At 57.6% G+C, this 57,671-nt stretch carries 48 protein-coding genes and 2 pseudogenes (2 of these 50 cut by a window edge); 32 read left to right on the forward strand and 18 right to left on the reverse strand.

The window, feature by feature from the left end; translation table 11 throughout:
* A protein-coding gene (locus tag N8E88_RS19105; RefSeq protein WP_262295052.1) for an NAD-glutamate dehydrogenase crosses the window boundary here: on the forward strand, positions 1 to 4,359 show its 3' portion. The gene continues 429 nt to the left of window position 1, outside the view; only the last 4,359 of its 4,788 coding nucleotides appear in the window; the start codon falls outside the window, past its left edge; the stop codon is at positions 4,357 to 4,359.
* A 32-nt stretch (positions 4,360 to 4,391) separates the two neighbouring features.
* Positions 4,392 to 5,750 (forward strand): MFS transporter, encoded by a 1,359-nt coding sequence (locus N8E88_RS19110; RefSeq protein WP_262295053.1) that lies wholly within the window; start codon positions 4,392 to 4,394, stop codon positions 5,748 to 5,750.
* On the opposite strand, the gene purH is transcribed toward N8E88_RS19110, so the two are convergent.
* From purH to htpX, 6 genes are all read right to left on the reverse strand, one after another.
* The gene (purH, locus tag N8E88_RS19115; protein ID WP_262295054.1) at positions 5,740 to 7,356 is read right to left on the reverse strand and encodes a bifunctional phosphoribosylaminoimidazolecarboxamide formyltransferase/IMP cyclohydrolase; all 1,617 of its coding nucleotides are present in this window, start codon (positions 7,354 to 7,356) and stop codon (positions 5,740 to 5,742) included. The genes N8E88_RS19110 and purH overlap by 11 nt on opposite strands.
* A gap of 78 nt (positions 7,357 to 7,434) precedes the next feature.
* Entirely contained in the window at positions 7,435 to 8,661 is a 1,227-nt protein-coding gene (locus tag N8E88_RS19120; protein ID WP_262295055.1) for an MFS transporter, read from the reverse strand.
* 43 nt (positions 8,662 to 8,704) lie between these two features.
* Positions 8,705 to 9,757: an aldo/keto reductase gene (locus N8E88_RS19125; RefSeq protein WP_262295056.1), complete on the reverse strand. Its 1,053-nt coding sequence runs from the start codon at positions 9,755 to 9,757 to the stop codon at positions 8,705 to 8,707.
* Between the two features lie 167 nt (positions 9,758 to 9,924).
* Positions 9,925 to 11,634: a heparinase II/III family protein gene (locus N8E88_RS19130; protein WP_262295057.1), complete on the reverse strand. Its 1,710-nt coding sequence runs from the start codon at positions 11,632 to 11,634 to the stop codon at positions 9,925 to 9,927.
* Between the two features lie 61 nt (positions 11,635 to 11,695).
* Positions 11,696 to 13,093: an RsmB/NOP family class I SAM-dependent RNA methyltransferase gene (locus tag N8E88_RS19135; protein ID WP_262295058.1), complete on the reverse strand. Its 1,398-nt coding sequence runs from the start codon at positions 13,091 to 13,093 to the stop codon at positions 11,696 to 11,698.
* Complete coding sequence (gene htpX, locus N8E88_RS19140; protein WP_262295059.1) at positions 13,090 to 14,061, reverse strand: zinc metalloprotease HtpX; 972 nt, start codon at positions 14,059 to 14,061, stop codon at positions 13,090 to 13,092. Before htpX ends, N8E88_RS19135 begins: the two co-directional genes overlap by 4 nt.
* 95 nt (positions 14,062 to 14,156) lie before the next feature.
* Here htpX and N8E88_RS19145 point away from each other — a divergent pair, with 95 nt between their 5' ends.
* Entirely contained in the window at positions 14,157 to 14,408 is a 252-nt protein-coding gene (locus N8E88_RS19145) for a DUF1674 domain-containing protein (protein WP_262295060.1), read from the forward strand.
* Between the two features lie 9 nt (positions 14,409 to 14,417).
* Here N8E88_RS19145 and N8E88_RS19150 read toward each other — a convergent pair whose 3' ends face one another.
* Positions 14,418 to 15,812 carry an MATE family efflux transporter gene (locus N8E88_RS19150; RefSeq protein ID WP_262295061.1) on the reverse strand — a complete coding sequence of 465 codons (1,395 nt, stop codon included), beginning with the start codon at positions 15,810 to 15,812 and terminating at the stop codon, positions 14,418 to 14,420.
* A gap of 190 nt (positions 15,813 to 16,002) precedes the next feature.
* Between N8E88_RS19150 and N8E88_RS19155 the strand changes: the two are divergent.
* The 3 genes and pseudogenes from N8E88_RS19155 to N8E88_RS19165 all read left to right on the forward strand — a co-directional run bounded on the left by N8E88_RS19155 (position 16,003) and on the right by N8E88_RS19165 (position 18,201).
* Positions 16,003 to 16,308: pseudogene (locus tag N8E88_RS19155) on the forward strand (type II toxin-antitoxin system RelE/ParE family toxin).
* On the forward strand, positions 16,301 to 16,588 hold the full coding sequence (locus N8E88_RS19160) for an addiction module antidote protein (RefSeq protein WP_262295063.1): 288 nt from the start codon (positions 16,301 to 16,303) through the stop codon (positions 16,586 to 16,588). The pseudogene N8E88_RS19155 and the gene N8E88_RS19160 overlap by 8 nt, the downstream one beginning before the upstream one ends.
* A 347-nt stretch (positions 16,589 to 16,935) precedes the next feature.
* On the forward strand, positions 16,936 to 18,201 hold the full coding sequence (locus N8E88_RS19165) for an SAM-dependent methyltransferase (RefSeq protein ID WP_262295064.1): 1,266 nt from the start codon (positions 16,936 to 16,938) through the stop codon (positions 18,199 to 18,201).
* A gap of 169 nt (positions 18,202 to 18,370) precedes the next feature.
* Here the strand turns inward: N8E88_RS19165 and acs are convergent, their stop codons facing one another.
* Positions 18,371 to 20,323, reverse strand: a complete 1,953-nt coding sequence (acs, locus tag N8E88_RS19170; protein WP_262295065.1) for an acetate--CoA ligase — start codon at positions 20,321 to 20,323, stop codon at positions 18,371 to 18,373.
* A gap of 295 nt (positions 20,324 to 20,618) precedes the next feature.
* On the opposite strand from acs, the gene N8E88_RS19175 reads away from it, so the two are divergent.
* Positions 20,619 to 21,155: a YcbK family protein gene (locus tag N8E88_RS19175; RefSeq protein ID WP_262295066.1), complete on the forward strand. Its 537-nt coding sequence runs from the start codon at positions 20,619 to 20,621 to the stop codon at positions 21,153 to 21,155.
* Between the two features lie 6 nt (positions 21,156 to 21,161).
* Here the strand turns inward: N8E88_RS19175 and N8E88_RS19180 are convergent, their stop codons facing one another.
* Positions 21,162 to 21,824 (reverse strand): YggS family pyridoxal phosphate-dependent enzyme, encoded by a 663-nt coding sequence (locus N8E88_RS19180; RefSeq protein WP_262295067.1) that lies wholly within the window; start codon positions 21,822 to 21,824, stop codon positions 21,162 to 21,164.
* 132 nt (positions 21,825 to 21,956) lie between these two features.
* Between N8E88_RS19180 and leuS the strand changes: the two genes are divergently transcribed.
* From leuS to N8E88_RS19215, 7 genes are all read left to right on the forward strand, one after another.
* Positions 21,957 to 24,575 carry a leucine--tRNA ligase gene (leuS, locus tag N8E88_RS19185; RefSeq protein WP_262295068.1) on the forward strand — a complete coding sequence of 873 codons (2,619 nt, stop codon included), beginning with the start codon at positions 21,957 to 21,959 and terminating at the stop codon, positions 24,573 to 24,575.
* A gap of 118 nt (positions 24,576 to 24,693) precedes the next feature.
* On the forward strand, positions 24,694 to 25,140 hold the full coding sequence (gene lptE / locus N8E88_RS19190; RefSeq protein ID WP_262295069.1) for an LPS assembly lipoprotein LptE: 447 nt from the start codon (positions 24,694 to 24,696) through the stop codon (positions 25,138 to 25,140).
* A 24-nt stretch (positions 25,141 to 25,164) separates the two neighbouring features.
* Positions 25,165 to 26,322, forward strand: coding sequence for an AAA family ATPase (locus N8E88_RS19195; protein ID WP_262295070.1), 1,158 nt, complete (start codon positions 25,165 to 25,167; stop codon positions 26,320 to 26,322).
* Positions 26,323 to 26,512: 190 nt separating this feature from the next.
* Positions 26,513 to 27,469 carry an aliphatic sulfonate ABC transporter substrate-binding protein gene (locus N8E88_RS19200; protein ID WP_262295071.1) on the forward strand — a complete coding sequence of 319 codons (957 nt, stop codon included), beginning with the start codon at positions 26,513 to 26,515 and terminating at the stop codon, positions 27,467 to 27,469.
* Between the two features lie 77 nt (positions 27,470 to 27,546).
* On the forward strand, positions 27,547 to 28,701 hold the full coding sequence (gene ssuD, locus N8E88_RS19205) for an FMNH2-dependent alkanesulfonate monooxygenase (RefSeq protein ID WP_262295072.1): 1,155 nt from the start codon (positions 27,547 to 27,549) through the stop codon (positions 28,699 to 28,701).
* Positions 28,698 to 29,477 carry an ABC transporter permease subunit gene (locus N8E88_RS19210; protein WP_112532172.1) on the forward strand — a complete coding sequence of 260 codons (780 nt, stop codon included), beginning with the start codon at positions 28,698 to 28,700 and terminating at the stop codon, positions 29,475 to 29,477. The genes ssuD and N8E88_RS19210 overlap by 4 nt, the downstream gene beginning before the upstream one ends.
* A gap of 9 nt (positions 29,478 to 29,486) precedes the next feature.
* Positions 29,487 to 30,281 (forward strand): ATP-binding cassette domain-containing protein, encoded by a 795-nt coding sequence (locus tag N8E88_RS19215; RefSeq protein ID WP_262295073.1) that lies wholly within the window; start codon positions 29,487 to 29,489, stop codon positions 30,279 to 30,281.
* 48 nt (positions 30,282 to 30,329) lie between these two features.
* Here N8E88_RS19215 and fsa read toward each other — a convergent pair whose 3' ends face one another.
* A complete protein-coding gene (gene fsa, locus N8E88_RS19220) occupies positions 30,330 to 30,983 on the reverse strand; it encodes a fructose-6-phosphate aldolase (RefSeq protein WP_262295074.1) in 654 nt (217 codons plus the stop codon).
* A gap of 123 nt (positions 30,984 to 31,106) precedes the next feature.
* Between fsa and N8E88_RS19225 the strand changes: the two genes are divergently transcribed.
* From N8E88_RS19225 to N8E88_RS19275, 11 genes and pseudogenes are all read left to right on the forward strand, one after another.
* Positions 31,107 to 33,290, forward strand: coding sequence for a primosomal protein N' (locus tag N8E88_RS19225; protein ID WP_262295075.1), 2,184 nt, complete (start codon positions 31,107 to 31,109; stop codon positions 33,288 to 33,290).
* 149 nt (positions 33,291 to 33,439) lie between these two features.
* The gene (locus N8E88_RS19230) at positions 33,440 to 33,829 is read left to right on the forward strand and encodes an AGROH133_08824 family phage infection protein (protein WP_262295076.1); all 390 of its coding nucleotides are present in this window, start codon (positions 33,440 to 33,442) and stop codon (positions 33,827 to 33,829) included.
* Between the two features lie 267 nt (positions 33,830 to 34,096).
* Positions 34,097 to 34,657, forward strand: coding sequence for a F0F1 ATP synthase subunit delta (locus N8E88_RS19235; protein ID WP_262295077.1), 561 nt, complete (start codon positions 34,097 to 34,099; stop codon positions 34,655 to 34,657).
* Positions 34,657 to 36,186, forward strand: coding sequence for a F0F1 ATP synthase subunit alpha (atpA, locus tag N8E88_RS19240; RefSeq protein WP_262295078.1), 1,530 nt, complete (start codon positions 34,657 to 34,659; stop codon positions 36,184 to 36,186). The genes N8E88_RS19235 and atpA overlap by 1 nt, the downstream gene beginning before the upstream one ends.
* Positions 36,187 to 36,207: 21 nt before the next feature.
* Positions 36,208 to 37,086 carry a F0F1 ATP synthase subunit gamma gene (locus tag N8E88_RS19245; protein ID WP_112532178.1) on the forward strand — a complete coding sequence of 293 codons (879 nt, stop codon included), beginning with the start codon at positions 36,208 to 36,210 and terminating at the stop codon, positions 37,084 to 37,086.
* Positions 37,087 to 37,104: 18 nt separating this feature from the next.
* The gene (gene atpD / locus N8E88_RS19250) at positions 37,105 to 38,730 is read left to right on the forward strand and encodes a F0F1 ATP synthase subunit beta (protein ID WP_262295079.1); all 1,626 of its coding nucleotides are present in this window, start codon (positions 37,105 to 37,107) and stop codon (positions 38,728 to 38,730) included.
* A 58-nt stretch (positions 38,731 to 38,788) separates the two neighbouring features.
* Positions 38,789 to 39,196, forward strand: coding sequence for a F0F1 ATP synthase subunit epsilon (locus tag N8E88_RS19255; RefSeq protein ID WP_262295080.1), 408 nt, complete (start codon positions 38,789 to 38,791; stop codon positions 39,194 to 39,196).
* Between the two features lie 169 nt (positions 39,197 to 39,365).
* Positions 39,366 to 39,608, forward strand: a complete 243-nt coding sequence (locus N8E88_RS19260; protein ID WP_262295081.1) for a hypothetical protein — start codon at positions 39,366 to 39,368, stop codon at positions 39,606 to 39,608.
* 102 nt (positions 39,609 to 39,710) lie between these two features.
* A complete protein-coding gene (locus N8E88_RS19265) occupies positions 39,711 to 40,496 on the forward strand; it encodes an LssY C-terminal domain-containing protein (RefSeq protein ID WP_262295082.1) in 786 nt (261 codons plus the stop codon).
* Positions 40,497 to 40,610: 114 nt separating this feature from the next.
* A complete protein-coding gene (locus N8E88_RS19270) occupies positions 40,611 to 41,453 on the forward strand; it encodes a phytanoyl-CoA dioxygenase family protein (protein WP_262295083.1) in 843 nt (280 codons plus the stop codon).
* A gap of 429 nt (positions 41,454 to 41,882) precedes the next feature.
* Positions 41,883 to 42,312 (forward strand): annotated as a pseudogene (locus tag N8E88_RS19275) (GGDEF domain-containing protein).
* Between the two features lie 10 nt (positions 42,313 to 42,322).
* Here the strand turns inward: N8E88_RS19275 and N8E88_RS19280 are convergent.
* Genes N8E88_RS19280 through N8E88_RS19290 form a run of 3 tightly spaced genes read right to left on the reverse strand, consistent with a single transcriptional unit; the run spans position 42,323 to position 44,826 of the window.
* Positions 42,323 to 43,162 (reverse strand): SIS domain-containing protein, encoded by an 840-nt coding sequence (locus N8E88_RS19280; RefSeq protein ID WP_262295084.1) that lies wholly within the window; start codon positions 43,160 to 43,162, stop codon positions 42,323 to 42,325.
* A gap of 53 nt (positions 43,163 to 43,215) precedes the next feature.
* Positions 43,216 to 44,169, reverse strand: coding sequence for a shikimate dehydrogenase family protein (locus tag N8E88_RS19285; protein ID WP_262295085.1), 954 nt, complete (start codon positions 44,167 to 44,169; stop codon positions 43,216 to 43,218).
* A 30-nt stretch (positions 44,170 to 44,199) separates the two neighbouring features.
* Positions 44,200 to 44,826 carry a glucose-6-phosphate isomerase gene (locus N8E88_RS19290; protein WP_410010663.1) on the reverse strand — a complete coding sequence of 209 codons (627 nt, stop codon included), beginning with the start codon at positions 44,824 to 44,826 and terminating at the stop codon, positions 44,200 to 44,202.
* Between the two features lie 248 nt (positions 44,827 to 45,074).
* Here N8E88_RS19290 and N8E88_RS19295 point away from each other — a divergent pair, with 248 nt between their 5' ends.
* From N8E88_RS19295 to N8E88_RS19320, 6 genes are all read left to right on the forward strand, one after another.
* Positions 45,075 to 45,950 carry a carbohydrate ABC transporter permease gene (locus N8E88_RS19295; protein ID WP_262295087.1) on the forward strand — a complete coding sequence of 292 codons (876 nt, stop codon included), beginning with the start codon at positions 45,075 to 45,077 and terminating at the stop codon, positions 45,948 to 45,950.
* A complete protein-coding gene (locus N8E88_RS19300) occupies positions 45,947 to 46,975 on the forward strand; it encodes a carbohydrate ABC transporter permease (RefSeq protein WP_262295088.1) in 1,029 nt (342 codons plus the stop codon). The genes N8E88_RS19295 and N8E88_RS19300 overlap by 4 nt, the downstream gene beginning before the upstream one ends.
* A 42-nt stretch (positions 46,976 to 47,017) precedes the next feature.
* A complete protein-coding gene (locus N8E88_RS19305) occupies positions 47,018 to 48,472 on the forward strand; it encodes an ABC transporter substrate-binding protein (RefSeq protein WP_262295089.1) in 1,455 nt (484 codons plus the stop codon).
* Between the two features lie 114 nt (positions 48,473 to 48,586).
* Positions 48,587 to 49,678 carry an ABC transporter ATP-binding protein gene (locus N8E88_RS19310; RefSeq protein WP_262295090.1) on the forward strand — a complete coding sequence of 364 codons (1,092 nt, stop codon included), beginning with the start codon at positions 48,587 to 48,589 and terminating at the stop codon, positions 49,676 to 49,678.
* Positions 49,668 to 51,170, forward strand: a complete 1,503-nt coding sequence (locus N8E88_RS19315) for a xylulokinase (protein ID WP_262295091.1) — start codon at positions 49,668 to 49,670, stop codon at positions 51,168 to 51,170. The genes N8E88_RS19310 and N8E88_RS19315 overlap by 11 nt, the downstream gene beginning before the upstream one ends.
* Positions 51,171 to 51,214: 44 nt before the next feature.
* Positions 51,215 to 52,075 (forward strand): alpha/beta fold hydrolase, encoded by an 861-nt coding sequence (locus tag N8E88_RS19320; RefSeq protein ID WP_262295092.1) that lies wholly within the window; start codon positions 51,215 to 51,217, stop codon positions 52,073 to 52,075.
* Positions 52,076 to 52,109: 34 nt separating this feature from the next.
* Here N8E88_RS19320 and N8E88_RS19325 read toward each other — a convergent pair whose 3' ends face one another.
* The 4 genes from N8E88_RS19325 to N8E88_RS19340 all read right to left on the reverse strand — a co-directional run bounded on the left by N8E88_RS19325 (position 52,110) and on the right by N8E88_RS19340 (position 56,584).
* A complete protein-coding gene (locus N8E88_RS19325) occupies positions 52,110 to 52,634 on the reverse strand; it encodes an RNA pyrophosphohydrolase (RefSeq protein WP_262295093.1) in 525 nt (174 codons plus the stop codon).
* 25 nt (positions 52,635 to 52,659) lie between these two features.
* Positions 52,660 to 53,799, reverse strand: coding sequence for a divergent polysaccharide deacetylase family protein (locus N8E88_RS19330; RefSeq protein WP_262295094.1), 1,140 nt, complete (start codon positions 53,797 to 53,799; stop codon positions 52,660 to 52,662).
* A 99-nt stretch (positions 53,800 to 53,898) separates the two neighbouring features.
* Complete coding sequence (locus tag N8E88_RS19335) at positions 53,899 to 55,224, reverse strand: S41 family peptidase (protein ID WP_112532191.1); 1,326 nt, start codon at positions 55,222 to 55,224, stop codon at positions 53,899 to 53,901.
* Positions 55,214 to 56,584, reverse strand: a complete 1,371-nt coding sequence (locus tag N8E88_RS19340; protein ID WP_262295095.1) for a murein hydrolase activator EnvC family protein — start codon at positions 56,582 to 56,584, stop codon at positions 55,214 to 55,216. Before N8E88_RS19340 ends, N8E88_RS19335 begins: the two co-directional genes overlap by 11 nt.
* 300 nt (positions 56,585 to 56,884) lie before the next feature.
* Between N8E88_RS19340 and N8E88_RS19345 the strand changes: the two genes are divergently transcribed.
* Positions 56,885 to 57,604: a glycosyltransferase family 2 protein gene (locus N8E88_RS19345; RefSeq protein ID WP_262295096.1), complete on the forward strand. Its 720-nt coding sequence runs from the start codon at positions 56,885 to 56,887 to the stop codon at positions 57,602 to 57,604.
* On the opposite strand, the gene N8E88_RS19350 is transcribed toward N8E88_RS19345, so the two are convergent.
* A protein-coding gene (locus tag N8E88_RS19350; RefSeq protein WP_262295097.1) for an ArnT family glycosyltransferase crosses the window boundary here: on the reverse strand, positions 57,546 to 57,671 show its final stretch. The gene runs 1,341 nt beyond the window's last position; the window shows 126 of its 1,467 coding nt (coding positions 1,342-1,467); the start codon falls outside the window, past its right edge; it ends in the stop codon at positions 57,546 to 57,548. The two genes, N8E88_RS19345 and N8E88_RS19350, sit on opposite strands and share 59 nt — an antisense overlap.

A 57,671-nucleotide genomic window follows, 5' to 3' on the forward strand; every position in this document is an offset into this window, starting at 1 on the left:
GATGTGGCGCGGGTCAGCGTCATGCAAATTCATGTACCCGCGCTCGATGAGCCATCGCGTGAGATCATGACCGCCGCACTTACCATTGTGCTCAAGCAGGTGCGCGAAGCCGTTAGTGATCGCGGAGCCATGGTTGCGCGTTTGAGCGACGCGATCGAAGCCTACAAGACCGGCAAAACGCCGATGAAAAAAGCTGCAGCAGAAGAAGCTGCAGAGTTTCTCGAATGGTTGCGTGACAATAATTTCACCTTTCTCGGCGTGCGTGAATACGACTATCAGGGTGACGATAGTCAAGGTGAGCTGGAGCGCTCCGGCAAGCGCGGTCTTGGCATCTTGAGCGACCCCGATGTGCGTGTCTTGAAGCGCGGCAACCAGGGTGTGACGACGACCCCGCAGATCATCGCTTTTCTAACCGGCCCCGAGCCTCTGATCGTCACCAAGGCCAATACAAAATCGCTGGTGCACCGTCGCGGCTATATGGATTACATCGGCGTGAAGACGTTCGATACGGAGGGCAGGATTTCGGGCGAATTGCGGTTCGTCGGCTTGTTCACGTCCGGCGCCTATACGCGTTCTGTGCTTAAAATCCCCTATCTGCGCTCGAAAACCGAGGCTGTGATTCGCCGGCTTGGATTCAACCTTGAAGATCATTCCGGAAAGCAGCTTATCAAGGTGCTCGAGGGTTATCCGCGTGATGACCTTTTCCAGATCGACGTCAAGACGCTGACCCGCTACGCCGAGATCATATTGGCGCTCGGCGAGCGGCCGCGCGTACGCGTGCTGCCGCGGATCGATCCCTTCGGCCGTTTCGCTTCGATCATCGTCTTCGTGCCGCGCGAGCGCTATGATTCTATCGTGCGCGAGAAAATAGGCTCGCACCTTGCGAAGGTATATGAGGGGCATGTGTCGGCTTACTATCCGGCATTTCCCGAGGGCGGTCTTGCCCGCGTGCATTTTATCATCGGCCATGCCGAGGACCAATTTCCCAAGGTCAAACGCGAGGCGCTGGAAGAAACCGTCCGCTCCATCGTCCGCACCTGGGAAGATGCTGTTGCCGAGGTCGGAGATCGTCGTGGAACTGCGGAATTCACCGCTCTTGCTGCGGCCTTTCCGGATTCCTATCGCGAAAACTTTTCACCCGACGAGGCACTGGTCGATGCCAGTCGCATTGCCGGTCTCGCACGCAACAATCCCCTCTATGTCGATTTCTATCGGCATCGCACCGACGGGCCCAAAGCCGCTTCGTTGAAGATCTATCATTACGGCTCGGCCGTCGCCCTCTCACAGCGTGTTCCCTTGCTGGAGAATATGGGCTTTCGCGTCATCAGCGAGCAGACATTCCAGCTGCCCGCCGCCGACGGCAGCCCGCTTTTTGTACATGACATGGAGCTTACCAGCGCCTCCGACTCGGGGATCGATCTCGCCGATGATGGCGCTCTTTTCGAAGACGTGTTCCGCTATATCTGGAACGGTGCGTCGGACAATGACGGCTATAACGCACTTGCCCTTACCGGGCAGTTGACCGCACGGCAAATCATCATCCTGCGCGCTTACGGCCGTTATCTTCAGCAGGCGGGCATTCCCTATTCCCAGGATTTCATCGCGGCGACACTCAACCGCTATCCGGCGATCGCCAGACAGATATTCGATCTGTTCGATCAGCGGCTCAACCCCGCGAAAACCGGTGCGCAATCGGAACGCAAGCAGTCGAGGCTACGCTCTAATATCGAAGAAGCACTGCAAGACGTTCCGAGCCTCGATGATGATCGCATTCTGCGCCGTTTCCTCAATCTCATCGAGTCGACCCTGCGCACCAATGCCTTCGCGCCGGAAGAAGGCGGCAGCGAACGCGTGACGCTGGCCTTCAAGCTCGATCCACGATCACTAGATGAGCTGCCGGAGCCGCGTCCTTACCGCGAAATCTTCGTCTATGGGCCGGAGGTCGAGGGCGTGCATCTGCGCTTTGGTCCAGTCGCACGTGGCGGCTTGCGCTGGTCGGACCGTGCGCAGGACTACCGCACGGAGGTGCTGGGTCTGGTAAAAGCGCAGCAGGTAAAAAACGCGGTCATCGTTCCGGTTGGCGCCAAGGGCGGTTTCTTCCCGAAACGCCTTCCGACGGGCACCGATCGCACCGCCATCTTCGAGGCCGGCCGTGCGGCCTATATGACCTTCATCGCGACTCTGCTTTCAGTGACCGACAATCTGCAAGGCGAAACGGTTGTCCCGCCGCAAAACGTGATCCGCCTCGATGGCGACGATCCTTACTTCGTTGTCGCTGCCGACAAGGGCACGGCGACGTTTTCCGACACAGCCAATGCGATCAGCCAGGCACATGATTTCTGGCTCGACGATGCCTTCGCGTCTGGCGGTTCGGCGGGCTACGATCACAAGAAAATGGGCATTACCGCGCGCGGGGCATGGGAAGCCGTGAAGCGCCATTTCCGCGAGATCGGCACCGACATCCAGAAAATGCCGTTCACTGTGGTTGGCGTCGGCGATATGTCGGGCGACGTCTTCGGCAATGGCATGCTGCTTTCGCCGCAAACAAAGCTGATCGCAGCCTTCGACCACCGCGATATTTTCATCGATCCGGAGCCGGATGTGAAAGCGACGTTGAAGGAACGTCAGCGGCTGTTCAACCTGCCGCGCTCCAGCTGGCAGGATTTCGACAAGAGCAAGATTTCGGCAGGCGGCGGTGTGTTCTCGCGCTCGCAAAAGTCGATCACCCTGTCGAAGGAAGCCGCAAAGGCCATCGGCCTTGCCAAGACCACGGCAACGCCGTACGAGATCATGACAGCGATCCTGAAAGCGCCGGTCGACCTCCTGTGGTTCGGCGGCATCGGCACCTATGTCCGCTCGTCGCTGGAGAGCGACGCGGAAGCGGGCGACCGCGCCAATGATGCCATCCGCATCACCGGCAGCGATGTTCGGGCGAAAGTCATCGGCGAAGGCGCCAATCTTGGCGTCACACAGAAGGCGCGCATAGAGTTCGGCCTGCTTGGCGGGCGCTGCAATTCCGATGCGATCGACAATTCGGCTGGCGTCAACACTTCCGACGTGGAGGTCAATATCAAGATCGCCCTGGCGCAGGCCATGCGCGCTGGCAAATTGCAACGTGACAAGCGCAATACGCTGCTGGAATCGATGACCGAGGAAGTCGGTGATCTGGTGCTGCGCAACAATTATCTGCAGACACTGGCGCTATCGCTGGCACAGCGGCGCGGCCTCGCTGACCTTGCCTATCAGGCGCGCTTCATCAACGACCTCGAGACCAAGAAACTCCTCAACCGCAAGGTGGAGACGCTGCCCGATGACAAGGCGATGGCAGAGCGGCAGGTAGAAGGCATTCCACTGACGCGGGCAGAGCTCGGCGTGCTTCTTGCCTATTCCAAGATCGTCTTGTTGGACCAGCTCCTGGCAAGCGATTTGCCGGACGACCCCTATCTCGAACGCGAATTGATGGAATATTTCCCGCGTCAGATGAAGGAGGGCTTCAGCGACGAAATCCGCTCGCATCGCCTGCGCCGGGAAATCATCGCGACGCAGCTTGCCAATGATGTAATCAATCGCGGCGGGCCGACTTTCGTAAGCCGGCTCGCGGACCTTACCGGCCAATCAGGCCCCGAGATCGTTCGCGCCTATGTGATCGTACGAGACGGCTTTGAGCTGGATGAGGTGTTCGCGGGGATCGATGCGCTGGACAATGCGATACCAGGCGAAACCCAAAACGGTTTCTATGCAAACGTCGCCCAGATGCTGAACTGGACGACAGCCTGGGTGCTGCGTAACCACACCGGCGCCGTTGGCCTCGGCGCCGCGATCGCGGAGATCAAAACGGCGCGTGATGCGCTGCAGCCGCGCCTCGACAAGCTGCTGCCCGCATCGATGATCGGACTGATCCGTGAAGACACCGCCAGCAACGCTGCTCTCGGTGCGCCTCCGGCCCTTGCCGCGCAGTTGGCACGGCTGGAGATAGCGCCGATCATTCCGGATATCGCCGCGGTGGCCCAGCAGGCCAATATCGACATTGCCAGCGCAGCACGAGCCTATTTCGACATATCCGAAGCATTCCGTATCGGGCGTATCGAGGATGCGGCGCGCGGCGTTTCCATCGCCGATTATTATGACGGACTGGCGCTTGCCCGCGCCACCGACCTGATCAGTCAGGCGCGGCGCGGTATCGCCGTGGCGGCACTGAGCAAATATGGCAAGCAGGCCGATCCGGCAAAAGACTGGCTGATGAGCCGGGGTGCACGTGTCGACGAGGTGCGGCAGCGCATGGCGAATATTGTGGAAACGGGCGATTTGACCGTCTCCCGGCTTGCGGTGGCTGCCGGATTGCTTTCCGATCTGTCATAGGCAGTTGGGCTTGATGGGCAAGGGATAGCGTAATGGCTGCATCGAGAAGGGGCATCTGGGGGTGGATGCTCTTCGACTGGGCGGCGCAGCCATTCTTCACGGTCGTCACGACGTTTATCTTCGGACCCTATTTCGTTTCGCGCATGGCGAGCGATCCGGCCGTGGGGCAAGCGGCGTGGGGTTATGGCATTGCCATTTCGGGGCTCGTTATCGCCGTGCTCTCGCCAGTCCTCGGATCGATCGCTGACCAGACGGGACGGCGCAAACCGTGGATCGGTTTCTTCGCCATCATCAAGATATTCTCGCTGATCATGCTGTGGTTTGCGGCGCCAGGCTCAGGCCTGATTGTCCCGTTGATGTTCTTTTCGCTGGCGTCGATTGCGGCGGAGTTTTCCATCGTCTTCAACGATTCGATGATGCCGCGGCTGGTGGCACCAAAGGATATCGGACGGATATCCAACATGGCCTGGGGCCTCGGTTATCTCGGCGGCATGATCGTCTTGATCTTCGTCGTGGCATTTATGGCCGCGTCGCCGCAAACCGGCAAGACCATGCTGGGCCTTGCGCCGATCTTCGGGCTCGATCCGGCGACGGGCGAGGGTGATCGCGCAACCGCGCCATTGTCGGCGCTATGGTATCTCGTCTTCATCCTGCCGATGTTCCTTTTCACGTCGGATGGTGCGAGAGGCCTGGCAGCTGGTCCGGCAGTGCGGGTCGGACTTGCCGAACTCAAGTCTACCTTAAGCGAGGTACGGCAGCGGCCGGGGCTTTTCCGCTTTCTCGTCGGCCGCATGATCTATCAGGACGGCGTGAATGCGTTGATCGCATTGGGCGGCGCATTCGCGGCGACAATGTTCGGCTGGGCCACGGCGGAAATCGGGATTTTCGGCATTATCCTCAATGTCGTTGCCATTTTTGGCTGTCTTGCTGCCAGCAAGCTTGACACGATGCTTGGGTCGAAGGTCGTGGTGGTGATTTCGCTGGTGTTGCTGACCATCGCGACGATCGGCATCGTCTCGACCGGTCCGGGCTATACGCTGTTTGGTCTTGCGCAATTGCCGGGTCCGGATAGCGGAGGTCTGTTCGGTACACCTGCAGAAAAAGCCTATATCGGCTTCGGACTGCTCATCGGCATTGCGTTCGGACCGGTGCAAGCTTCGTCGCGTTCCTACATGGCGCGCAGCGTTTCAGCGGATGAGGCGGGGCGGTATTTCGGCATCTACGCGCTGTCCGGACGGGCGACGAGCTTCCTTGCGCCTTTCCTGGTGGCAACGGTGACAGCGCTGAGCGGATCGCCGCGCCTCGGCATGGCGATGATCATATTGTTCTTGCTGGCCGGACTGGCGATCCTGTTGCGGACGCCTTATCCAGCTGCAAAAATCAATGCCTGAAATGGCGCATGCCGGTGAAGACCATGGCGATGCCATGCTCGTCGGCGGCGGCAATCACTTCGTCATCGCGCATCGACCCGCCGGGCTGGATCACTGCGGTGGCTCCGGCGGCAACAGCGGACAGCAAGCCGTCGGCGAAGGGGAAGAATGCGTCGGAGGCGACGACGGAGCCTTTGGTCAAGGGCGTAGCGTTTCCTGCAGCTTCGGCCGCGTCTTCCGCTTTGCGCGCCGCAATGCGAGCGCTATCGACCCGGCTCATCTGCCCGGCGCCGATGCCAACAGCCGCGCCGTCCTTGACGTAGACGATCGCATTTGACTTCACATGCTTGGCGATGCGGAAGGCAAGCTTGAGATCGGACATTTCCGCTTCGGTTGGAGCGCGCTTGGTGACGACCTCCAATTCGAGATCATCGACGACGCCGCTGTCGCGCGACTGGACGAGGATTCCCCCGGCAACCGTCTTGGCGCTGATGCCGCCGGCGCGGGGGTCAGGCAGGCCGCCGGTGACCAGCAGCCGCAGGCTCTTCTTGGCGGCAACAATCGCCTGCGCTTCCGGTGTCGCGTCGGGCGCGATGATGACTTCGGTGAAGGTCTTGACGATTTCCGTCGCGGCTTCGGCGTCGAGCGTCTTGTTGAGCGCGACGATGCCGCCGAAAGCCGAAACCGGGTCGCAGGCGAGCGCTTTCAGATAGGCTTCCTTCAGGGTCGCTCCTTCGGCAACGCCGCAAGGATTGGCGTGTTTGATGATGGCGACGGCGGAGGTGCGTGCCGGGTCGAACTCGGCAACGAGCTCGAAGGCGGCGTCCGTGTCGTTGATGTTGTTGTAGGAGAGCTGCTTGCCCTGCAGCTGGGTAGCCGTGGCGACGCCTGGACGCTTCTCGCCGGTGAGGTAGAACCCGGCCGACTGGTGCGGATTTTCCCCATAGCGCATGACCGAATGCAGATGACCACCGATAGCGCGGCGTGATGGAGTTTCCGTCATCAGGGCTTCGGCGAACCAGCCGGAAATCGCTGCATCATAGGTGGCCGTGCGGGCATAGGCCTTGGCGGCGAGGCTCTGGCGGAACGAATAGGGCAGCGAGCCCTCATGCTTGTCGAGCATGGCGATGACCATGTCGTAGTCGCCGGTCTCGGTAACGACACCGACATAGGCGTGGTTTTTGGCTGCTGCGCGGATCATGGCTGGACCGCCAATGTCGATATTCTCGACAATATTCGCGTAATCGGCGCCGGAATGACGGACCTCTTCAAATGGATAGAGGTTGATGACGACGAGATCGATGGCGCCGATATCATGCGCCTGCATCGCCGCTATATGCTCCGGATCGTCTCGCACGGCCAACAGCCCGCCATGCACTTTTGGATGCAAGGTCTTGACGCGGCCATCCATGATTTCCGGAAAGCCGGTAATGTCGGCAACGTCGCGGACCGGAATGCCCTCGGCGGCTATCGTCTTGGAGGTGCCGCCGGTGGAAAGGATTTCAACACCGTGGCGGTGCAGCGCATGAGCCAGCGCGGTAAGGCCGGCCTTGTCCGAAACGGAAAGAAGGGCTCGCTTGACGGGATGAAGGTTCGGAGCAGGAAAGGATTTGGCGGCGACGGCCATGGGTGTACGTCCTCAGATGAATGGATTTTGCTTGGCCGTTAGCACAGCCAAAGGCGGAATCCTATCTTTTATGTTTTCCTATGTTTTCGGGCGGGGCTCTGTTGTGAACGCCAGCAGGACGGCAACACCCATCATGGCGCCCGCCAGCGAAGTAACCCACCAGCCACCATAATAATAGGTGGCCGCGGCAAGCGCCGACCCTGCCGAACCAAGCAGGAAAACGATGGTCATATAGATCGCATTGAGGCGGCCGCGCGCCTGATCATCGAGCGAGAAGATGATGCGCTGGCTAAGTATCTGGTTGGTCTGAACGGCGCTGTCGATGAAGATCGCCGCAAGGACGAGCGCGGCGATCGAGATGGCAGTTCCGGCCCAACCGGCAATCAGAAACCAGATCGTGAGCGTGATCATGGCGGTGGCAGTACCCTGTCTCGTATAGCCACGGTCTGCGAGCCGGCCAGCGACGGGAGCCGCGAGGGCGCCGGCTGCACCCGCCAGGGCGAACAGAGCGATCTGGCGTTGGCTGTAGCCAAAAATGTCGGTCAAAAGCAGTGGTATGCCGGTCCAGAACAGATTGAAACTGGCGAAGATGATGCCCTGATAGAAAGCGCGGCGCTGCAGAGCCGGTGTAGTGACAAGCAGATGCCACATCGATTTGAGGATAGCGCCATAGCGCATGCTGCCATGCGGCTGGCGTTGTGGCAGCGCGACACGCAGCAGCACAAGTACAGCGAGCATTGCCGCTGCGGAAATCCAGAAGATCGCCCGCCATCCGAATTCGGAAGCGACCAGGTTGGCCAGCGGTCGCGCCAGCATGATGCCGGTCAAGAGCCCCGCCATGACATTGCCGATCGTGCGGCCGCGTGAGGCGGCGGGAACCAGGTGGGAAGCGAAAGGCACGAGAACCTGTGCACCACAGGCGAAGAAACCCATGGCGAAGGAGGACAGGAGAAAGGTCATTGCCGAGCCGGACAGAGCTGCTCCGGCGAGACCAAGTGCGGTTCCAGCGAGCGTCAAAAGAACCAGGCGACGATTTTCGACGAGATCGGCCAACGAAACCAGGAACAGCAGTCCGGCGCCATAGCCGAGTTGCGTTACGGTAACGATAAAACCGGCCATGCCGCCATGCATATCGAGATCGGTGCTGATGAGGCCGATAAGCGCTTGCGCATAGTAAATATTACCGACCATCGCCCCGCAGGCGAACGCGAACAAAAAGGTCAATGCCGGGGAAAGCCCCGGCATTTCGGCTGCGATCTCGGTCGCTTCCGGTTGTGATAGTGCGGTATCTCGGGAATAGGCCATCAGGTTCTCGCTGCCGGCGGTCCTCCCACCCCCGGGCTTTTCGCTATTTCAGATGAGGTTGGATAAGGGAAAGATCAGCGGCAGAAAGCCGGTCGGATGCGGTCCGGGCCTGGTGCCAGTAGGGATAAATGAGCGGCAACTGGCTGACCTTATCCAGGCTTGCGCGTTCTTCAGCGCTCAGGATCACATCGGCAGCCTTGAGATTATCCGCAAGCTGGGCGTCCGTGCGAGCGCCGACGATAATGGACGTCACGCCCTTGCGCCCAAGCAGCCAGGAAAGCGCAATCTGCGCCGCAGAAATATTTCGGGCTTCGGCAATGCCAGCCAAAACTTCAATGATGTCGTAAAGCCGCTCCTCATCCCTGATTGGCGGCTCGCCCCAATTGGCAAGCTGACGCGTACCTTCCGGCGTTGCCTTGTTGCGGCGATATTTACCGGACAGCAGCCCGCCAGCCAGGGGGCTCCATACCAAGACGCCAAGGCCTTGGTCGAGGGTCGCAGGGATCAGCTCATATTCGGCTTCGCGCGCCTCGAGGCTGTAATGGATCTGCTGGCTGACAGGGGCGATGAACTTTTCAAGTGCCGCAATGCCCATGGCCTTCATCAGGTGCCATCCCGAGAAATTCGAAACGCCGACGTAACGCACCTTGCCCGAGCGCACGAGCGTATCGAGCGCTTCCAGCGTTTCGTCGAGCGGTGTCAGTCCGTCCCACTGATGCAACTGGTAGAGGTCGATGTGATCAGTGCCGAGGCGTTTCAGGCTGGCTTCCGCAGCGCGAATCAAGTGGTAGCGCGACAGGCCGGCATCGTTGATTTCCTCGCCCATGCGGAACCTCGCCTTGGTGGCGACGAGGATGCTGTCGCGCTTGCCCTTGAGAGCCTGTCCGACAATCTCCTCGGAAGCGCCAGTCGAATAAATGTCCGCTGTGTCGATAAGATTGATCCCGGCATCGAGCGCCATGCCAATCTGGCGCTTGGCGCCCTCCAGGTCGGTGTCACCGGTCTTGGCGAAATTGCCTTTGCCGCCAAAGGTCATCGTGCCGAGGCTGAGCGCGGATACGTTGAGGCCGGAGCGGCCAAGTTGACGATACTCCATGGTGAAGACTCCTGGCGAATGAAAGGATGATTGAGGTGCCAGCCCGGTGAGCGAGCGCAAGGTTGCAACTCTATATAAGCCATACCGCCAGATGTCGCCCCCGAAGCTTGGACACAGATTGGTGATCGGGCAGGTTTTTTCAACCAAGAAGAGACAATGGCGGAATGTTATCCATAAACCCCGAGGGTTGTGCGGGTGAACTGCCATTCGACTTCCGGGCGCTGGGCGGCATTGACCGAAAGCGTGATCTGGCGGGTTTTGACCGGCCCCCGAAACCCGGCGAAGAATAGCGAATCCTCGATGAAGGGCTGGATAGTCGCCGAAAACATCCAGATGTCATCATTCTCCGCTTGCAGTATGATCAGGCCATGCTCATCGACTGTGACGTTGACTGATGGGTGCAGGTGAAAACGGATGACAACATCCTCAGCACCCGTGTCGCGGAGTGGATTACGTCCGGAAGCAAAGAAGCTGTCGATGCCCTCGATGACGCTGCCGTTGTGCGAAAGGACGATCTGGCGTTCGTGATAGATGCCGAAGGGTCGGACATAACCATTGTGATTGGCGACGAATCCGACTGCGCCTTCGCGTTCGATCCGCTCAATATTGACCTTCGTCGGACCAGCGATAATCGGCGTACCAATCATCGTCGATAGCCCCGACGTTGAGCTGAACCGGCATGAGGACGTGTCGTTGATCGTAGCGGTCGAATGGGCGGCGGTAGAACGTGCCAAGGGGCGAAATTCCGGCGGGCCATAGCGATCGACGCCGGCATTGACGATATAGCGATTGCGCCCGGAGGACATCTCAAAGGAAAGGCAGCCGGCATGGGCATCGCGGGAGGCCGTCACAGGCGGTGCGAGACCCGTATCGGCGATGATTGTTGTGGAATCCATGGATAGCCGTTCATAGCCCGAATGCGGCGCATGGGTGAGCGGCAGGCCGCCGATATCGTCGTGGCGCAGCACCGCGATTACCCGTTCCGGCATGGTCGCGCCGACGCCGTTGAACAAGGCAAGGCTGCCATCGTGATGACGAAAGAATCGCAGCGCGGGCAGCATGCGTTCGATGGCTTCGATCAATGCCTTGGGGGGCGCTTCCTGGCCGCTGGCATAGGTCTGGCGCAAGGGCAGAAGGTCGGCGAGCAATTCAAGGATCGTCAGCGGGTTGCGCGAGATGTGGCCGCCATCCGGCAGGATTTGCCTTACAAGCTCGAATTCGAGGTTGCGCCGGGCCGACCGACTCGTACTGGACGTTACGGGCAGGGCCAATACAGCGAGCGCGAGAGCAATGCGCGCGCGCAGCTTCTCCTCACCATCGTCCATGACGGCGGCCATGGTTCGCAAATAACGCACCTGCATGGCGAGCGAGCGCATGAACTGGCGGTATGAGCGAAGATCCGTGCCGGCGAGGATGAGGCTCGAATGCTGCAGCCAGGCGATGATGCGCTGGGCGGTGACTTCGGGCAGCCAGGCGGGTCCTGAAATCGACCGGCCGTGGGTGGTAATCCAGTCGCCGAGCAGCGCCCGTGCGTTGGCGGTGGCAAGATCTGTGCCTGCGGCGCGCAGATGGCGTAACCAGCCAAAATTATGCAGGGCCGCCTGCCAGGCGGCATTGGGCGGTTCAATCAGAAATGGCGAGCGCCCGCCCGTCTCGACAACCCTGCCGGCAAGGGCGAAGCGGCCATGGTAAAACTCTTCCGCCAGTTGCGGATCTGCGGGACGAAGATCTTGCGGGGCAATGAGAACGCGTTCGGGTGTAAAACCCGTGAACCGCCAGCGATAGAGGGGCCCCATTCGCACACGCCTGCGGAAACGGCGCCAAAGTTGCGCTGTTGCCAGTCCCCACAATTGCGGTGTTTCGCTCAGCGCGACCATATTATTATTGCTTCGAATCGCCTCGACAAACGCCGACTATGGAGCAGAAACCGTTAAAACTTTAGTATTTCCGTTTGAAACGCGCTGCGAAGAAGCCGTCCATGCCGGAAAGAGCGGGATTGTCATGGGCAAGATCGGCCGGTGTGGAGCGAACGAAGCCTTCCGAGGTGATGAGTTCAGCGAGGCCACCAACTTCCTTCCTGGTTACGGCTACGAGCTCAATTCCCGGGTTCTTGGCAAGCAAATCATTGGCAACTTTCTCGCCCTCGAGTGGATCGAGCGAGCAATTAGAAAAGACCACGATGCCACCGGGGCGGACAATGGCAACGGCATGATCAAGGAGTTTTGCCTGAAGCTGCGCCAGCTTCACTATGTCTTCAGGCGTCTTGGTCCACGGGACGTCCGGGTGGCGCCGCACCGTGCCCGTTGAAGAACATGGCGCGTCGAGCAGGATCGCATCGAATAGCTCTGCTGGCTGGTAGGCGGAAAGATTGGCCTCGACCGTATCGGCGGAAAGCTTGAGACGTTCGAGATTGGAGCGCAGGCGCTTCAGCCGGTTGGCCGAAAGGTCGAGTGCCGTGACATTGGCGCCCGCCAGTGCAAGCTGTGCAGTCTTGCCGCCCGGCGCGGCGCAAAGATCGGCGACACGTTTGCCTTCGATGTCTCCGAAGAGCTTCGCCGGCAGGCTTGCCGCAGTGTCCTGCACCCACCATTCGCCTTCTGCAAACCCCGGAAGCGACGTCAGCGAACCTTCAACGGTGGCAAGACGTACGGAACCCGTTGGCAATGCAATGCCGCCAAGCTTTTCCGCCCACATCTGCGGATCGCCTTTCACGGTCAGGTCGATCGGCGGTTCCTTGCTCTGGATGTCGAGAATGACTTTGGTCTTGTCCCTGCCATAAGCGGCAATGAGGCTGTTCTCGAACCAGGCCGGAACATTGCTGTCGTGCGAATGGACCTCGCTCTTGAAAGTTTCCTTTTCGCGCGACAGCCGGCGAAGGACAGCATTGACCATCGAGGCGAACCGGCGGTTGCGCGGATCATTATTCGCGGCGGTGACCGCAAGGTCGACGGCGGCACGGTCGGGCAGGTCGAGATAAAGGATCTGCGCGGCGGCAACGTGCAGCAGATGGCGCAGGGCAACGGCATTTTCCGGCAATGGCCGGTCGATCAACTGGCCGATGGCGGCTTCGATGCTGCCGCGATTGCGCAGTGCGGCGCCGAGGATGGCGCGGACCAGCGAGCGATCGCGGTCGTCGAGCGCCATATATTGCGGGTGGCCGTTGCTGTTGTCAGTCAGGCCATCAAGGGAGGTGTGCTTCTCGATGACGGCGCCAAGCAGGCGCGTCGCCACTTGACGCGCTGCGAGACCGGGACGGTCTTCCGCATCGATGTAATCCGCCGGTTTTTTGCCTAGAGGCCGTTTGGCTGGTCGTCTGGTACCGGGCTCCGCGCTCATGCCCAAGGGCCTTTACGGCCGCCGCCATCGCGGCCCCACGGGGACGGCCGGTCATCCAGCGGTTCGTCATCGATCGGGGCCTGCGGTGCGCGAGTGGGCCGGGAGGCGGCGGGCGCCTGGCTGAACTCGTTCGCCATCGCTTCAAGTGCGGCGATGCGGTTTTCCGTGTTCGGGTGGGTGGAGAACAGATTGTCGGCGCCTTGGCCGCTCAACGGATTGATGATGAAAAGCGGAGCGGAGGCGGGGTTGCGCTCGGCATCCTCGTTGACGATCTGCTTTGCGCCGCGGGCAATCTTGTCGAGCGCAGACGCAAGCCACAGCGGATTGCCGCAGATCTGCGCACCGCGCCGGTCGGCGGCATACTCTCGGGTGCGGCTGATGGCCATCTGCACGATAATGGCGGCAAATGGCGCAACGATCATGGCGATGAGCACGCCGATAAAGCCGAGGGGATTATGGTTTTCACGGCTGCCACCGCCGAAAAACATCGCGAAGTTGCCGAGCATGGAAATAGCTCCGGCAAGGGTGGCGGTCACGGTCATGATCAGCGTATCGCGATGTTCCACATGGGCGAGTTCGTGCGCCATGACGGCTGCGACTTCCTGAGGTGAAAGGCGCTGCAACAGGCCCGTACTCGCGGCAACGGCGGCGTTTTGCGGATTGCGTCCCGTCGCGAAGGCGTTGGGCTGATCGTTCTGGATGAGATAGACCTTCGGCATGGGTAGATTTGCATTTGCGGCCAAATCGCGAACAATGGCGTAATATTCCGGTGCATTCGCCTCATCGACCTCGACCGCGTGGTGCATGTTCAACACCATCTTGTCGGAATTCCAGTAGCTGAAAAGATTCATGCCCGCCGCGATAACAAGGGCGATCATCATGCCGCCGGTTCCGCCAATGAGAAAACCGACGCCCATGAACAGGGCGGTCATAAAGGCAAGCAGCATTCCAGTGCGCATCACGTTCATGGCATCAGTCCTCCCGTATTGGACAAATCTGTCAAGTTCATTCCTTTTATTGGTCGTCTTCCGCTATATGATGGTGTTTTATACAGCAAGCTTCAATGACGAGTATCAGCGTTATGAACGACGACCATACGACAACGACGCCGCATGCGGATAATGACGACAGCCGGCCGCGTCCGACATTCGAGCAATTGCCGCCAGCCGCACAGCGGGCGTTGAAAGAGGCGGAAGCACGCCGCAAGGCCGAGAAGGTAAAGGCCGATCGGCCGCGCGAAATCGGCGGGCGGGGCGGCAAGGATCCTGCGCGCTTCGGTGATTGGGAAATCAAAGGCCGCACGATCGACTTCTAGCTTCTTGCCCTAGCGAATGACCTCGATGCCGAGTTTTTCGCGCCGTAGCCAGCGGCTGATGAGTAGAAGAGCGGCTGTTGCGAGGCCGCACAACAGACCGAGCCATACGCCTGCGCCTTCCATGCCGAGCCAGAAGCCGAGGCCGACGGATAGCGGCAGACCGACACCCCAATAGGCGATAGCTGCATAGATCATCGGTATGGTGGTATCGTGCAGGCCGCGCAACATGCCGCTAGCAACGGCCTGACCCCCATCGAATATCTGGAACAATGCGGCGAAAGCCAGAAATGTAACGGCGAGCGAAATCACCTTGGCGTTGGCTGGATCGTTGACGTCGATAAAAGCACTTATCAAGGCGTGAGGTGCCAACAGCATCAGCAGTGCGGTGAGAACCATGAAGCCGGTGCCTGCCGTGAACGCAACCCAACCGGCGCGCTTGATGCCGTCAGGATCCTGCGCGCCGTAGGCACGTCCAACGCGTACCGTTGCCGCCTGACCAAAACCCATCGGCACCATGAAGGCGATCGAGGCGATCTGGATGGCGATCGCATGGGCGGCGAGCGAATCAGCCCCTATCAGTCCCATCAGGAAGGCAGCAGCATTGAAGATCGTTACCTCGAAGCTCAGGATCGCAGCAATTGGCAGGCCGAGGCGCAATAGTTCGCGATAGCGTGGCCAGTCCGCACGCCAAAAACGTCCGAACAGGCGGTAGCGCCGGAATTGCTTGTCGAAAGAAATGACAATGACGAAGCCGGCAAACATCAAGGCCGAAGATAGCGACGTCGCGATGCCGGACCCGACAATGCCAAGCCTCGGAAAGCCAAGATGACCGAAGATCAGCAGCCAGTTGGCCAGTGCATTGAAGGCGACGGCACAAAGAGCGATGACCAGCGCCCAGCCGGGGCGTTCCAGCGCAGCTATGAAAGAACGCACCACGATATAGCAGTAAAAGGGCAGTACCGCCCACTGCAGCGCGCGAACATAGTCACCAGCCTCGGCAGCGAGCGCATGATCCTGCCCCATGGCGATGAGGATCGTTTTGGTGTTCCACAATATGAGCCAGATCGGGATCGAAATGGTGACTGCGATCCACAGGCCCTGACGCACCGTGCGGCGTATTTCACGGACGGTGAATTTGTTGCGTCCGAGTTCACGCGCCATCATCGGCGAGGTTGCCGTCATCAGGCCGAGACCGAAAATCATCGGAACATAGTAGAGATTGGTACCCAGCGCACCGGCCGCCAGCGTACTTGCTCCGACCCAGCCCATCATCATAACGTCAGTCGCTGTCATCGCCGTCTGCGCAAGATTGGTGAGAATCATCGGCCAGCTCAGCGAGAGCATCGCAACGATTTCATCACGCCATGCACGCTTTGACGCGTTTTGGACTATAGCAACCGACATTGTTTAAACTTTCAGAGGGATTTTGCCTTGGGATTAGGCAGAATGCACCGTTTTCAGGCAAATCTTGGTATCATCAATTTGGCGAAGAGCAAAGAGCTACCCTTTGCAATCTGGCGTTGGTGTCACATCTTTTGACCGTCATATACCATTCGGAATTCAATTGACGAAATGTGATTTATAAAATACATTTATGATCGAGCTTGAGCAAACGGAGACATTCCGGATATGGCGCACGGAACTCAAAGATTAGCGAGCGCGAGCTTTGATCGCATCGCGGTTAGAGCGCCTTGCTTTCGGGCACGCAGGCGATGTGCAACCTGTAGGGCACGGTATTAGTGAACTGCGAATTCATTACGGTCCCGGATATCGTATCTATTTTCAGAGGCGAGGAGATGTGATCGTAGTTCTCCTCTGTGGTGGTGATAAGAGCACGCAGGCAAGGGACATCCGCACAGCGAAACTTTTGGCTGCCGAATGGAGGGAATGGAATGGTTGAAAAGTTGATCCCCTATGATCCTGCCGAGGATTTGACGACCGATGACGCTATAGAAGTATTTCTTACCGATGCCTTCGAGACGGGGGATGCAGCCTATATCGCCAGGGCATTGGGTGTGGTGGCAAGAGCGAAGGGTATGACCAAGATCGCTCGAAAAACGGGTTTGGCCCGAGAGCAGCTCTATCGTTCCTTAAGTGAAAACGGGAATCCCACTCTCGAAACGACGATGGCTGTCATGAAGGCGATCGGGTTTCAAATTACCGGCAAGCGCGCGGCATAAACGGAAAGGGCCACCCCGAAGGGTGGCCCCGCAATTCCGTCTGGCACAAAGCTGTCGTTTGGCCTTCTTCCCTGGACTCAGCCAAGGTGCTTATTCAACGGAGAGACGATCCCCGATGGAAAGCATCAGACGCCTTGTGGCAGTTTTCGAAATCACGAGACATCGGATCACCTCCTTTACATTCGTTGAACACAAAACAAGAATGGGGTGTCTTTGCCCGCGTTTCAAGAGAAAAATTCGAAGCGTCTTTCAGACAGCTTGCCAAACCGCAATTGCCGCCATAAGCCAAGCCGAGTTTTTCACGAAGCGCCGATGGCCGATATTCGGGCAGGTGTTGGGGGCACGAGATGGCAGCTGAAGATAGAGCGGCGCGGATTATCCGCACGGTAATCGATGTACTCGAGCCGCAATTTGCCGTCGAATTGTGGGACGGTGCGCGCATTGGCCAAACCGATGGCCCAATTCTTGCGATCAACGATCCCGTGGTTGTGCGCCAGCTTGCCCTGAAACCCAATATCGGCTCGATCGTCGAGTTATGGGTTTCCGGACAAATCGATGTGAAGAATGGCACCCTGTTCGATCTCGTGGAGCGTGGTCCCAAGGGAAAATTCAAGCAGAAGCTGAAGAGCCTGCCGAAATGGCAATTGCTAAAAGATGTGCCTTCACTGCTACTCGGCGGTGGCAAGGCCAGCAATTCCGGTCTGGGCGGCAAGAACCCCTTTGTCAGCGGCTCCAACAAGGAAGCCATCACCCATCATTACGATGTGTCGAACGCTTTCTATCAGCTCTTTCTCGATGAGCGCATGGTCTACACCTGCGCCTATTTCACCGATTGGGCCAATACGATCGACCAGGCGCAGGCGGATAAACTGGAGTTGATCTGCCGCAAGCTGCGGTTGCAACCCGGCGACCGCCTCTTGGACATCGGTTGCGGCTGGGGCGCGATGTTGATCTATGCGGCAAAGTATTATGGAGTGACCGGGACTGGCGTTTCACTGTCGGAGGCACAGACGGCGCTGGCACGGGAACGGATCAAGGCGGAAGGCCTCGAAGACAAGATCACTATCCACGTCAAATCCTACGAACACCTCGAGGGTCAGTTCGACAAGATCTCATCAATCGGCATGTTCGAAGCTGTCGGCATAGCGCGCTACGATACCTATTATTCCAGCGTGCGCCGCCTGCTGCGGCCGGGCGGGCTTTATCTGCATCATGCGATCACACGGCGCATGAAGCGCAACAAGAAGACCTTCGGGCGCAAAAGCGCCGAGCACCTGGCGCTGGTGAAGTATATTTTCCCGGGCGGCGAGCTGGATCACCTCGGCATGACAGTGGAGAATCTCGAGGGCCACGGCTTCGAAGTGCATGATGTCGAGAATCTGCGCGAACATTACGGCAAGACATGCCGGATGTGGGCGGACCGGCTGCACGCCCGGTTTGACGAGGCGATTGCAGAGGTCGGCGCGCCCAAGGCACGGCTGTGGCTGCTTTATCTGACCGGTTGCGCGCTGGCGTTCGAACGCGGCACTGTGCAGATCAACCAGACGCTGGCATCCAAGCGCAAGCGGGGTTTATCAGCCGTGCCGCAGACGCGAGCTGATTTGTACAGGTAAAGTTCTATCCAGCTGGCATTATCTTAGGTGCGTGGTTCGACGGGGCTCACCATGAGGGAGATGGGTGGGTTGCAGAATCAAGTTCTGCAACGTTGGTGATTATCCTTGCAATCAACCAATCTCCCTCATGGTGAGCTCCGTCGAACCACGCACAGTGGACGTGCCGCACTCAGCCCTTCTTGTTTTGCCTGTTGGCGATGAGATCATCGACGACAGCCGGATCGGCAAGCGTCGATGTATCGCCGAGTGCGCCGAAGTCGTCCTCGGCTATCTTGCGCAGGATGCGGCGCATGATCTTGCCCGAGCGGGTCTTGGGCAGGCCGGGCGAGAACTGTATTTTGTCGGGCGAGGCAATCGGGCCGATTTCCTTGCGCACATGCGCAACGAGATCCTTGCGCAGTGCGTCAGTACCCTCTAGGCCGGCCATCAGCGTGACGTAGCAATAGATGCCTTGGCCCTTCAGGTCGTGCGGGTAACCGACGACGGCGGCTTCCGAGACCGTATCGTGCGAGACAAGCGCGGATTCGACTTCTGCCGTGCCCATGCGATGGCCCGAGACATTGAGCACGTCATCGACGCGGCCGGTGATCCAGTAATAGCCGTCCTTGTCGCGGCGGCAGCCATCGCCGGTAAAGTACTTGCCTTTGTAGGTGGAAAAATAGGTTTCGATGAAACGCTTGTGATCACCATAGACCGTACGCATCTGTCCGGGCCATGAATCGGTGATGCACAGATTGCCGTCGGCGGCGCCGTCAAGCACATTGCCTTCATTGTCGACGAGCTGCGGCTGGACGCCAAAGAAAGGCCGCGTTGCCGAGCCCGGCTTGAGCGCCGTTGCGCCGGGTAGCGGTGTGATCAGTATGCCGCCCGTTTCAGTCTGCCACCATGTATCGACAATGGGCGAGCGCTTGTCGCCCACCACCTGATAATACCATTCCCAGGCTTCCGGATTGATCGGCTCGCCAACGGATCCAAGGATGCGCAGCGACTTGCGCGATGTCTTCGTGACAGGGTCGTTGCCAGCACTCATCAGCGCGCGAATGGCGGTCGGGGCGGTGTAGAAGATGTTGACCTTGTGCTTGTCGATGACTTCCCAAAAGCGCGACACTGACGGGTAGTTGGGAACGCCCTCGAACATCAGCGTGGTCGCGCCATTGGCGAGCGGCCCATAAACGATATAGGAGTGGCCAGTGACCCAGCCGACATCGGCGGTGCACCAGTAGATATCGCCGTCATGGTAATCGAAGACGTATTGATGCGTCATCGCCGCATAGACCAGATAGCCGCCGGTGGTGTGAAGAACCCCTTTTGGTTTGCCCGTCGATCCTGATGTGTAGAGGATGAACAGCGGATCTTCCGCCTTCATCCTCTCCGGCTTGCACTCCGGTTTCACGCTCAGCGTTTCCTCGTGATACCAGAGATCGCGGTTTGCCGCCCAGCCGGTCTTGCCGCCGGTACGGCGTACAACCAGCACGTTCTTGACCCTGACGTGATGCCTGGCAGCGATATCGATCGCCTTGTCGGTGTTGTCCTTGAGCGGGATAGGCTTGCCACCGCGCACACCTTCATCCGCGGTGATGACGAAAGTCGATTCGCAGTCGACGATGCGGCCTGCGAGAGCATCGGGAGAAAAGCCGCCGAAAACGACGGAATGAATGGCGCCGATGCGTGTGCAGGCGAGCATCGCATAGGAGGCTTCCGGGATCATCGGCATGTAGATGGTGACGCGATCGCCCTTCTTGACCCCGTGCTTCTTCAACACGTTGGCCAGACGGCACACCTGCTCGTAAAGCTCGTTATAGGTGATCTTCTTGTCGAGATAGGGATTGTCGCCTTCCCAGATAATGGCAACCTGATCGCCGCGCTTTTTCAAATGGCGATCGATGCAGTTGTAGGAGACGTTGGTCACGCCATCCTCGAACCATTTGATCGCGACCTTGCCCTGGAACGAGGTGTTTTTCACCTTGGTAAAAGGTTTGAACCAATCGATGCGCTTTCCATGCTTGGCCCAGAACTTTTCCGGATCCTTGATGCTCTGCTTGTACCAGCTCTGATAGGTATCATTGTCGATAAGCGCGTTTTTCTTCGCGCTTGCCAGCACGGGATGAACCTTCTCGGACATCAATTTCCTCCAGAACCTGAGATGACGGGCCTCCACCCGAATACCTCCCGAGCGGGGAGGCGGATCGTTCTCATTATCATCAAGCAAATCGATGCGTAAATATGGCAAATCACCAGAATGGAGTGTTGTCAGATCATTCAGCACACCACGCGTAGTAATATACCGTTACATTTTGTCATGGAACCCGGTCCATTTTGAACACATTTCGGCGTGAACGGTCGCCGCATTGACTTGGGAGGACACATAAGGCGCGCCGTACAATCATAAAAATCTGCGCCACACCAAGGATCGAAGAATGACAATTCAACCCTTGCGCAGTGTTGTGTTCCGCGCGAAATTCACGGTGCTCTTTCTGATGGTGCTCGCGCTGGCAATCCCCGCGGATGCCGGAACGTTGCCTGAACCGTCAAATCCTCAAGAGCGGATCGGCGCTCACATGTTCGATGACGAGCACGCACATCTCTTGAAAGATTCCGTCTTCGACAAGATAAGCCCTCTGGTGCTCGCCGCCATGCCTCGCGGCAAGGCCTATATCGATTACAAAGCCCCGTCGAAATGTGTCCCCGAACGTTTAAGGAATGTACTCAATCGCGTGTCCGCAAAATATGGCCCCATAACCGTCAACTCCACCGTTCGTTCGCGATCACGCAATCGCAGTGTCGGCGGCCGGGACAAGTCCTACCATCTCAACTGCCAAGCTGTTGATTTCCGCGTACATGGCGGCGCGTCCGGATTGATCGGGTTTCTTTCTTCCGCGAAAGATGTGGGTGGGCTGAAGCGCTATCCGGCGGGCTATTATCACATCGATACCGGGCCGCGCCGTAGCTGGTAGGATGGACTAGCGAGTGCCGAAAATCGCCGAGCCCACGCGCACCGACGTCGCGCCGAAGCCTATGGCAATCCGGTAGTCACCCGACATGCCCATGGAAAGCTTCTCCACGCCGGCATTGTCAGCAATCTTGCGCAAAAGGGCAAAATGCGGCCCGGGGTTTTCATCGGCAGGCGGAATGCACATCAGGCCCTCGATTATCAGGCCATGCACTTCGCGGCAGCGCGTTATGAAGGCCAACGCTTCCTTAGGTTCTATACCGGCTTTCTGGGGTTCCGAGCCGGTGTTGACTTGAACGAAGAGTTTCGGAAAGCGATTCTGTTTCTTCATTTCCACGGCCAGAGTTGAGGCAATCTTCTCGCGATCGACAGTTTCGATCACATCAAAAAGAGCGACAGCTTCCTGCGCTTTGTTGGATTGCAGCGGGCCGATCAGGTGCAATTCGATATCCGGGAAATCGGTACGCAGGTATGGCCATTTCGCCAGAGCTTCCTGTACGCGATTTTCACCGAAAACGCGCTGCCCGGCTTCGATAACCGGGCGAATCGCGTCGGCATCAAAAGTCTTGGAAACCGCTACCAATGTTACCGAGCCCTCCGAACGGTTGGCCTCGACCTCGGCCTTGCGGATTTCGCTCTGAACGGCAAAAAGTTGTTCAACGGCATTGGGCATGGCGCAGTTGAGTCCTATTTATGATACACGAGCCCGGTTTTCGCGGGTTCCTTCAGCTTCAAATGGTTGACGGTCCCACCAATCCATGGTGAAGGTCCCGCAACCATTATCCTTTGCAAGAGAATCCCGTTCATGGCAACCGAACGATACAATCCCCGTGTAGCCGAAAAGCATTGGCAGAAGGTTTGGGATGACGCCAAACTTTTCGAAACGCCGAATGATGATCCGCGTGACCCGTATTACGTGCTTGAGATGTTCCCCTATCCTTCGGGCCGCATCCATATGGGACATGTGCGCAACTATGCGATGGGCGATGTCGTTGCACGCTACAAGCGCGCCAAGGGATTCAATGTGCTGCATCCGATGGGCTGGGACGCTTTCGGCATGCCTGCCGAAAACGCTGCGATGCAGAACAAGGTTCACCCGAAGACCTGGACTTACCAGAACATCGCGACCATGCGCAGCCAGCTCAAATCCATGGGGCTGTCGCTCGACTGGTCACGCGAGTTCGCAACCTGTGACGTCGAATATTACCATCGCCAGCAGATGCTGTTTCTCGATTTCGTCGAGAAGGGCTTGGTGACGCGGAAATCCTCCAAGGTCAACTGGGATCCGGAGGATATGACGGTCCTTGCCAATGAACAGGTCATAGACGGGCGCGGATGGCGCTCCGGTGCGCTGGTCGAACAGCGTGAGCTAACGCAATGGTTCTTCAAGATCACCGATTTCAATGAGGAATTGCTGAGCGCGCTGGACGATCTCGACCAATGGCCCGACAAGGTGCGGCTGATGCAACGCAACTGGATCGGCAAGTCGGAAGGCATGCTGATCCGCTGGGCGCTGGATGATAAGTCACGGTTCGGCGACGAGAATGAGATCGAGGTTTATACGACACGTCCCGATACGCTGTTCGGTGCGTCGTTCATTGCTATAGCTGCGGATCATCCGCTCGCCAAGAGGGCTGCGGAAACCAATGCGGCGCTGGCGAAGTTCAACGAGGAATGCCGTCACGCCGGCACGTCCGTTGTTGCGCTGGAGACCGCTGAGAAGAGGGGCTTCGACACCGGCCTGCGCGTCAAGCATCCGTTTGATCCGAATTGGAAGCTGCCGGTTTACGTCGCAAATTTTGTCTTGATGGACTACGGCACGGGCGCGATCTTCGGCTGCCCGTCGGGCGATCAGCGCGATTTGGACTTTGCCAACAAATATGGCCTGCCTGTGGTGCCCGTGGTGATGCCCGCGGACGCTGATGCAGCGACATTCCAGATCACCGAGACGGCCTATGTCGATGACGGGGTGATGATCAATTCGCAGTTCCTTGATGGCATGACGCCTGCCGCGGCATTTGAGCAGGTGGCGAACCGGCTGGAAAAGCAGACGATCGGCAACCGGCCGCAAGGTGAACGGAAGGTCAACTTCCGCCTGCGCGACTGGGGCATTTCGCGCCAGCGCTACTGGGGTTGCCCGATCCCGATGATCCATTGTGACGATTGCGGTGTGGTTCCGGTACCGAAGATCGATCTGCCGGTCAAGCTACCGGACGATGTCGAGTTCGACCGTCCCGGTAATCCGCTCGACCGTCATCCGACCTGGCGACACGTGAACTGTCCGCAGTGCGGCAAGGCTGCGCGTCGTGAAACCGACACGATGGATACGTTCGTCGATTCCTCCTGGTACTTTGCCCGCTTTACGGCGCCTTGGGAGAATGAGCCCACCGATCCGAAGATCGCCAATCACTGGTTGCCGGTCGATCAATATATCGGCGGCATCGAGCATGCGATCCTGCATCTGCTCTATTCGCGCTTCTTTACCCGGGCGATGAAGATAGCGGGGCATCTCGATATAAGCGAACCGTTCAAGGGCATGTTTACCCAAGGCATGGTGGTGCACGAGACATACAAGGGCAAGGACGGCTGGGTTATGCCAGCAGAGGTCAAGGTCGAAGAGAGTGACGGCAAGCGCCGCGGGATCTTGATGGAGACAGGGGAAGAGATCGAGATCGGCCCGATCGAGAAGATGTCGAAGTCGAAGAAGAATGTGGTCGATCCGGACGATATAATCGCTTCTTATGGCGCCGATACGGCGCGCTGGTTCATGTTGTCCGATTCGCCGCCAGAACGGGATGTGATCTGGACGGAAGCCGGCGTCGAAGGTGCGCACCGATTCGTTCAGCGCGTCTGGCGATTGATCTCCGAAGCTGCAGAAGTGCTGAAGACTGCTGAGCCTGCCGCCGCCTCCGAGGGCGAAGCGCTGCAGGTTTCAAAAGCCGCGCACAAGACAGTGAAGGCTGTCGGCGAGGACATTGAAAAGCTGGCGTTCAACAAGGCGGTCGCCCGTCTCTATGAACTGGTGAATATTTTGTCCGGTCCCCTGCAGAAAATCGCCGCCGGGGAAGCTGACAAGGCAATGATCGCCGCGTGCCGCGAAGCGACCAACATGCTAATCGCCATGATTGCGCCGATGATGCCGCATCTGGCTGAAGAGTGTTGGAAAGCGCTGAACGGCAAGGATCTTATCGCACATCAGCCATGGCCAACCTATGATGAGGCGCTGATCGTCGAGAACGATGTGACGCTGCCGGTGCAGATCAACGGCAAGAAGCGTGGTGATTTGACAATTGCCCGAGATGCGGATCAATTGGCGGTCGAAAAAGCCGCCCTCGCGCTTGATTTCGTCAGGGCCGCGTTGAATGGTAATCCGCCAAAGAAAGTCATTATTGTACCGCAGAGGATCATCAATGTCGTTGCCTGATCGTTTTCAGCCAGGATCGCGTTCCGGGCGTCTGTTGTTGCGGGTCTGCGTTCTCGGAATGGCTCTCATTGCCGGAGGGTGCCAAGTGAGGCCGCTGTATTCGACTCCGAGCCCTACAGTGACTGGAAGCGTCAACGACAACATACGCTCGAAGCTTGCCGGCGTCTCGATCAACCAGCCCGGCGACCGCGTGACGCAGGAAGTGCGCAACAACCTGATTTTCCTGTTTGCCGGCGGCGCCGGAGAACCAGCCAGCCCCGCCTATTCGCTGACGCTAAGCGTTTATTCCAGGGATCTGTCGTTGCTGCTCGTGCAGAATGCAACGAATGATAAATCCGGCCAGCCAACGGCTGGTTCGATGCGCATGACGGGCTCCTATACCTTGACGCGCCTTTCCGATGGAAAGGTGGTTGGTACCGGAACACGAATTGTCACTGCGGACTACGACGCGCCAAGGCAGCGTTATGCCGTACTCAGGGCGCAGCGCGACGCGAATAACCGCGCGGCGCGCGAGCTTGCGGAATCGCTTAATCTCAGTGTCGCGCAGGATCTATCTAAAATTTAGGTAGTAAACGTCGGGATGTAGACAATGCGCCTGACCTCGCTTTGCGCGAATGGTTACCGGTCGTTGCGTTCGATACGGCTTGATATCGGTCCGCTCGCACTGTTTGTCGGCGAGAACGGTGTCGGCAAATCCAATCTTTATCGAGCAATGCAACTGATCAAGGCATCGGCGGAAGGGACGCTTTCTTACGAGATTGCGCGCGAAGGTGGCATGCAGTCGGCCCTGTGGACCGGGAAGCGCCGATCCGGTCCTGTCCGCATGGGTTTCACTGCCGAATTTGATGGCGATGACACCGCAATCCGATCGGGCTATTCCGTTGAAACCGGTCTGGCCCCGAGTTACCAAGTGGAGGTTGGGCTGAGACCGCCAGCCGCCGCCGGTTTTGCTTTCGAGCCGCAGATCAAGGAAGAAACGCTGAGCATCGACAGCGGCCGTAGACCGGTCGAGATGATGGGCCGCAAGGGGCCAGCGGTATTTGCAAGGGATGATTCCGGTCGGCGCGTCGAGCACCCGGTCAAGCTGCTCGATTCCGAAACGGGGTTGGCGATTCTCGGTAGCTCGGGACGGTACCCCGAGATCGGCGACCTGCGCGCCACGCTGCTTGGTTGGCGCTTCTATCACGGCTTTCGTACCGATCGCGATTCGCCCGTTCGACGGCCGTCCCTGGCAATTACCGCGCCGATGCTGGACGAAGACGGGGGCAATCTTGCTGCTGTCTTTGCGACGCTGGTGCATATCCGCGAAGATACAATTGATCTCGATCGCTGCATCGCCGAAGCGCTAGCGGGTGCCACCCTCGATGTGCCGGTTCCGGGAGAGACTGCAACTTTCGGTCTGCGCCTTCCCGAATTTCCACAACGTCTTTTTCGTCCGGAAGAACTGTCGGATGGCCAGATAAGGTTTCTCGCGCTGGCAGGGGCACTTCTTTCTTATAGGCTGCCTCGGCTGATTGCGCTGAACGAGCCGGAGACCAGCCTGCATCCGTCCATGCTGCCGGCTCTTGCCGACATGATTGCTCAAGCTGCGGAGCGCACGCAGTTGTGGATCGTCACGCATTCACGCGCGCTTGCGGATGAAATTTCTGCTCGGACCGGCGTGCGCGCCATGACCGTAGTCCGCCAGGACGGCGCAACATCCATCGAGGGATTGAGGCTAGACGGCCGTTTCGGCGACGACGAGTAGTGAGTAGCGTCGCATCGGGGCAATCTCTGGCTCCTTACTATCCAAGCGGCGGGAAAACTAATCCTTTCGCACCGGATTCTATGAAATTTCTTTTCTCTATTAGATTAGTCGAGTTAACTAGCATTGGATCAATTCCCGGTCGGGCGGGAAGGCCTTTTGTTAATAAAAGCCCGCATCCAAAGAGGGACCAATGTCCAGACTGATATGTAGAGCATTTGGTGCGACCCTTTTGGCTGCGGCTGTATTTGCCACCACATTCGCACAGGCCGCTGAGCCTCTAAAAGAGCTGAAAATCGGGTATCAGAAAACAGGTCTGCCTGTGATCGCCCGCCAGCAGCAGGTAATCGAAAAAGCACTTGAACCGAAGGGTGTTGCGGTCAAATGGGTCGAGTTCACCGCAGGTCCGCCACTCGTTGAAGCGCTGAATGTCGGCAGCATTGATGTTGGCTGGGTCGGCGATGCACCGCCCATTTTTGGCCAGTCGGCGGGTTCCGCCATTGCCTATGCTGCTGCTCTTGCGCCCAATGGCAAGGGTGAAGCCATCATCGTCAAACCCGGCTCGTCCATCCAGTCGCTTGCCGACCTCAAGGGCAAGAAAGTAGGTGTTGGCAAAGGGACAAGCGCGCACAATCTTCTCATCGCGGCGCTGGCGAAAGCCAATGTGGGCTACGATGAAATCACGCCGGTTTTCCTGAGCCCGGCCGATGCCGCTGCGGCGTTTGCCAGCGATAAAATCGATGCCTGGGCAATCTGGGATCCGTTCTTCGCTATTGCCGAGACGCGCTACAATCCGCGCATTCTCGTCCGCACCAGCGACGTTCTCAACGTCAACACCTATCTCATTGCCAATCGCGATTTTGCCAAGGCACATCCGGAAGTCGTGACGGAGACAATCGGCGCGCTGAAGGTCGCTGCGGATTGGGCCAACGCCAACAAGGACAAGGTGGCCGAAGCGTTGCACGAAGTGACCGGCGTGCCTCTCGACGCGCAGACCCTCGCGGCGAACCGTTCGGTTTTCAGCGTCGAACCGATTACACCGGCCATAATCGCGCATCAACAGGAAACCGCAGACCGCTTCTTCAAGCTGAAGCTCATCCCCAATGCCATCAAGATTTCCGATGTCGTGTGGACGGCCCCAAGCAACTAGCGGCCGAGGATATTCACGCCATGCTGGCCGCTAATCTCTACAAGCCTCAGCCTACAAAATCAGGATTGGATACTCTTATGACGCAGCCAGGCCCGCTCGATTTCTTCTGGTTCATCCCCACGCATGGCGATGGCAGCTATCTTGGTTCGGAACGGCAGCAACGGCCGCCGGAACATGATTACCTCCGCGAGATAGCGCAGGCGGTCGATCGGCTGGGCTTCCCGGGTGTGTTACTTCCAACGGGGCAAAGCTGTGAGGATTCCTGGATCACAGCAGCGGGGCTCGCCGCACATACGGAGCGGTTGAAGTTTCTGGTGGCACTGCGCCCGGGTGTGACGTCGCCGGTTTTCGCTGCGCGGCAGACGGCGGCACTTGACCGCCTGAGCGACGGGCGTCTGCTGCTTAACGTGGTCGTTGGCGGCAACCCCAAGGAACTTGCAGGCGACGGCGTCTTCCTGCCTCATGACCAGCGCTATGAACAAGCCGCGGAGTTCCTGAAGATCTGGCGCGACCTTGTCTCCGGCAAAACGGTCGACTTTGACGGCAAACATTATCGGGTAGAAGGCGGAAGGCTTGACCTCCTGCCTGTACAGGAACGCGCACCGCTCTATTTCGGCGGGTCATCCGATGCGGGACAAGACCTTGCGGCGGAACAGGTCGACATGTACCTGACGTGGGGCGAGCCAGTGGAGCAGGTAGCCGAAAAGATCGAGCGTGCACGTGCAAAGGCGGGTCAAAAAGGCCGCAAGCTGCGCTTTGGCATTCGCCTGCATTTCATCGTTCGCGAAACTGAAGATGAAGCCTGGGCGGCGGCGGACAGGCTGATCAGCAGGATCACCGATGACCAGATCGAAGTCGCGCAGGCGCGGTTTCTCAAGGAAATGGATTCTGTCGGACAGCGCCGGATGGCGGAACTGCATGGCGGGCGCCGCGACAAGCTTGTCGCCGGTCCCAACCTTTGGGCGGGCGTTGGCCTCGTACGTGGCGGTGCAGGCACCGCACTTGTCGGATCGCCGCAAAGCATCGCGGCGCGGATTCGCGAATACCAGGCGGTTGGGATCGATACGGTGATCGGTTCCGGTTATCCGCACCTGGAAGAAGCCTACCGTGTTGCGGAACTTCTGTTTCCGGAACTTGGTCTTGGCGGAAAGGCGCGTGCCCCGCGCCGTTCGATCGAGAACGAGTTTGGCGTCGGCTTTTATGGCGACAAACGCCTGCAGGCCTCCTCATGAGCAGGGCGCTCCGTTCTATCGGGCGCAGCGCGCTGGGCTGGCTTTTGCCTGCCTTGCTGCTTGCGGGATGGGAAGGCGCGTCGCGAGCCGGGCTTATACCGGCTAACGTCTTGCCAGCACCGTCCGCTGTCGGAGAGGCGTTCTGGAAATTACTGCTGTCGGGTGAACTCATCGAGAATATCCGCATTTCGACATTGCGTGCGCTCAGCGGCTTTCTCGTCGGCGGTAGCATCGGTTTCGCGCTTGGCCTTGCCAATGGACTATCGGCACTCAGCCGTGAACTAACCGACACAACGCTGCAGATGATCCGTAATATTCCACACCTGGCGCTGATTCCGCTGGTCATCCTGTGGTTCGGGATAGACGAGGAGGCGAAACTGTTTCTCGTTGCGCTCGGCGTGTTCTTTCCAATCTACGTAAACACACTGCTCGGTATTCAGGGTGTCGACCCGCAGCTGGTGGAGATGGGCCGCATCTATGGCATGTCACGGACACAGCTGTTCGTGCGTGTGATACTGCCCGGCGCGCTGCCCTCGATCTTCGTGGGCTTGCGCTATGCGCTTGGTATCATGTGGCTGACATTGATCGTCGCCGAAACGATTTCGGCGTCTTCGGGTCTTGGCTACATGGCGATGCAAGCACGCGAATTCCTGCTGATCGACGTCGTTGTTCTATCGATTTTGATTTATGCGCTCCTTGGCAAGCTGGCGGATTCGCTGGCGCGGTTTCTCGAGCGGATATCACTGCAATGGCACCCTGCCTTCCAGACTGTTTGAGGAATCAAGATGACCGCAGCTACCGTAACAGCCCGCAAATCCTATTCCACGACGACGCCCGCCTACAGGCCAGCACCGCAAGGCAAGGTATCGTTCTCGTTTCGTAATGTTGCCAAGCAGTTTGCCGGCAAGGCCGTTCTGAATGGCATCAACCTTGACGTCTACGAGGGACAATTCGTTGCGATTATCGGAAAGAGCGGCTGCGGCAAGAGCACCTTGTTGCGATTGCTCGCCGGGCTCGACAAGCCGACATCGGGCGAGATTGTTACAGGAGTCCCGGAAGCTGATCAGAAACGCACGCGGATCATGTTTCAGGAGCCGCGACTCTTGCCTTGGGCACGGGTCGCCGCCAATGTCGGTGTAGGGCTGACCGGTATCGAAAAGGGCGAGACTGCGCGCAAGAAAAGCCTGGAGATTCTGGCCGAAGTCGGACTGGCGGATCGTGGCGGCGAGTGGCCGTCCGTGCTTTCAGGCGGGCAGCGGCAGCGCGTCGCTCTCGCACGGGCGCTGGTGGGGCACCCATCCATATTGGCGTTGGACGAACCTCTCGGCGCATTGGATGCGCTGACGCGGATCGAGATGCAACAATTGCTGGAACGAATCTGGCTGGCGAAGAAATTCACCGCGGTTCTGGTGACGCATGATGTAGCCGAGGCCGTTTCGCTTGCCGACCGCGTCGTCGTCATCGATAGCGGACGCATTGCGCTCGATCTGGCGATCCCGGTAGAACGCCCTCGCCGTCATGCTTCGCCCGAACTGGCGTTTTTTGAGCGTCAGATATTGGATCAATTGTATAACCGATAACGTATTGTCTCCCCCCTTGAGGGGGAGAGATAGCCGGTATCCACGCGATCAGGCGATCTGCTGGCCAGTTTTCGCCCAATCAGCGAGGAACGTCTCGAGACCCTTGTCGGTCAGCGGATGCTTGACGAGCGCCTTCAGGGTTGCCGGCGGCGCGGTTACGACGTCTGCACCGATGAGTGCGGCTTCCTTGACATGGTTGACTGTACGGATCGAGGCCGCAAGGATTTCCGTTGGATAGTCGTAATTGTCGTAGATCGTACGAATTTCGGAAATCAGCTCGAGGCCGTTGATGCCGATGTCGTCGATGCGGCCGATGAAGGGAGAGATAAATGTTGCACCGGCCTTCGCGGCCAACAGCGCCTGATTGGCAGAGAAGCAAAGTGTGACATTGACGAGGTGTCCATCGGAGCGAAGCGCCTTGCAGGCCCTGAGGCCGTCAAGAGTAAGCGGCACCTTGATGCAGATATTGTCTGCGATCTTGGCAAGCACCGCAGCCTCTTTCATCATCTGCTCATATTCGACTGCTGTCACTTCGGCCGAAACCGGTCCCTTGACGATGCTGCAGATTTCCTTGGTGACCTCGAAGATGCTGCCGCCGGACTTGAGGATCAGGGACGGGTTGGTTGTCACACCGTCAAGCAATCCAAGATCGTTGAGTTCGCGGATTTCCTTCACATCGGCGGTATCGGCAAAGAATTTCATCGGAGCAGTCCTTCCTTATATGACTGATGGCCCAGCATGAGCTGCGCCGAATATGAGAGATAGGATATTTCTCTCGGAAAGTGGCTTTTCTTTATCCGAAAGCCGCGCCAAGGTCACGCCCATATGAGCCAGGATTCGTTCATCCCGCAAAAAATTGTTCCCGTGCTTGTGCCGATGCCGGCCGAGCGACCCTATAGCTATGCCGTGCCGGACGGCATGGAGGTCAAGGCCGGTTCGATCGTTCGGGTGCCACTGGGACCACGCGAGGTCGCGGGCATTGTCACGGAAGGCTCGACAGACTCGATTGATGCCAAAAAGCTGCGGCCGATCTCAGAACTCTTCGACTGTCCTCCGGTCGATGATGGCATGATGCGGTTCATGCGCTGGGCCGCTGACTATACGATATCGCCGCCTGGCATGGTTGCGCGGATGGTGCTGCGGGTGCCTGCGGCTTTCGATCCGGAGCCGCCTGTTCCGGGATTGCGATTCTCCGGCCGTGAGCCTGACAGGATGACGAGTGCCCGCGCCCGCGTATTGGAACTTGCGGAAGACGGAATGGCGTGGACCCGAACCGGACTTGCTCATGCCGCTGGCGTGTCAGCAACTGTCATCGATGGTCTCGCCGCGCAGGGTGTGTTCGAACAGGTAATGATCCCGGCGCGGCCAATCGTAGCTGCTCCCGATCCGGACTATGCGAAAGCAGCCTTGTCTCCCGATCAGACGCAAGCTGCAAGTCAATTGGTCGAAGCGGTATCGACGAATGGCTTTTCGGTATCCTTGCTTGATGGTGTCACAGGTTCGGGAAAGACCGAAGTTTACTTCGAGGCGGTGGCCAAGGCTATCGAACGAGGCAAACAGGTATTGATCCTGTTGCCGGAGATTGCGCTGACCCAGCAATTTCTCGATCGGTTTCACGACCGTTTCGGTTCGAAACCTGCGGAGTGGCATTCGGACCTCGCACCCAGATCGCGTGAGCGGGTGTGGCGGCAAGTGATGGAGGGCCAGGTCAGAGTTGTCGCGGGTGCGCGCTCGGCATTGTTTCTGCCGTTCAAGGATCTGGGATTGATCATTGTCGATGAAGAGCATGATCCGGCCTACAAGCAGGAAGATCGTGTATTTTACAATGCGCGCGACATGGCCGTGGTGCGCGGGCATATCGGCAATTTTCCAGTGGTTCTGGCATCGGCAACGCCATCGATCGAAAGCCAGGTGAATGCGAGCCAGGGACGCTATACGCGCATTCGCCTGCCGGGCCGCTATGCGGAAGCCGCGATGCCCGACCTCAAATCGATCGACATGCGCAGATCACCGCCGCGGCCGGGCGGTTTTCTTTCGCCGGCGCTGGTCGAGGCGATCAACCAGACCTTGCAGCGCAAGGAGCAATCGCTGCTGTTCCTTAATCGCCGTGGCTATGCACCGCTGACTTTATGCCGGGTATGCGGCCATCGGTTCCAATGCCCGGACTGTTCAAGCTGGCTCGTGGAGCATCGTTTTCGTGGTCAGCTCGTCTGTCATCAATGCGGGCACCGCGAGGCCAGGCCCGAGGCTTGTCCATCCTGTGGCACGCTTGACCACCTGGTCGCTTGCGGCCCGGGTGTCGAGCGCATCGCCGAGGAAGCAGAGAAGACATTCCCCGATGCGCGTATCATCGTCCTGTCATCCGATCTCATGGGCGTGAAGCGTCTGAGGCTTGAACTCGATGCAATCGCGCGCGGAGAAGCGGATATCATCATCGGCACGCAGCTCGTCGCCAAGGGGCATAATTTCCCTAACATGACTCTCGTCGGCGTTGTCGATGCGGATCTCGGGCTTGCCAATGGCGATCCGCGCGCGGCCGAACGGACGTTCCAGTTGCTCAACCAGGTGACGGGGCGTGCAGGACGCACTGGCAAAAAGAGCCTCGGACTGCTGCAGACCTATCAACCGGACCATCCCGTCATGCGCGCGATCGTTTCTGGTGATGCACAAGCCTTTTACGAGCGTGAGATAGAGGAGCGAGAACGCTCCGGGCTCCCGCCATTCGGCCGCCTGGCAGCATTGATCATCTCGGCAGCAACACGGCCAGAGGCGGAAAATCATGCCCGGGCTTTACGCCGCGCCGCGCCCGCCGCGCCGCAGATCAGTGTGCTCGGTCCGGCGGAAGCGCCACTCGCGCTTGTTCGAGGGCGCCACCGCTTCCGGCTCCTGATCCATGGCACCCGCAAGGCGGATATTCAGGGCTTTATCCGCGCCATGCTAGCGGCAGGGCCAAAAGAACGGGGATCGGTGCGCGTGCAGGTTGATATTGATCCGCAAAGCTTCTTATAAAACTCGCCACGGCGGGCTGCAAATGGCGCTTTTCTGTGCTCCGGTGCTCACGTACCAAAATGTACGCTGCGCTCCGGTGCTCGAAAACCACCATTTTCGCCACCCCATGACGAGTTTTGGGTCGGCGCGCTAAAAAGAGGGGATAGAAAATGGAACTTTATTGGCCGGCGACTACGGGCGAATGGCTGGCTTGGCTGTCAGCAGCGATTACAGTCATCTTCGGATTGATCCTGTTCTTTGCTCCTCGCGTCGCACTGAAAATCATGCGCCTGCAAACCAAACCCGAGCGGCCTGAAGCCATATCGGAAGTGCGCGCCACGTTTGCCGGATTTTATCTTGGACTTGGCATAAGCGCGCTGGTTTTCTCCCAGCCGTTTCTCTGGATCGCGCTTGGCGTTTCGTGGGGCTTTACGGTCTTCGGCCGGCTGATCTCAATGATGTCGGATCGGGGCAACACGGTTTACAACTGGATATCGGTGGTCGTCGAGATTGCGCTGGCAACGGGCCCCTTGCTCTTCGCCTTCGGCTTCATTCCATAGACATGACAGCTTCATTGCATAGACATGACAGCATTAGTTGAATCAGTTGCTCATAATTATCCAGAGCTGCGGCGATTGGGACGGCCTTTTTAGAGGATTCGCGTGTTGCGAGTCCTGAGTTCCTATGCTAGACGGCATTCAAATCTCGTCGGATACGGCTCTCGGGTTGTGCTTTCGGCGGTAAAAAAATCAATAATGCCAAAGATTTGACCGAAAATCCTTTCCGGTTTCCAGATTTTTGGCTCCAACGCAGAGAGCTTGTCGTTCGTGGCAGAAACTTCGTCGCTCATTACCGGTGTTGCCCAGCGTTACGCGGGTTCGTTGTTCGACCTCGCGTTGGAGACGAAATCCGTTGCCGAGGTGGAGAAGAATCTCGGTGAGTTCGAGGCTCTCATCAATGGTAGTGCCGATCTAAAGCGATTGGTTTTGAGCCCGGTCTTCTCATCTGGCGATCAGGTCAAAGCGATTTCCGCCATCCTCGCAAAGGCCAAGATCAGTGGCCTCGTCGGCAATTTCCTGCGTGTCGTCGCGCAGAACCGGCGCCTGTTCGCGGTGCCTGCCATGATCCAGTCATTTCGCCAGATCGCCAGCGCCCAGCGCGGCGAGGTTTCGGCGGACGTTACTTCGGCGCATGCCCTGACGGCGGCGCAGCAGACAGAATTGAAGGCCACGCTGAAAAGCGTCGCCGGCAAGGACGTGACAATCAATGTCACCGTTGATCCGTCGATTCTTGGAGGTCTCATCGTCAAGTTGGGGTCCCGCCAGATCGACACTTCACTTCGCACAAAACTTTCTTCGCTTAAGCTTGCACTGAAAGAGGTCGGCTGATGGACATCCGCGCCGCGGAAATTTCCGCAATCCTGAAAGAGCAAATCAAGAATTTTGGCCAGGAGGCTGAAGTCTCCGAGGTCGGTCAGGTTCTGTCCGTCGGTGACGGTATTGCTCGTGTATATGGTCTGGACAATGTTCAGGCTGGTGAAATGGTCGAGTTCCCGGACGGTACCCGTGGCATGGCCCTGAACCTTGAAAGCGACAATGTCGGCGTCGTTATTTTCGGTTCGGACCGAGACATCAAGGAAGGCGACACCGTCAAGCGGACCGGCGCCATCGTTGACGTTCCCGTCGGGAAGGAATTGCTTGGCCGCGTTGTTGATGCGCTCGGTAATCCGATCGACGGCAAGGGTCCGATCAAGGCAACACAACGTTCGCGCGTTGACGTCAAGGCGCCAGGCATCATCCCGCGCAAGTCGGTGCATGAACCGATGTCGACAGGCCTCAAGGCTATCGATGCGCTGATCCCAGTTGGCCGCGGCCAGCGCGAGCTGGTAATCGGCGATCGCCAGACGGGCAAGACTGCGATTATTCTCGATACTTTTCTTAATCAGAAGCCGGCTCACGATGCAGGCAATGAGAGCGAAAAGTTGTACTGCGTCTACGTCGCCATTGGCCAGAAGCGTTCGACCGTCGCGCAGTTCGTCAAGATTCTCGAAGAGCGCGGCGCGCTTGAATATTCAATCATCGTTGCAGCTACAGCTTCCGATCCTGCGCCGATGCAGTATCTGGCGCCGTTTGCCGGTTGCACCATGGGCGAATACTTCCGTGACAACGGCATGCACGCGCTGATCGGATATGACGATCTGTCCAAGCAGGCCGTGGCTTATCGCCAGATGTCCCTGCTGCTGCGCCGCCCTCCGGGCCGCGAAGCTTATCCGGGCGACGTTTTCTATCTGCACTCCCGTTTGCTTGAGCGGTCCGCCAAGCTCAATGAGGACAACGGCGCCGGTTCACTGACCGCATTGCCCGTCATTGAAACCCAGGCGAACGACGTTTCTGCCTATATCCCGACCAACGTGATTTCGATCACCGACGGCCAGATATTCCTCGAAACCAACCTGTTCTATCAGGGTATCCGTCCGGCGGTTAACGTCGGTCTGTCGGTTTCCCGCGTCGGTTCTGCCGCGCAGATCAAGGCGATGAAACAGGTTGCCGGTTCGATCAAAGGGGAGCTGGCTCAGTATCGCGAAATGGCGGCGTTTGCCCAGTTCGGTTCCGATCTCGATGCCTCGACACAACGCCTGCTCAACCGTGGCGCGCGCTTGACCGAGCTTTTGAAGCAGCCACAGTTCTCGCCGCTGAAGACGGAAGAGCAGGTCGCGGTGATCTACGCCGGCGTCAATGGCTATCTCGACAAGCTCGCCGTCAATCAGGTCAGCAATTTCGAGCAGGGTCTGCTCACATGGCTTCGTACTGAACACAAGGATGTTCTCGCGACGATCGCCAAGGAAAAGCAGATCAGCGACGAGACCAAAGGCAAGCTCAAGGCCGCTGTTGACGGCTTTGCCAAGTCCTTCGCTTAACATTACGGACGGGATGAACGGATGCCTTCGTTAAAGGATCTGAGAAACCGGATCGCCTCGGTCAAGGCGACGCAGAAAATCACCAAGGCGATGCAAATGGTCGCCGCGGCGAAGCTGCGTCGTGCGCAGGAGGCTGCGGAAGCCGCTCGTCCCTATTCGCAGCGCATGGCTGCAGTGCTGGCGAACATCGCTTCCAATGTCGATGGCGATGATGCGCCTGTGCTGATGAGCGGAACCGGCAAGGACGACGTACACCTCTTGGTTGTTTGTACGTCTGAACGTGGCCTTTGCGGCGGGTTCAATGCGCAAATCGCGCGTCTGGCTCGTGATCATACCCGCCGGCTTCTCGCCGACGGCAAGACGGTCAAGATCATTACCGTTGGCAAGAAAGGCGCAGATATCCTGCGCCGTGACCTCGGCAAGAACATTATCGATCACGTCAATCTGCGTGAAGTCAAAACGCTTGGTTTCGTCAACGCTGACGAAATCGGTCACAAGATCATCACGCTCTTCAATGAGGGCGCGTTCGACGTTGCCACGCTGTTCTATTCGGAATTCAAATCGGTGATCGCACAGATACCGACTGCCCAGCAGTTGATTCCAGCCAGTGCCATCGGCGATGTCGAGCCGGAGAGCGCAGGCGATGCAGTTTATGAATATGAGCCGGATCCGGCCGCCATTCTCGGCGATCTGATCCCGCGTAATATTTCCGTCCAGGTGTTCCGCGCTCTCCTTGAAAACGCGGCATCGGAGCAGGGTGCGCGTATGTCCGCCATGGACAATGCAACCCGCAATGCCGGTGACATGATCAACAAGCTGACAATGTCGTACAACCGCCAGCGTCAAGCCCAGATCACCAAAGAACTGATTGAAATTATTTCGGGCGCGGAAGCGCTCTAATCGCGAAGGTAAGGATCGATGGCTAAAGCAGCGACCCCGAAAACACCCGCAGCCGCCAAGGCTGCCCCGGCAGCAAAGACAGCTGCAGCAAAGACCGAGGCCGTGAAGCCGGTTGCGAAAGCCGCTGCTCCAAAGGCAGCCGCTAAAACAGCTCCAGCTGCAAAAGCCGCCGCGCCAGCAAAGGCAACAAAGTCAGCAACGCCCAAGACTGCTCTCAAGGCAACTGGCGTTGCCGGCCGCGTCAGCCAGGTTATCGGCGCCGTTGTTGACGTAGCCTTCGATGGCGGTGTTCTGCCGCAGATCCTGAACGCGCTGGAAACCGACAATCTAGGCAACCGCCTCGTTCTCGAAGTTGCGCAGCATCTCGGCGAAAACACTGTGCGCACGATCGCTATGGACTCGACCGAAGGCCTGATCCGCGGTCAGGTCGTTTACGACACAGGTTCGCCTATCATGGTGCCGGTCGGCGAGGAAACACTGGGCCGCATCATGAACGTTATCGGCGAGCCGGTCGACGAAGCGGGCCCGATCAAGACAAAGCTTTCCCGTGCCATCCACCAGCCGGCTCCCGAATATGTCGAGCAGTCGACGGAAGCCCAGATCCTCGTCACCGGCATCAAGGTTGTCGACCTTCTCGCACCTTATGCACGCGGCGGCAAGATCGGCCTCTTCGGCGGTGCAGGTGTTGGCAAGACCGTTCTCATCATGGAACTGATCAACAACGTTGCCAAGGCGCATGGCGGTTATTCGGTATTCGCCGGTGTGGGTGAACGCACACGCGAGGGTAACGATCTCTATCACGAGATGATCGAATCGGGCGTCAACAAGGAAGGCGGCGGCGAAGGCTCCAAGGCCGCACTCGTCTACGGCCAGATGAACGAGCCACCAGGGGCACGCGCCCGCGTTGCTCTGTCGGGTCTGACTGTCGCCGAGCATTTCCGCGACCAGGGCCAGGATGTTCTGTTCTTCGTGGACAATATCTTCCGCTTCACGCAGGCTGGTTCCGAAGTGTCCGCTCTGCTTGGCCGTATCCCGTCCGCTGTGGGTTATCAGCCGACGCTGGCGACCGATATGGGCCAGATGCAGGAACGCATCACCACGACGCACAAGGGCTCGATCACTTCGGTTCAGGCTATTTACGTCCCCGCCGACGATTTGACCGACCCTGCACCTGCGACTTCGTTTGCTCACCTTGATGCGACGACGGTTCTCAATCGTGCGATCTCCGAGAAGGGTATTTATCCGGCTGTGGATCCGCTTGACTCGACATCGCGTATGCTCGATCCGCTGATCGTCGGTGACGAGCACTACCAGACCGCCCGTCAGGTGCAGTCGATCCTGCAGCGCTACAAGTCGCTTCAGGACATCATCGCCATCCTTGGCATGGACGAGCTTTCGGAAGAAGACAAGATTGCTGTGGCCCGCGCCCGCAAGATCGAACGCTTCCTGTCGCAGCCATTCTTCGTTGCTGAAATCTTTACCGGTTCGCCGGGCAAGCTGGTCGATCTGGCAGACACCATCAAGGGCTTCAAGGGTCTTTGCAATGGTGACTATGATCACCTGCCGGAAGCTGCATTCTATATGGTTGGCTCAATCGACGAGGCGATCGAGAAGGCACAGCGTCTGGCTGCCGAAGCGGCTTAACGCACGACTGATGGCGGGCTGCGGCCCGCCTTTTCGCCACAGGATTTGAGTGAATATCATGGCAGAAGCCTTTCAGTTCGAACTTGTCTCACCGGAGCGTCTGCTTCTTTCGGAGCAGATCACCGAGGTCGTCGTGCCAGGTACCGAGGGTTATATGACTGTCATGGCGCACCATGCGCCATTGATGGCGACAGTGAAGCCGGGCGTCGTCGCTGTGAAGACACCGGACGGCAAACTGGACCGTTACGTCGTTTTCGGCGGCTTTGTCGATATCACGCCTGACGGCTGCACGCTCCTTGCAGAATCGGCAGTACACGTCACCGATATAAGGGCCGATGAGCTGCAGAATCGCATACAGGACGCCCAGGAAGACTTCGAAGACGCAACAACCCGCGAAGATCGGGCCAAGGCAGAAGACCTTCTCGGCCAACTGAAGACACTCGAGGAAGCCATCAAGGCTGCTTGATTGGGCCAAACGGATCAATGATAAATCAAGCGGGCTTCGGCCCGTTTTTTTATGGCGTTGTTCTGACAATCAAAGGTGAACGGGTCTAGGTCGCGAATGGCGGGTTCAAGCGGAACAAACACGGCAACGGCTGGTTGATAAGAAACGACACCCAGCGTGGAGCCTAGCTATGTCCGAACCAGCCACCACCATGATAGCCGTCGTGGTTTTCGATAAAGATGATTCCGGAACGCTCTATCCGGTCGGCGAACCGCAACAGCATGAGACAGAAAAGCTTGCCGTGTCTGCGGCGAAGGAACTGGCTTCCAAACACGACGGAGTTATTGCCTGGAAACGCGAGGGTAGCAGCGCTGATGATGCTGGCCGGCTTACGATCCTTTATAAGGCGGGTGAAGCCATAGATATGGAGTAACGGCCGCGCCGACGATCAAGTCGGTCGAACGGATTATATTCTTTCCCACGTTATCGCGGTAAGCTCGTTGCGCGAGAGTATAGGGCGGGGGCAAAGTGAAAAATGAGGCGTCTGTTTGTCGGTGCTGCTATCGTCGTTGCCGTCTACCTGTTGCTGGCGTATGTGGCTCTTCCAATGGCCTGGACTCACTATGAACGACAGCCAGACCTTGCTCGTCATCCCATGGTGACGAAGACTGGACGCGGCATTCCGGGCGATCCGCTTAATGTAGGACTTATAGGCGATCGTGAGGACATCATCCGCGCAATGCATGCCGGTGCCTGGTATCCCGCTGATCCTGTCACCTTGCGTTCCAGCATTGATATCATTGGAAGCGTGGTTCTCGACCGACCTTACGATAAGGCTCCGGTCAGCCCGCTATTTTATGAAGGCCGCCGCGAGGACCTCGCTTACGAAATGCCCGTTGGCAGCAGTGCAAAGCAGCGACATCATGTTCGTTTGTGGAAGGTGCTCGATACGGGCGTAGAACAACGGCCCGTGTGGCTCGGTTCCGCAACCTTCGACCAACGCGTGGGATTCAGTGAGTATACCGGTCAAGTAACGCATGACATCGCACCGGATATCGATGCCGAGCGTGACTATTTTGCCAATAGTCTTACGCAGGCGGGTATGGTGGAGACGATCTATCAGGTCTCGGGTGTCGGGCCGACGCTGAATGGCCGCAATGGCGAGGGCAGCCCGTATTTTACCGATGGCGAAATTCGCATGCTGACCTTGGTCCATGACGGGCAACGCCGGAGCCAACGGCCTGAAATACTCGCCTCACCGCCGCTCATTCAAGCCAAGGACGATGCCTGGATGACCATCAAGAATGCGATAGGCAATTAGCCCGGCTATTCCCGATGTGGATTATGCTGCAGGCGAGGCTGAGCCGTAACTTTGACAGCTGTCCATAAATTGCCCATCGTTGGGCCAATGAGAATATTATTCCTGGAGGAAGCCATGGGCGCACACCCGTCACTTACAGTAGACTCCGATCCAGACCAAGATCTCGATATCCTGCAAACCGACGGTATTGTTGGCAAGAAGGGCGCATTCTCGCGCGAGTGGGCGGAGAATATGCGCGAGGACATGATGACCGCTTTCTGGTCAGCAATTCAGCGGCCGGGCGGCGCTGTCGGCCGCGGGCCGCGGCGCTGGTATGTCGAGATACATCCGGAGGAATTTGGCGGCTTTGTCGATCTTGTCACACATCCGTGGGTCATGGCCATGTGCGAGAACGCTTTGGGCAGGGATTATCAGATCGTCGAGATTGGTTTTGATGTGCCATTCCAAGGTGCGAAATACCAACCATGGCATCGCGATTTTCCTTCTCCGCGCGAGACTTATGAAGGGCGACGCATTACATCGCTCGCGTTCAACCTGACCGGCGTAGACGTGACGGAAGACATGGGACCTTTCGAGGTTGCGCCTGGCACTCAGTATGAAGATGGACGGACGTGGAAGCATGAGATGTTTCCTTCGAAGGAGATATGGCCGATGTTTCAGGAGCGGGCAGTTAGGAAATATCCAGAACTTGGCGACATATCCTGTCGTTCGGCGCTGACGGTACACCGCGGAACCGAGCACGCTTCACCGATCGCCCGGCCCGTCATGGTGCTTGGCGTCGATGCCCCGGGGGCAGGACACGCCGAATTGCACGACTTGATGGTGACACAGAATTACTTCGACGCGCTGCCTCTATCAGTCCGCGAGCATCTCGTTTGCCGCGTCGTCGACAAACTGGTGCCGGTCACCCAGAAACATGACATTGAGGGCCTTGTCATGGGGGCGGATCCGGCGTGATGCTTGTTGAAAGCGGCCAGGATTAACAATGCGGTAGAAGGCCGTCTTTACCGCATCTTTCATTTTTCGAGCGTATAAAATGCCGACCGGATCTCTGGAAGGCATCGATGAACACTTTCAATCGCTGGATGACGATGTTCGAGGTTGCTGTCGCCTGTCAGGCAGTTCCTGCTGATGCTTGGTCTCGGTTGTATTCTCGCCAATGGCCTCGCTGCCCTCTTCTTCAAGCTCGGCGGCTACGACAGTCTCGACAAGACAATCCTTCTGACAACGCTTATCGTTATCATCGTCGGAGGGCCGCTTGGAGCATTTCTGGTCGGATTGAACTATCGCCTGAAGGTTATGGCACACGAGCTCGACATCGCATTCCGCAAAGATGGAATGACCGGACTGTCGACACGTCATGAGTTCTATTTGAAGGTCGAGCAGATGCTCCTTGGCAACAATCCTGTTCTCAGTGCCGGGGCCGTGCTCTATATAGATGCCGATCACTTCAAGTCGGTCAACCATCGATTTGGACATGCCGCAGGAGATGATGCGCTACAAGAGATCGGAACGCTCATTGGAAAGCGATTGGGTCGATGCGATGTCGGCGCGTTTCGGCGGTGAAGAATTTGCAGTTTTCCTGGCCGATGCGGACTATGGCAAAGCATCGTGGGTGGCACATGGAATATTGCTGGATGTTCGAGCGATATCCAGGAAAGTTGCCCGGAGCGAACTGTCATTGACGGTCAGCATCGGTGTTGCCTTTCATGAGCCTGGGCAAACACTGGAACAACTGGTCAATGCTGCGGATGAATGCCTCTACCGGGCCAAGAACCAGGGACGCGATCGCATCGTCTACGAGATTGCTTCGTAGCACCAGGCTCTCAAATCTGGACTTTGCGCATATCACTCAGTTGCCGCTTCATATTGTGAATCCGCGCTTGATCTTCGAGGGGACGGCGCATCGCCACGCTGGTCGACAGAATATCGATCACGACGAGCGCTGCGATGCGCGAGATGGTTGGCGTATACATATTGGTGTTCTCAAGAGTCTCGACGATCAAAGCCACGTCACAGTAACTGGCGAGCGGCGAGTCCGAGCCCGTCAGACAAATAACGGGGGCACCGTTTGCGCGAGCAATACGGGCAATCTCTATAATGGAACGGGTTGTTCCCGTATTGGAAATCACGAAGGCAACATCGCCTTGCTTCATCATTGAGGCGATCATGATTTGCTGATGTGAATCGAGCTGTGCACCGCAAGGCACACCAAAGAGTGGAAATTTCTGCTGTGCGTCGCGCGCAACGATGCCCGACGCGCCAAAGCCAAAAAATTCGATGGTCCGGGCTTGGGCGAGAATATCGATGGCTTTGTGCAGCGCGGCCCTGTCAAGGTGTGATCTCGCCCAATCGAGACTGGTCATGGTGTACTCGAAGATTTTCTCAGCCACGGTCTCCGGCTCGTCGGTATCGAGCAGGACCGAATGAGTCGCCGGTGTGCCGAAAGCCAGGCTTTGCGCGAGCCGTATCTTGAAATCCTGGAAACCTTTGCACCCGATTGCCATAGCAAAGCGCAGAACCGTAGGCTGACTGACCTCGGCAAGTGTTGCAGTCTCACCCACTGTCGCGTTCAGGATTCGTTGGGGCTCCTTTAGAACCACATCCGCAACCTTGCGATCGGATTTGCGCAGGCCGGCCCGCATCGCACGGATAATTTCTATCATGTTCCGACCTGAGCGTGCGTCCCTTTCGTTATCGTCCGCTTCTCTATGCATCGCTATCGCTCCGATGCTTCGAGAGCGATTGCGGAAATGCGATCGAACGACGGCCCCGCCACAGGGATTTCAATATTGAAGACTTCAGCGATTACCTGCGTCCAGCCATGCAGGAAGTAGGTCCAGCCATCCACAATCTGCAGATTACGGCTCTGTTGCTGGCTGCGTGCCTGGCCGAGAAAAATCAGATCGCCTCGATAGTTGAGGTCCCATACCACAGAACGTTCGGGAAATTGGCAGGCGTTGGACAATGGCGAGCCTGGTGCATCCTTGCCGAGGCCCGTCGCATTGATGACGAGAGAGCCCGGATTGAGCGCGCGCAACACATCGTCGTTCGCTCCAGTCTCAGAGGCCAGGACGTACTCTATGGGGACGACGCTCACGATCTGTTCATGAATGCGGCGGATTTCATCCAGCCGTTCCTGCATGCGGTCGGACACGAGTATCCTTCCGGGGACATCCTCACCGCGCGAACGCCGCATCAGGTGCCAGGTGATCGCAATTGTGGAGCCGCCTGCGCCCATGCAGAAGAGATGAGCTGCACTACCAGCAAAATACTGCTCGCCGAGAAAGTCATCGATGGCAAGCCCGGACGAAATGGGATCTTTCGCATGACAGATCAGCTTGCCATCACGTTTGGAGATGCAGCTTGTTTCACCCATCAATTGTGCGAGCGGATCGATGCCGTCGAACATATCGCGGCAAGCGTGAAAGAGATCGATTTTGTGAGTCGTCACCAGCGCGCCGAGAGCAAGGGGATCGTCCCGAATGAACGCCACAGCTTCGCGGTAGGCGGCAGGATCGTCATGAAGCTTGAAATCGATGCCCTTGATGACAGCGCTTTCAAGCCCGAGATACTGGGCCCATGCGGGAAACACCTTCATGATGGAGCTTATGCCGGTTGTGACGCCGATGAAGTAAAGGGTGGGCGACGTCGCTGGTGAGTAAGAGGTCACTTACGGTTCTCCAGATGAGTGCTTTTCTGATCAGGTATAATTCTTCATGAGCGCAGCGACCTCTTCGCCTGTTCGTGGGTTATAAGAGGTGTTGTCCACCAGTTCCCACCCCTCACCACTACTCATAACGCGATGGCGCATTCCGTTTGATTTTTGGATGATGCTGTAATCCTGGCCGCTATCGGAAGGGTAAGCGAAGACCATCACAAGGTCCGTTTCACCGATGTTGATGGAACGGTGAATCCAGTATGGCGGAACATAGCAGATGGTCTGCGCCGTGATTTCCACGATGCGTGTCTCGCCCTCCGGCGATTCCAACTGTATGAGACCGCGACCGCTTTGACCATAATAAATCTCCGGCCGATCCGCCTTCGCATGAATGTGACCGCGCGTGAGGAAAAACTCCCTGTCGACGCGCCCGGGATTCATGCGGGTGACGCCGTAATTAAGGTCGCCGGCATGCGAGCCCGGTTGAAAATCTTCGACATTGTAGACGACAGGATCATTCAGGCTTTTTACGAGCGCCCCATGCGCTTGTATGTTCTCATAGATCCCGGCGAGGTCGCTCAAGCGCTTTTCATAACGGCCGGTGTGCCCGCTCATTCCGCCGGCATAAGGGTCTACGAGGCAGGCGACCGGTTCGCGCAACGTGGTCAATCTCCGTTTTGTAGTAAAATTACATAAAACTACAAAAGTGCGGGCGCAAGCGAATATTTGTAATGCGAGCAGGGCGCTCGCTTGCTGTCATTCGGGGTAGAATTGTGTTGACTGAAAAAAATTGCGTAATTACGCTACAAATAAGATGGGGGAATTCATCGAGGTCAGGTCCTTGGTGGGAGGAGATCTATGCCGGCTTTTAAGGTATCCTGCTTCCGGATCGCAGTTTGCTGCATCAGCGGTGCGGTATGACACGAAATGATCCGATCAAGCATTTCTTCATCTGGCCGGCGCTGCTGATCGTCCTGGTGATTTCCATATTTCCGTTGATCTATTCGCTGACGACCAGTTTCATGAGCTTGCGGCTCGTCCCGCCAATTCCGCCAAGATTCGTCGGATTCGGCAACTATGCTGAACTTCTGCAAAATCCACGGTTCTGGCACGTGGCGTGGACCACGACGATTATCGCCTTCATCTCCGTCGCCTTGCAGTATGTGATCGGCTTCTCCGTGGCGCTCGCGCTCAACCGAAATGTTCCGGGCGAGGGTCTGTTCCGCGTCAGTTTTTTGCTGCCGATGCTTGTAGCGCCCGTCGCCGTCGCTTTGATCGCGCGGCAAATCCTCAACCCGACCATGGGGCCGCTCAATGAGCTGATGACATTTTTCGGCTTTCCCAACCTGCCCTTCCTGACACAGACGAGATGGGCAATCGGGGCGATTATTTCGGTTGAGGTCTGGCAATGGACGCCCTTCGTCATGCTGATGTTGCTTGCAGGGCTGCAGACCTTGCCAGATGATGTCTACGAGGCCGCAGCGCTTGAGAATGCCAGCTCATGGCAGCAGTTCTGGGGGATCACCTTCCCGATGATGCTGCCAATTTCGGTGGCGGTGGTGTTTATCCGGCTGATCGAGAGCTACAAGATTATCGATACGGTGTTTGTCATGACCGGTGGGGGCCCAGGGATTTCAACCGAAACCCTGACGCTGTTCGCCTACCAGGAAGGCTTCAAGAAGTTCAATCTTGGTTACACGTCGGCGCTGTCTTTCCTGTTCCTGATGGTCATCACGGTTATCGGCCTTGTCTATCTCGCGATCCTGAAGCCCTATCTGGAGAAACACAAATGAGTGTGAGGGACCTGAAGGGAAATGGACGCTGGTGGGCGCTTGCAGGCTGCCTGCTTTGGCTGGCGTTCACCTTCTTCCCGCTCTATTGGGTGGCGATAACGTCGTTCAAATCACCATTGGGCGTTGTTGGCGGGCCGACATACCTGCCTTTTGTCGATTTTGAACCGACATTGACAGCCTGGAGCGAACTTTTGTCGGGCCAGCGCGGACAGTTCTACAACACCTTCATGGCATCGACGATCGTCGGCCTTTCGGCCTCGGTCATCGCAACGGCGATAGGTTCGATGGCAGCCTATGCCCTCGTGAGGTTCACCTTCGAGGTCAAACTTCTGACGGGCGTTATATTCGTCGTAGTGGCTTTCGGTGGATACCTGCTCGGACGACACGTTGCGGGTCTCGGTCAAGCGACATCGCTCATCTATGCCTTTGTCGCAGCCCTCGCACTCGCTATCGGCTCCAGCCGGATACGGCTCCCCGGTCCCATTTTAGGCAACGACGACATTGTCTTCTGGTTCGTCAGCCAGCGCATGTTTCCGCCGATCGTCGCAGCATTCGCGTTGTTTCTGATGTATACTGAAATGGGAAAGCTCGGGTTCAAGCTCGTCGATACCTATACCGGCCTGACCTTCGCCTATGTCGCTTTTTCACTACCGATCGTGATCTGGCTGATGCGCGATTTCTTTGCCGCATTGCCCATCGAGGTGGAGGAAGCGGCGATGGTGGATAATGTTCCCTCGTGGAGAATATTCTTTGGCATCGTGGTGCCAATGTCGAAGCCAGGACTGATAGCGACGTTCATGATTACGCTAGCGTTTGTCTGGAACGAGTTTTTGTTTGCGCTGTTTCTGACGAACACCAGGTGGCAGACTCTTCCGATTCTCGTTGCGGGTCAAAACAGCCAGCGCGGTGACGAATGGTGGTCGATTTCGGCGGCTGCCTTGGTTGCAATCATACCCATGGTTATCATGGCTGGAATTCTGAGCAGGCTGATGCGATCCGGCCTGCTTCTGGGAGCGATAAAATAAGCATTCACAATAACTGATCATCATAATTCCAGGGAGGAAAACATGAGAAGATTGCTATTGAGTACTACGGCTGCAGGTCTGCTCGCGATAGCCGGGACATCATCGGCGCTTGCCTGCGATCCCGACTATACCGGCATCACCTTGACAGCGACGACGCAGACCGGACCATATATCGCTTCCGCGCTACAGCTTGCCGCCAAGGGCTGGACGGAGAAAACCTGCGGCAAAGTGAACATCGTCGAATTTCCATGGTCGGAGCTCTATCCGAAGATCGTAACATCGCTGACATCGGGCGAAGACACATTCGACGTGATCGCCTTCGCACCGGCCTGGGCGCCGGATTTCACCGACTATCTGTCGGAAATGCCCAAGGCTATGCAGTCCGGTGCGGACTGGGAGGATATCGCTCCAGTTTATCGTGAACAGCTGATGGTCTGGAATGGCAAGGTTCTGTCGCAGACGATGGACGGCGATGCGCATACCTATACCTACCGTATCGATCTGTTTGACAAGCCGGAAAACCAGACGGCATTCAAAGTCAAGTATGGCTACGATCTGGCGCCGCCAAAAACCTGGAAGCAGTATCTCGATATCGCTGAATTCTTCCAGCAGCCAGCGAACGGACTGTGGGGTACGGCAGAGGCTTTCCGCCGCGGCGGACAGCAATTCTGGTTCCTCTTCAGCCATGTTGCCGGATATACAAGCCATCCGGACAATCCGGGCGCCATGTTCTTTGATCCGGACACGATGGATGCCCAGGTTAACAATCCTGGCTGGGTACGCGGGCTTGAGGAGTACATAAAGGCGTCCAAGCTCGCACCGCCTAACGCGCTGAATTTTTCCTTCGGCGAAGTCAATGCAGCATTCGCCGGTGGTCAGGTGGCGGAGTCGATTGGCTGGGGTGATACCGGCGTTATTGGTGCCGATCCCAAGCAATCAAAGGTCGCCGGCAATGTCGGCTCGGCATCCCTGCCGGGTTCTGACGAAATATGGAACTACAAGACCAAGAAGTGGGACAAGTTCGATAACGTAATCCAGACATCGTTCATGGCGTTCGGCGGGTGGCAGGCGGCTGTTCCCGCTTCATCCAAAAATCAGGATGCGGCTTGGGACTATATCAAGTTCCTGTCCAGTCCCGCTGTGTCAGGACAGGCGGCGATCACCGGTGGCACGGGGGTCAACCCGTATCGCATCTCGCATACGACCAACGCCGATCTTTGGTCGAAGATATTCTCACCACGTGAGGCCAAGGAATATCTCGGTGCCCAGAAAGATGCCGTCACCGCCAAGAACACGGCGCTTGACATGCGCTTGCCGGGCTATTTCTCCTACACGGAAATTCTGGAGATCGAGCTGTCGAAAGCGTTGGCCGGCGAGGTGACGCCCCAGCAGGCGCTCGATACGGTGGCGCAGGGATGGAACAAGCTGACCGATGATTTTGGCCGCGACAAGCAGCTTGCGGCCTATCGCTCGTCGATGGGCCTCCCGGCAAAATAACGACAAGTCACTATCCCACCCGCGTCTGGTGTGGGCGGGATAGTTCGAGACGGGCAATGAAGCGTCCGTCGCAGCTGTAGCAGCGCGACGGAGTTCGTATGAAAAAGGCACAGCATGTCCCTAGTGCGTTTGCAACAGGTCACCAAATCGTTCGGCAAAGTCGAGGTTATTCCACCACTTGATCTGGTGATCGCTGACAAGGAATTCGTTGTGCTTGTCGGGCCCTCAGGTTGCGGGAAGACGACAACACTGCGCATGATCGCCGGCCTGGAGCAGGCGACGTCCGGAGAAATCCGCATAGGTGACCGTGATGTCACCAATCTCCGTCCAGGTTTGCGCAACTGTTCGATGGTGTTCCAGAACTATGCGCTTTATCCCCACATGACGGTCGCCGAGAATATTGGCTATGGCATGAAAGTACGGGGTACATCAAAGGCCGACATTGAAACATCGGTCGCAAACGCGGCGCGGATTCTCAACCTCGGCGCATATCTGCAGCGCAAGCCGAGCGCGCTTTCGGGCGGACAACGCCAGCGCGTCGCCATCGGCCGTGCCATTGTGCGCCAGCCGGAAGTCTTTTTGTTCGACGAGCCGCTTTCCAATCTCGATGCCAAGCTGCGTATTGAAATGCGAACCGAGATCAAGCTTCTGCACCGCCGCCTGAAAACTACCATCGTCTATGTGACGCACGACCAAGTAGAGGCGATGACGATGGCTGATCGTGTCGTTGTGATGAACCAGGGACGCATCGAGCAGGCGGCGGACCCGATTACACTCTATGAGTCACCGAAAAATCTGTTTGTCGCTGCATTCATCGGGGCACCGAGCATGAACTTCATTGAAGGTCGGCTTGAGCGGGATGGTAGCGGGCTCAGCTTTCGGGCGGGGAATGATGTGACAGTGCCAATACCGGCACATCGAATGCAAGCGTTGGCACCCGCGGCCGACGAAGAGGTCGTGCTTGGTATCAGGCCGGAGCACACAATGATTGCGACGGGATCGTTTCCAACGGTGCCGTTAAACGTGGCGGATATCGAACCGCTCGGACCCCACACGCTTGCCATCGGCAAGACAGGAACGGCGCCATTCACGGCACAGGTCGCCGCGGGATCGCCGATCCGTCCCGATGATATTGTCAATATTCCGATCGATGTCGAAAGGATGCATCTGTTCTTGAAGAGTACGGGCGAAGCACTTGGCAGGTAAGCTCACGCTTGCGATCGATGTAGGCACGGGAAGTGTGCGAAGCGCGCTGGTGGATTCCAAGGGCAAAATCCTCGTGATTGCCGCGCGGGAACACGAGCAGATCGTGCCGCAATTCGGCTGGTCGGAACAGCGGCCCGACGATTGGTGGCAGGGCGTTGTGGTGACGATCCGCGAAGTGCTAGACAAGGTCCCACGTGCGCGTTCCAATATCGATGCCATTGCCGCCTGCGGCCAGATGCACGGTACCGTGCTCGTGGACGATGCCGGCAAACTGGTACGTGATACCGCACCGCTGTGGAACGACAAACGCACAGTCGGCTACGTCGCAGCTTTCGAAAAGCTGCATCGGCCGGAAAGCTACGTCGCTGACTCTGCCAATCCGGCGACTCCAGCCTGGCCGGGTTTCAAGCTACAGTGGCTGCGCGACAATGACCCTGATGCCTACCGGCGGACGGCGGCAGTCCTTATGCCAAAGGACTATATCAATTTGCGGTTGAGCGGCGAAATCGCCATGGACCGGACCGATGGGCGCGCAAGCTTCCTCATGGACCCGCAGACCGGTGAATGGTCAGACAGGATGATAGCGCTTCTCGGCCTCGACAGGGCCAAGCTGGCGCCATTGCGAAATCCGGTAGAGATTCTTGGTTACGTGACCGAAAAAGCAGCGATCGAGACCGGCTTGCGCGAGGGGACGCCGGTCCTTGTTGGGGCAGGGGACTATCCGGCTGCGCTCCTTGGATCGGGTGTGTGCCGTCCGGGCGTCGGGTCGGAGGTCATGGGCACTTCCGCGATCATAACTGCCGTTTCGGATCAGCCGCTGCTTGACGCAGCCGTCTGCAATGTTGGCACTGTCGAAGGTAATTGGGGCGCCTTCATGCTGCTGGAATCGGGCGGGGACGCGATGCGTTGGGCGCGCCGGGCCTTTCACGAAAAGCAGCTATCATATTCCGATATCGTTGCGAGGGCTGAAGAAGCCCCGCCGGGATCGGAAAGGCTATTCTTCATGCCGTATCTGGCGGGTGAGCGGCTTGGCGAACATCGCAATGTGCGTGCGCAATATTTCGGGATAGGTGCATCACACGGGCTTGCGCATATGCACCGTGCAATTCTTGAAGGTGTTGCCTTCGCGGTGAAGCGTCACATCAATGTTCTCGATGCCATTTCGGGGGTGCCCCTTGAACGAATAATCGCTTCCGGCGGCGGCGCGAAGACGAAGCTCTGGATGAGGATCAAGGCCAGCGTCTACAACATACCGATTCTTGTGCCCGCTGAAGCTGAATGTAGCATTATCGGCTGCGCCATCATGGCTGCCACCGCGACCGGGCGCTTTGCCAACTGGGAAGCGTCCGTGGACGCTTATGTTTCCTACGTTGATGAAATAATACCGGACCCGCGTTGGTCCGAAACGTACGCGCCGATGCAGATATTCTTCGAGAAACTTTATAAACACGGTCAAGCGCTCTACGATGATTTGGACCGCTTGCCTCAGTGACATTTAGCGAGCGAGTGTAGAGAAGGCTGTTTCAAGGTGACGGTATGCAGACAAGAGTAGTCAAGACAGATGACGTCGAGCTGGCGAGCGAGGCATTCGGCAATTCGGATGATCCAGCAATCCTGCTGATCATGGGCGCCATGGCCTCGATGCTGTGGTGGCCGAAAGAGTTTTGCCAGCGGCTCGCAAAACAAGGCTGTTATGTCATTCGCTATGACAATCGTGATACGGGGCTTTCGACAAACTATCCGGTTGGCAAACCTGAATACAGCTTCGACGACATGGCCGACGATGCAGTTCGTGTGCTCGACGGCTACGGCATTTCGTCGGCGCATATTGTTGGTATGTCGATGGGAGGCATGATCGCACAACTTGTAGCATTGAAATATCCGGAACGATCGCGAACACTGACACTGATAAGCACTTCGCCTGTCGGCGTTGATACCGCTCACCTACCTGGAATGACTGCCGCCTACACAGAGCATTCCGCCAGTTACGCCGATCTGGATTGGTCGGATCGAACGCAGGTCATCGAGTTCATGCTTGCTGATGTCCGCGCTATTTCCAGTACGAGACATCCATTTGACGAGCAACATGCGCGAGACTTCATCGAAACGGATTACGACCGGGCGCGGAGATTTGAAAGTGCAACCAACCACTTCGTGATTTCCAGCGGAGATCAATGGAAGGGTCAACTCCCTCGCCTTCAAGCACCGCTTCTTGTTATCCACGGCGCGTCTGATCCCATCTTTCCCGTCGAACATGGCCGCGAATTCATCAAGATCGTGCCAGCGTCGAAGCTGGTCGAAATTGAAGGAGGCGGTCATGAACTGCATCCGGACGACTGGGACACAATGCTCGAGGCGTTGATTGGGCATACAATGAATATCGAGAACATGCGTTAATCGGTGAGATCTGGCAGGTGGCACGAGATAAAATTTAGTCCACTAAATGCCTGAACGCTGCGACCACTTCTTCATAGACCTTGCGCTTGAAGGGAACGATGAGGTCGGGCAATTGTGCCATGGGTTTCCACGCCCATTCGTCGAATTCGGCCGTGTGACCGCCGGGAGGCGGGTTGATCGCAATTTCGGTTTCATTGCCCTCGAAGCGATAGGCGAACCACTTTTGCGTCTGGCCGCGATATTTGCCTTTCAGAGCAACGCCAACAAGATGAGGTGGCAAATCGTAGTTAATCCAATTAGGTGCTTCGGTGAGGAGAGATACGGATTTCATCCCTGTCTCTTCATAAAGTTCGCGCAACGCTGCCGGCTCGGGGTTCTCTCCTTGATCGATGCCGCCTTGCGGCATTTGCCACAGCTGCGTTGCACCATCCATTTCGTCATTGGCCGTGACTATGCGGTGCCCGGCCCAGACCAGACCTTGCCGGTTTAGTACCATGATGCCGACGCAGGGCCGGTAGGGCAGGGATACGGGATCGACAGGTTTCTTGTTCTTGCTCATGCAAAATACTCCGGGCCACCGGTTGCTAACCTTTTTGCGGATCGCGGACAAGGGCGGAGACAGGAACGATCTCTATACCGCGCGCCTTAGCCTCATTGGCCCATGATGTGACCGCCTCCACTGTCACGTCGAAGGCGGAGCCAGTGGCGATGGCAGTACCCTTGGCACGGGCAATGCGCTCCAGTTCATCAAGCTTCTTCAGAATCGTGCCGCGATCCTGCGAAGCGTCAATCAACAGGTCGGCTGCTGCGAAAGGTGCGCCCTGTTGCGCGGCAATGCCTTCGGCTTTGCTGCGCGCCGATGTGCCGTCGTCCAGGTAGAGCAGACCACGCTTGGCAATATCTTGAATAACAGGGGTCATCGCATCTGGTTCAGCAGTGAAGCGCGCGCCCATATAGTTCATGACACCTGTATAGTTGGTGATACGGCCCATTGTTCGGTGCAGGTTTTCCAAAGTCGCCGCGGGAGACGCACCCACGGTCAGCGTGTTGCGTCCCGGGTTGACCCGCGGATAGTCGTAGGGTTCGAGCGGGATCTGAATCAGGACTTCATGGCCATCCTGACGCGCTGCCTGCATCCAGCGGAGGAGGCTGTTGCCTTCCGGCGAGAAGGCCAGTGTCACTTCGGGAGGCAGCGTCCGGATCGCCTGTTGGGACCCGGTTTGCGACAGACCTAACCCCCCGATGACAATGGCGACGCGAGCACCGCGCGCGCCTGACCATGGCCGGGCATAGATATCGAGCGGGCGACGGCCATCGGGCGCGACTATGGGCAATGGCCCCTGCGGGCTTTGCTCCAGCATATCGGGTTCGGGGATATGGGCACTGCGCGGATCCTGGGCGCGGCGTGCAGGATCGCCAACGACGATTACCTTGGGGCCGCCTTCAGGCGCCGTGACGATATTGCCTGGCTGGCTTTGAGTGTCATGTGCTGGGACCAGTGGCGGGATAGTGGCCGGTGCGGCCTCCGCAATCTGCGGCTTTGGCGGTTCAGGTATGGGCCTTCGGAAGCCTTGATGGCTGGTGTAGGTGACGAGCGAGGCAAGACCAAGAACACAAACAATCGCAGCCAATGGAGATAGCCAGCGGATCGCGGATGACTTGTCAGCTTTTGAGTCTGGCAGTTTGCCGCTTTGTCCGAGCGGCCGGTTGAGATCGGAATTCACGCGTTTTGACCGCAGTGGATATCAGGGAAGGAAACATGGTTGGCAAAATGACCCATGGGGACCAGACTATAGGAGAAAAGTCCGGTCCCCATTTTCATATCAGTTAGGCACACCCTTCTTGGGATCAGCCGGGAAGGCTGCATTTGCCTGTTCGCCGCGCAGAAGCTTCAACGCCTGGATGAGCTGCAGGTCGTCCTTCGGATCCGGCGGTACATAGGCGATCGACCCGGAACCCTCAGCATCTTCTTGCACGCCTTTGATGTGACCCTTCAGGCTGGATTCACTCATTGGCTCGGCCTTGCCCTGAAGGTCGGCGGGAAGCGGCTGATCGACAGCGATGTCCGGGACAATACCCTTGCCCTGGATGGATTTTCCAGCAGGTGTGTAATAAAGCGCCGTCGTCAGACGCAATGCGCCGCTTTCGCCGAGCGGTATAATGGTCTGTACCGAACCTTTGCCGAACGAGCGCGTTCCGAGGATCGTTCCGCGACGATGGTCCTGCAACGCGCCGGCGACGATTTCCGAAGCACTGGCCGAGCCGCCATTGATCAGGACGATCAGCGGCTTGCCATTCGTCAGATCGCCGGGCCTTGCGTCGAACCGGGTGATATCCTGCGGATCGCGGCCACGTGTCGAGACAACCTCGCCCTTGTCGAGGAAAGCATCGGAGACGGCGACGGCCTGGTCGAGCAGACCACCGGGGTTCAAGCGCAGATCGAGCACAAAGCCCTTGAGCTTGTCGTCCGGAACCTTGCTCTGGATATCCTTGATTGCCTTCTGCAGGTCCTCGAAGGTCTGTTCGGTGAAGGAAATGACGCGGACATAACCTACGTCGTTATCGACCCGGGAGCGGACAGCTTTGACCTTGACCACGTCGCGGACAATGGTGAGCTTGATCGGCTTGTCGGCACCCTGACGAATGAGCGTCAGTTCGATCGGCGTGTTCACCTCACCGCGCATCTTGTCGACAGCGTCAGTCAGCGTCATACCACGCACCTCAGTGCCATCGATTTGCGAAATATAGTCGCCCGCCAAGACGCCAGCCTTCGATGCCGGGGTGTCCTCGATCGGAGCGATAACCTTCACAAGTTCGTTTTCCATGGTGACTTCGATACCAAGGCCGCCGAATTCACCCTTGGTCTGAACGCGCATGTCCTGCGCCTGTTCAGCATTCATGTAGGATGAGTGTGGATCGAGCGAGGTCAGCATGCCGTTGATGGCGCTCTCGACCAGCTTTTTGTCGTCGGGTGGTGTGACGTATTGGGCGCGGACGCGCTCGAATATATCACCAAAAATTGATAGCTGTTTATAGGTATCGGTGCCCGCAGCTTCTGCAGCGGTAGTGGGCAGAGCTCCCTGCACAACGACCATTGCCGTCGCACCCAACAGGGCTCCGGCCATGAGAAGCGTTAGCCTACGTATCATTTGCGGTCCTTCCAGCAAGCCTTTCCGCCCACCAGGGAGCGGGATTAACAGGTTTTGTATCCTTCCGGAACTCAATGTAAAGCATTGGAGCTCCATTTCCCATCGGAACAGGTGCGGTACTCGCAATAAGTTGCTTGTTCATCACACCGACCGGTTCTCCAGCCAGTACAAACTGGTTCTGGGAGACGTTTATTTTATTCATTCCCGCCAAGACAACATGATATCCATTGCCCGCGTCAAGTATCAAGAGTTGGCCGTATGACCTGAACGCGCCCGCATAAAGGACTACGGCGTCGACCGGTGAGGTAATCGTGGCACCTGGAGCGGTCGCGAGCGTGTCACCCTGAACCGTGCCGCCTACGCCGTCATCGTCGCCGAAATTCTTCACCAGCTTGCCTGCTGCTGGCATGGAAAGATGGCCTTTCAGCGACGCAAAATTGACCTGTGCCGAAAGGCGGCTCTGGTTGGAGGCGAAATCATCGGCACGTTGCTGGCTTGCGGCCATCTTCTGTTGCTCCTGTGCACTCGCAGCCTCGGCAGCCTTCTTGACCTCCTGCATGTCCTTTTCCATGGTGGCAATCAGATCACGCAGCGACGTGGCGCGCTTGGCGAGGTCCTCGGCATGCTGTTGCTCAGCGAGGCGCGTTTCTTCAGAGGCGGTTTGCATTTTTTGCTTCGCAGCCAGCAGCAGGTCGAGTCGCGCCTTCTCTTCTGCCTGCCCCGAAAGTGCGGCGGTCAGACGGCTCCGTTCCTCGTCAATCGAGATCTTGACGCGGGTCAGATCCTTCAGGTCTGCGATCAGGGCCTCGGTCTGTTGACGCATTTCGGGAACAACAGCGCCGAGAAGAACCGCGCTTCGCACAGATGCGAGGGCATCATCAGGACGAACTAGAATTGCCGGCGGCGGATTGAGGCCCATGCGCTGCAAGGCTGCCAACACTTCGGCGAGCGCACCACGCCGGGATTTCAGCGACGTCTTTATGCTATCTTCCCGTTCGCGCAGGCCGGCCAGCTTGTCGCTGAAGCCAGTTATATCCTCACTCAGCTTTTTCTCTGTCTTGGCCGACTGGATGAGTGCGGCGGTTATCGTGGTTTGATCCTTTTTCAGCGCTGCGATTTCATTGTCCAGCGCCGTGACACGCTCTGAGGACACCGATATCTGCCCGGTCAGGTCTTCGAGTTCCTTGGCAGTTTGCGCGCGCTTTGCATCCAACGGTTCCGCAGCCGGTTGCGATCCCCGTTCTTGCGCCCGAACAAACGATGGAATGGCTGACATGGCGGTCAAGGCCACAATCAGAAAAACGACATGTAAGAATGTGCGTTTGCCTTTCAGTGTTGCCTTTAATGCCTCAAATTTCATTGCCGGACCGGACTAGAGCGATGGTTTGATCCCGACTTTAGGGAGACTTCGATTAATGAAGTATTAACCATAAACCAGCCGCGTCGAAAGTCTGATGATTTAGCATTGACGGACGTGGCGGAATTGCGGCGCTCCGATCACCGCATTTGAATTTTGGTCGATGCTTCTTGACGCGGATACCGTCCAGGGGGATGGAATTCGCTCCAACATGTCTATATTTAGGTGGTGGCTGCATCTTCAAAATCATTCAGTGATCTTGGGCATCCGGATGTGGCATCCCCTTCACCAATGGTTCTCAATATGACCGATTTGACGATCGTAATCCCATGCTACAACGAGTCCGGCAACATCGGGAACCTGGTGAGGGAAATCAATACCGCGCTCTTATCCGGCCCATCCTATGAAATCATTGTGGTCGATGATGGGTCCGCTGATGGATCGGCGGAAGAAGCAGCAGCGGCCGGCGACCACACCCGTGTGCTGTGCCACAAAAAACGCGCCGGCAAATCACGCGCCTTGATCAGTGGCTTTCGGGCGGCCCATGGCCGGTGGATTGCGACGCTGGATGGCGATGGTCAGAACGACCCGATGGATATTGCGCGATTGTGGCCCCGCCTTGAGCGCGCATCTCCTGCGCTTTTCGCGGGTGTACGGAAACGGCGTAACGATGGTATCGTCAAACTGTTGACTTCCAGATCCGCTAATTTCGTGCGCAAACGGCTGCTGAAGGATGATTGCCGGGACGCAGGTTGTGGTTTCAAGATTCTTCCGGCTGTGGTAGCGCAAAGTCTGCCCTATTTCGACAACATGCATCGGTTCATCCCGGCTTTGTCGCGACGGGCCGGGCTGCCAGTGATCGAGGTCGACGTAGAGGATCGACCAAGGCTGGCCGGCGTATCGAAATATGGTTTTTTTGATCGCGCTGCGGTGGCTTTTCTGGATACAGTCGGTGTTTTCTGGCTCATCCGCCGCTATTCTGATCCGGTATCGGTAACCGAGATGAATAACGTTGGAAGCTAAAGGTTCGCAGTTCCCCATTGAAGTTTCGCACTCGTGCGGTCACGCGTGTTACCGGTCCGATTGGCTG

Source organism: Phyllobacterium zundukense, from assembly GCF_025452195.1.
Lineage (GTDB): Bacteria > Pseudomonadota > Alphaproteobacteria > Rhizobiales > Rhizobiaceae > Phyllobacterium > Phyllobacterium zundukense_A.

Excerpts from the sequence above, each read along its gene's own strand:
- N8E88_RS19110 (WP_262295053.1), top strand. The coding sequence starts at position 4,392 with ATGGCTGCATCGAGAAGGGGCATCTGGGGGTGGATGCTCTTCGACTGG.
- purH (WP_262295054.1), bottom strand. The coding sequence starts at position 7,356 with ATGGCCGTCGCCGCCAAATCCTTTCCTGCTCCGAACCTTCATCCCGTC.
- N8E88_RS19120 (WP_262295055.1), bottom strand. The coding sequence starts at position 8,661 with ATGGCCTATTCCCGAGATACCGCACTATCACAACCGGAAGCGACCGAG.
- N8E88_RS19125 (WP_262295056.1), bottom strand. The coding sequence starts at position 9,757 with ATGGAGTATCGTCAACTTGGCCGCTCCGGCCTCAACGTATCCGCGCTC.
- N8E88_RS19130 (WP_262295057.1), bottom strand. The coding sequence starts at position 11,634 with ATGGTCGCGCTGAGCGAAACACCGCAATTGTGGGGACTGGCAACAGCG.
- N8E88_RS19135 (WP_262295058.1), bottom strand. The coding sequence starts at position 13,093 with ATGAGCGCGGAGCCCGGTACCAGACGACCAGCCAAACGGCCTCTAGGC.
- htpX (WP_262295059.1), bottom strand. The coding sequence starts at position 14,061 with ATGAACGTGATGCGCACTGGAATGCTGCTTGCCTTTATGACCGCCCTG.
- N8E88_RS19145 (WP_262295060.1), top strand. The coding sequence starts at position 14,157 with ATGACGAGTATCAGCGTTATGAACGACGACCATACGACAACGACGCCG.
- N8E88_RS19150 (WP_262295061.1), bottom strand. The coding sequence starts at position 15,812 with ATGTCGGTTGCTATAGTCCAAAACGCGTCAAAGCGTGCATGGCGTGAT.
- N8E88_RS19160 (WP_262295063.1), top strand. The coding sequence starts at position 16,301 with ATGGTTGAAAAGTTGATCCCCTATGATCCTGCCGAGGATTTGACGACC.
- N8E88_RS19165 (WP_262295064.1), top strand. The coding sequence starts at position 16,936 with ATGGCAGCTGAAGATAGAGCGGCGCGGATTATCCGCACGGTAATCGAT.
- acs (WP_262295065.1), bottom strand. The coding sequence starts at position 20,323 with ATGTCCGAGAAGGTTCATCCCGTGCTGGCAAGCGCGAAGAAAAACGCG.
- N8E88_RS19175 (WP_262295066.1), top strand. The coding sequence starts at position 20,619 with ATGACAATTCAACCCTTGCGCAGTGTTGTGTTCCGCGCGAAATTCACG.
- N8E88_RS19180 (WP_262295067.1), bottom strand. The coding sequence starts at position 21,824 with ATGCCCAATGCCGTTGAACAACTTTTTGCCGTTCAGAGCGAAATCCGC.
- leuS (WP_262295068.1), top strand. The coding sequence starts at position 21,957 with ATGGCAACCGAACGATACAATCCCCGTGTAGCCGAAAAGCATTGGCAG.
- N8E88_RS19195 (WP_262295070.1), top strand. The coding sequence starts at position 25,165 with ATGCGCCTGACCTCGCTTTGCGCGAATGGTTACCGGTCGTTGCGTTCG.
- N8E88_RS19200 (WP_262295071.1), top strand. The coding sequence starts at position 26,513 with ATGTCCAGACTGATATGTAGAGCATTTGGTGCGACCCTTTTGGCTGCG.
- ssuD (WP_262295072.1), top strand. The coding sequence starts at position 27,547 with ATGACGCAGCCAGGCCCGCTCGATTTCTTCTGGTTCATCCCCACGCAT.
- N8E88_RS19210 (WP_112532172.1), top strand. The coding sequence starts at position 28,698 with ATGAGCAGGGCGCTCCGTTCTATCGGGCGCAGCGCGCTGGGCTGGCTT.
- N8E88_RS19215 (WP_262295073.1), top strand. The coding sequence starts at position 29,487 with ATGACCGCAGCTACCGTAACAGCCCGCAAATCCTATTCCACGACGACG.
- fsa (WP_262295074.1), bottom strand. The coding sequence starts at position 30,983 with ATGAAATTCTTTGCCGATACCGCCGATGTGAAGGAAATCCGCGAACTC.
- N8E88_RS19225 (WP_262295075.1), top strand. The coding sequence starts at position 31,107 with ATGAGCCAGGATTCGTTCATCCCGCAAAAAATTGTTCCCGTGCTTGTG.
- N8E88_RS19230 (WP_262295076.1), top strand. The coding sequence starts at position 33,440 with ATGGAACTTTATTGGCCGGCGACTACGGGCGAATGGCTGGCTTGGCTG.
- atpA (WP_262295078.1), top strand. The coding sequence starts at position 34,657 with ATGGACATCCGCGCCGCGGAAATTTCCGCAATCCTGAAAGAGCAAATC.
- N8E88_RS19245 (WP_112532178.1), top strand. The coding sequence starts at position 36,208 with ATGCCTTCGTTAAAGGATCTGAGAAACCGGATCGCCTCGGTCAAGGCG.
- atpD (WP_262295079.1), top strand. The coding sequence starts at position 37,105 with ATGGCTAAAGCAGCGACCCCGAAAACACCCGCAGCCGCCAAGGCTGCC.
- N8E88_RS19255 (WP_262295080.1), top strand. The coding sequence starts at position 38,789 with ATGGCAGAAGCCTTTCAGTTCGAACTTGTCTCACCGGAGCGTCTGCTT.
- N8E88_RS19260 (WP_262295081.1), top strand. The coding sequence starts at position 39,366 with ATGTCCGAACCAGCCACCACCATGATAGCCGTCGTGGTTTTCGATAAA.
- N8E88_RS19265 (WP_262295082.1), top strand. The coding sequence starts at position 39,711 with ATGAGGCGTCTGTTTGTCGGTGCTGCTATCGTCGTTGCCGTCTACCTG.
- N8E88_RS19270 (WP_262295083.1), top strand. The coding sequence starts at position 40,611 with ATGGGCGCACACCCGTCACTTACAGTAGACTCCGATCCAGACCAAGAT.
- N8E88_RS19280 (WP_262295084.1), bottom strand. The coding sequence starts at position 43,162 with ATGATAGAAATTATCCGTGCGATGCGGGCCGGCCTGCGCAAATCCGAT.
- N8E88_RS19295 (WP_262295087.1), top strand. The coding sequence starts at position 45,075 with ATGACACGAAATGATCCGATCAAGCATTTCTTCATCTGGCCGGCGCTG.
- N8E88_RS19300 (WP_262295088.1), top strand. The coding sequence starts at position 45,947 with ATGAGTGTGAGGGACCTGAAGGGAAATGGACGCTGGTGGGCGCTTGCA.
- N8E88_RS19305 (WP_262295089.1), top strand. The coding sequence starts at position 47,018 with ATGAGAAGATTGCTATTGAGTACTACGGCTGCAGGTCTGCTCGCGATA.
- N8E88_RS19310 (WP_262295090.1), top strand. The coding sequence starts at position 48,587 with ATGTCCCTAGTGCGTTTGCAACAGGTCACCAAATCGTTCGGCAAAGTC.
- N8E88_RS19320 (WP_262295092.1), top strand. The coding sequence starts at position 51,215 with ATGCAGACAAGAGTAGTCAAGACAGATGACGTCGAGCTGGCGAGCGAG.
- N8E88_RS19325 (WP_262295093.1), bottom strand. The coding sequence starts at position 52,634 with ATGAGCAAGAACAAGAAACCTGTCGATCCCGTATCCCTGCCCTACCGG.
- N8E88_RS19335 (WP_112532191.1), bottom strand. The coding sequence starts at position 55,224 with ATGATACGTAGGCTAACGCTTCTCATGGCCGGAGCCCTGTTGGGTGCG.
- N8E88_RS19340 (WP_262295095.1), bottom strand. The coding sequence starts at position 56,584 with ATGAAATTTGAGGCATTAAAGGCAACACTGAAAGGCAAACGCACATTC.
- N8E88_RS19345 (WP_262295096.1), top strand. The coding sequence starts at position 56,885 with ATGACCGATTTGACGATCGTAATCCCATGCTACAACGAGTCCGGCAAC.